The following is a 56,505-nucleotide window of genomic DNA, read 5'->3' as shown; positions in this document are numbered from 1 at the left end:
GCACCGCCGCGGCCGGTCCGAGGAGGCCGCGGCGCTCCTGCGCAACGTCCTCGGCGACCTCTCCTCCGAGCGCGGCGCCGTCCACGCCGCGGCCGCGCACCGCCTCCTCGGCCGGATCGCCGAGGCCGCCCACGACACGGAGGCCGCCGAGGAGCACTACGTCCGCGCGCTCAGCCTCCTGGAACGCGCGGGCGCGGCCGGCGACCTCGCCGACCTGTGCCGCCTGCTCGGCGACCTGCTGCGCCGCACCGGCCGCGTCGAGGCCGCCTTGGACGCCTACCGCACCGGCCTCGGCCACCGCACGGCCCCCGGCACCACCACCCTGGGCCCGGCCCCGGCCCGTCCGCCGCTGTGACCGCGCCACCCGCGTCGGCGGGCAGCGCCATGCTCAGCCCTGGGTCTGGAGTTCCAGGCGGCGCAGCTGCCGGCGGACGTGTTCCAGGGCGCCCGCGCGGCGGCCGGGGACACGGGCGCGCAGGTCGGCGAGGGCGGAGCCCAGTTCGCGGGCGCGGGCGGGTTCGGTGATCTCGCTCCACTGGTGGTGGGCGCGGTCGACGGCCGCCTCGACGGCGGGCGCGTCCGCGGGCTGCCCGGCGGCCAGCCGGGCGGCGGCGACCGTCAGCCAGGTGCGGCAGCTGCGCGCCGGGTCCCCGGCGAACATCGCGAGGTCGGCGCGGACCTCCGCCCAGTGCAGGGCCTCCTCGGAGCCCGGCCCGTGGGCGCGTACGGCGGCCTGTTCCCACTGGGCGGCCAGGTGGTCGGCGTGGCTGTGCCGGCCCGCCTGCACGGCGGCGGTGATGGCGGCGTGCGGGTCGTCCGCGGCGGGCGGGGGCGCCGCCGCCAGGACGAGACCGGCGGACGCGTCCTCGGTGCGGGCCAGGGCCAGTTCGTGCAGCTGCCCGAGCGGGGGTCTGCGGCCGCTGCGCAGCAGGGTCGCCAGGGCCTTCATGTAGGCGGGCGCGGCGGGCGTGGAGCGGCGGCCCGGGGGCGGGGCGACCCGGCCGTAGACCGCGGCGGTGCGGCCGGTGTCGAGCGGGGTGGTGCGCAGCAGGTCCCAGGTGTCGGGGTCGGCGTGCAGGTCGAGGAAGAGGGTGGTGGTGCCGGGCGCGCGCAGCCGCAGCTCCTCGCGGAACCAGTGCCAGGGGAAGGCGGTGTAGCGCACGGTCGCCGGGGTGGTGCGGGCGAGGGCCAGGTGGGGCAGGCGCTGGCGGCGGTCGAGCTGGAGCTGCCCGGTGACGTAGACGGTGAGCGGGCCGGGGGCGGAGGCGGCGGCCCGCAGGCGGGTGAGGACGGCCTGGGGTTCCAGGGGGTCGGCGAGTTCCACGACGTTCGCGGTGTCGGTGCCGGCCAGCACGGCGGGGTCGACGGCCGCGAGCACCGGGAGCACGGCCGCGGCGTCCACCAGCCGGCCTCGGCCCACGGGCGAGGCGGCGAGCAGCAGCACGGTTCCGGGCATCGGTCCCTCCCCTGTCGGTCAGTACGCCGACGCGTCCCAGGTCGCCGGCGGTCCGTACGCCGCCGATCCGTACGTGATCGGTCACGTACGCAAAGCACCGTAACCGGTGGCCGGGGCGGCGCGCGGGTCAGGCGGGCAGGCCGGTGCCGATGATCCGGCGGACCGCGAAGACGGTGGTGTCGTCGTCGAGGCGCCCGGCGCTGTGCCGCAGCACCCCGTCCCGGACCAGCGCCACCAACCGGGGCGGCCGGGCCGTGCACGGGTCGGCGGCGAGCGCGTGGCTCACCGCGTCCGTCAGCGGGTAGTACGTCCCGCCGCCGTCCCGTGCCTCGGTCACGCCGTCGGTGGTGACCAGCAGGGTCTCGCCGGGCGCGAGCACACAGCGGCGCACGACGGGCGGGGAGGCGTCCCGGACGAGGTCGCCGAGGCCGAGGGGAAGCCGGTCGCCGGGCGGCAGGGCGCGGACCCCGGCGGGGCCAGCGACCAGGGGCGGCTCGTGGCCGAAGTTGACCACGTCGACGGCGTCGGGCGCGTCCGCGGGGAAGTCGAGCAGGACGGCGGTGGCGAACCGGTCGCTGTCCTCGCCGCCCCGGCCCAGGTCGGAGAGGTGGCCGCGGTGCCGGCGCACCCGGGTCTCCAGGCGTTCGGCGACCGTCCCGAGGTCCCGCTCGTGGTAGCCGGCCTCCCGGAACGTGCCGAGCAGCGCCGCCGCCATCTCCACCGCGCCGAGGCCCTTGCCCTGCACGTCGCCGACGAGGACGCGGGTGCCGTGCGGGCCGGGCTGGATGTCGTAGAAGTCGCCGCCGACGCGGGCCTCCACGTCGGCGGGCAGATAGACCTCCGCGTGCTCCAGGCCGCCCCACACCGCGGGCAGCGGGCGCAGCACGGTACGGCGGATGGTGTCGGCGATGTACCGCATGCGCAGCATCCGCTCCTGGCCGCGGATCCGCACCGCGCACGCCAGGGTGGCGAGGATGCCGCCGAGCGCGACCAGGATGAAGTCGGGCAGCCCGGCCCGGTACGCGTCCGGCCACAGGCTGTCCACCAGGCCGTAGGTGACGACGGACAGCACCGCGTACCCGGCCGTCCCCCACACCCCGCAGATCGTGGCGGCGATACCGGGCACCAGCACGATCCACGAGACGATCCGGAAGCCCGCGCCGGTGTTCACGTCCGTCAGCGCGATGGCCACCAGCAGCAGCAGCGGCGGCACCCAGGCGACGCTGCGCCCGCGCACCCGCAGCAGCTGCTGCCGGTGGGCGGCGGTGGGCCACGGGGCACGGGGGTACCGGTCGCGCGGGCGCCGGCCGCCGCGTCGGCCGTCGCGCGCGCTCACGGGCTCCATGGCCCCCAGCGAAACACGGGGCCGGGCGGCCCGCATCCGGTCCGGGAACCGCCCGGCGCCCCCGGCCACGGTGCGTGACCTGCCGAGTTGCCGGGGATCGCGGCCCGGTGTGCCCTGGAAGGCGGGGGCGAGGAGAGAGGAGTTCTCCCATGGCTCACGCGGCACCGGTGTCCCGCAGGAACCGCGGCGGCACCCGCGACACCCGCACACCCGACTTCTTCTCGGCGCGCACGCACCGGATGGCGAGCTGGGCGTGGCCCGTCTTCGCCGGGCTCGTGTACGGCTACTGGGCGGCCGCCATGCGGCGCGAGGGCGGACCCGTCACCGGCTGGAACCTGCTGTTCGGCTTCGTCACGGCGCTGGTGTTCGTCCTGCTGTATCTCGCCGTGCGCGCGCTGGGGCGGCGGGTGCAGCGGGAGCTGCACGCGGGGCTGTGGGCGGCGTTCGTGGGCAGCGCGGTCGGCTTCCTGTACGTGAACAGCCCGAGCGGTTCCGTGCTGGGCGCGGCCGCCCGGTCGCTGCCGGTCGCGGCGGGTGTGTTCGCGATGCTGTTCTACCGGTACTACACCCACGAGGACGCGGAGGGCCGCACCGCCGGGAGCGGGGCCGCCGAGGACCGCACCGCCGGGAGCGGGGCCGCCGAGGACCGCACCGCCGGGAGCGGGGCCGAGCGCCGGCCGGAGCGCCGGTCAGGCTGACGCGCGTCTGTCTCCTCCTCAGGTCGGGGAGGGCTGAAGCTCCAGGTGCCCGAGAGGGTGAACTCGGCCGTCCAGCGCCCGTCCTTCCGGACCGGGCAGGGCTCGGCGCGGGCCGGCACGTGATGCCGGCCGGTTTGCATGATCGGCTCCCTTCTCCCCGGACCACCGGGTAACACCCGTCCGGGTGAACCCTCCACCGGAGAGCGGGAAGCGCAGCTCGGGGCGGGTGCGGAGGTCTGCCCGCCCGCGGATCCACCCGGATCCACCCGGATCCACCCGTACGGCGGCCCAGTTGTCGCGCCGACCGCGCGTACGCCGTTGCCTGGGAGCGTGTCCCCCCGTACGACGCCCCGTCCTCGGCTCCTCCGCCGCCCGTCCGGCCGCCCGTCGCGGGCCCGTGACGGGCTGTCGGCTGCGCTGATCGCCCTGGCCTGCCTGCTGCTGCCGTTCGGCGCGCTGGCGGGCTGGGCGGCGTACGGACTCACGGACACCGGGCGGTACGTGCGCACGATGGCGCCGCTGGCCGCCGATCCGGCCGTACGGGACGCCGTCGCGGACGCCGTGCGGGAGGAGCTGGCGGACGAGCTGGGGCCGCCGCTGCGGGGCCCGCTGGGCCCGTTCGTGCGGGACGCGGTGCGCTCGTTCACCCGGACCGACGCCTTCCGCGCGGGCTGGGACGCCGCGAACCGCGTCACCCACACCGCCGTCCTGCACGCCGTGCGGGAGGGCGACTCGGGCCGGCCGGTCACGGTCGACATCGCTCCGGTGGCCGCCGAGGTGAAACGGGAACTGCTCGACGACCGCGTGCCGTTGGCGGACCGCATCCCGGTTCCGCACACCGAGGTGGCGGTGCTGCCCGCGGCGGAGGCGGACCGGCTGCGCGAGGGGTACGACGTGCTGGAAGTCGCCGCGTTCTGGCTGCCGTTGGCGGCGTTCCTGCTCGCGGTCGCCGGGATCACGCTGGCCGGCTGCCGCCGCCGCGCGGTCACCGCGACCGCGCTGGGCACCGCCCTCGGCGGCGCGCTCCTCGGCCTCGCCGTCGCCGCGGGCCGCCGTCTGACCCTCGCGGGTCTGCCCGCCACCCCGCACCGACCGGCCGCGGGCGCCGTCTACGACGCGCTCACCGCCACCCTCCGCACAGCATCCTGGCTGCTCCTCGCCCTCGGTCTGACCGTCGCCGCGACCACCTGGCTGACCACCCGCCCCCACCGCACCCCCCTCACACCCCCGGCCCCCCGGCCCACCGAGACCCAGACCTGACCCTCACCGGCCTGCCCACCACCCCGCACCACCCACCGCAACCCCCTCACACCCATGACCCCCGGCCCACCGAGGCCCAGACCTGACCCTCGCCGGCTTGCCCACCACCCCGCACCGACCGACCGCCGGCGCCCTCGCACCCATGGCCCCCGGCCCACCGACGCCCAGACCTGACCATCCCCCCCGGTCCCTCACCCGCTGCCGCGCGCCACCTCCGCCAGCACGCCCAGTGCCCAGTCCAGTTCCTCCTCCGCCGCCGACGCCAGCCCCAGCCGTACCGCGTCGGGCGTACGCGCCGGGTCCACGGCGAACGACGGTCCCGGCGTCACGGCGACACCGCGCGCCGCCGCGGCGGCGGTGAAGGTGTCGGCCCGCCAGGGCGGTGGGAGTTCCCACCAGGCGTAGTAGGCGTGCGGGTCGGAGCGGACGGTGAAGCCGCGCAGCCGGGTGGCGAGCAGGCGCTGGCGGCGGGCGGCGTCCGCGCGTTTGGCGGCGACCAGCCGGGTCACGGTGCCGTCCTCGATCCAGCGCACGGCCGCCTCCAGGGCGAACCGGCCCGCGCTCCAGCCGCCGGAGCGGATCGCGGCGGCCACGGCGGGCACCCGCTCCTCCGGTACGACGAGGAAGCCCGCGGTCAGGCCCGGCGCGACCCGCTTGGACAGGCCGTCGACGACATGGGTGAGGCCGGGGGCGAGCGCGGCGAACGGCGGTCCGGGGCGCAGGAAGGACCAGATGCGGTCCTCGACCACCGGCAGGCCGAGTCCGGTGACGGTCCGGGCCAGGGCGCGGCGGCGCGGCTCGGGGGTGGTGAACGAGGTCGGGTTGTGCAGGGTGGGCTGGAGGTACAGCGCGGAGAGCGGCGCCGTGCGGTGGGCGGCGGCGACGGACTCGGGGAGCACTCCCTCGTCGTCGGTGGCGAGCGGGACGAGGGTGAGGGCGAGCCGCGCCGCGATCTCCTTGACCAGCGGATAGGTCAGCGGCTCGACGCCGACCCGGCCGCCGGGGCGGACCAGCGAGGCCAGGGCGGCGGCGATGGCCTGGCGGGCGTTGCCGGTGAACAGCAGCCGCTCGGGCTGGGGCCGCCAGCCGGGCTCGGTGAGCAGCCCGGCGGCCGCCGCGCGGGCCGGGGCGGTACCGGTGGCGGGGGCCGGGCGCAGCGCCCCGGCGAGCGCCGCGGGGTCGAGGAGCGGGGCGAGGGCGGGGGCGAGGAGCGCGGCCTGGCCGACCGCGGCGGGGTAGTTCAGCTGCAGGTCGACCGGTGGGTGCGCGCTCTCCGCCGGCTCGGTGAGGGCGCGGCCGGCGCCGCTCGCGGGCGGGGCGGCCCGTACGAAGGTGCCCCGCCCGACCTCGCCGACGACCAGGCCCCGCCGGACGAGTTCGCCGTAGACCCGGCCCGCGGTGGACGCGGCGATGCCGAGGCGCCGGGCGAAGGTCCGCTGCGGGAGGAGGCGCTGTCCGGGGCGCAGCCGCCCGGAGGCGATGTCGGCGGCGATGCGGTCGGCGAGCCGGAGGTAATCGTCCACGTGGGCCTCCTCGTGGGGATTGCACCGAGGGCAAAGATGTTATTGCACCGAGGAGTTGGGCGGCCGTACGGTCGAGCCATGACCGTCTCCCTCGCCTACGAGGACAGAGGCGCCGGAAGCGGCGTGCCCCTGCTCCTCGTCCACGGCCACCCCTTCGACCGCACCATGTGGACCCCGCAGATCGAGGCGTTCGCCGCGGAGCGCCGGGTCGTCGCACCCGACCTGCGCGGCTACGGCGCCTCCCCGGTGGTCCCCGGCATCACGCCGCTGTCCGCCTTCGCCGCCGACCTCGAAGCCCTGCTGGACCGCCTGGAGGTGGAGTCGGTCGTCCTCGCCGGCCTGTCCATGGGCGGCCAGATCGTCATGGAGTGCCACGACCGCCTCGGCGACCGCGTCCGCGGCCTGGTCCTCGCCGACACCTTCGCCGAACCCGAGACCGACGAGGGCAGGCGCGTCCGCAACGCCATGGCCGACCGGCTGCTGCGCGAGGGGATGCGCGGCTACGCGGACGAGGTCCTGCACAAGATGGTCGCCCCCTACGCCGACCCGGCGGTCCAGGCCCACGTCCACCGCATGATGACGGCCGCCCCGCCCGAGGGCGCCGCCGCGGCCCTGCGCGGCCGTGCCGAACGCCCCGACTACCGCCCCCTGCTCGCCCGCGTCACGGTCCCGGCCCTGGTCGTCGTCGGCGAGGACGACGAGTTCACCCCGGTGCCCGTCGCCGAGTCCCTGCACGCCCTCCTGCCCGACTCCGCCCTGCACGTCGTCAAGGGCGCCGCCCACATGCCGAACCTGGAGCGCCCGCGGGAGTTCAACGCGGCACTGGCCGCCTTCCTGGCCCGTATCGACGCCTGAAACCGCTGGTGACCGCCGGGTCCGCCCGGCTAGCGTCACCGTCCATGCGCGAGACGACGACCCTGTGGCGTCCCACCGGCCCCGAGGAACTGGCCCTGGTCGAGGCCTCCGGCTGGACGGCCTGGCCCCCACGCCTGCCCGAGCAGCCGATCTTCTACCCCGTCCTGAACGAGGACTACGCGGTGCGCATCGCCCGCGACTGGAACGTCCCCGCCTCGGGCTCCGGATACGTCACCCGCTTCGAGGTCGACTCCGCGTTCCTGGAGCGCTACCCCGTCCGTCGGGCGGGCGGCGAGACCATCCTCGAACTCTGGGTGCCGGCCGAGGAGCTGGAGGAGTTCAACGCGCACATCGTGGGCCGTATCGAGGTCGTGCGGGAGTTCCACCGGGAAGCCGGCTGAGACACCCCTGGGCGGACGGGGGGGCCTGACCGGAGAGCCGTCGGCGCTCGGCGTGCCGGCCGGGCTCCCGGGCAAGACGCCCATAATGGGCCCATGTCCCGAGAGTTCCCGATCGGCCTCACGCCTCCCGACTGGCTGGTCCGGAACCTCCGCCCCCAGCGGGCCCCCGTCAACCGGGCGGCCGTGGTCCGCGCCGCCGTGGCGATGGCGCTGCCGCCGGCCGTCGGGCTCGCGGCGGGCCGCCCCGAGTACGGCGCCCTCGCCGCGATGGGCGCCCTGTCGGGGGTCATCGGCGACACCGCCGACGCCTACCGCCTGCGCATCCTGAACATCGCCGTCCCGCAGCTGCTCGGCGCGGTCGGTGTCACCCTCGGCACCCTGGCGTACGGCCACGGCTGGACGGCGGTGGCCGTGCTCACCGCCATCGCCCTGGTCTCCGGGATGATCTCCACGATCGGCGCGGTCTCCTCCGTGTCCGGCCTGCTCCTGCTGCTGAACGCGGTGGTCGGCGCCGGCCTGCCGATGCCCGGCGAGTGGTGGCTGGCGCCGCTGCTGATGACCGGCGGCGGACTGCTCGTCCTGGTACTCGCCCTGCTGTCCTGGCCGCTGCGCTCCGGCGTGCCCGAACGCACCGCCGTCGCCGCCGCCTACCGGGCCGTCGCCGACCTGCTCGCCGCGTGCGGCGCGGACACCGAGACGTACGACACCGCCCGGCACGCCGCCACCCAGGCGCTCAACCAGTCGTACGACGTCGTCCTCGCCCGCCGCTCCCGCTACCACAGCCGCAGCCGCGACCTCACCCGGCTGCTCGCCCAGCTCAACGCGGTCATCCCGGTCATCGAGGCCGCTCCCGCCGCCCACCTCGCGGGCCGGCCGCTGCCGCCCGGGGTCCCGCAGGCCGTCCGCCACCTCGCCGAAGCCGTCGACACCGGCTACACCGGCCCCATAGGGCTGCGCCTGCCCCTGCCGCTGACGGAGACCGGCCGCGCCGTGGACCAGGCGCTGCGGCACGCAGCCGACGTCGTCACCGCCCCCGACGTCGACCCCACCGGCATCCTCGACCGGCTCGGCCACCCGGGCGCCCTGCGCACCCGCGCCGCGCTGGCCGCCCGCAACGTGCTGCTGTCCGCCGCCTCCTGGCGCTACGGCCTGCGCCTGGCCCTGTGCATCGGCCTCGCCCAGGTCCTGGTGTCGACCGTCACGGTGCCCCGCTCCTACTGGGTGGCCCTGACCATCACGTTCGTCCTCAAGCCCGACTTCGGCTCGGTCTTCTCCCGCGCCCTGCTGCGCGCCCTCGGCACGGTCGCGGGCCTGGTCGTCGCGGCGGCGGTGCTCTCCCAGGTGCCGCGCGGCTGGTGGGACGTGGCGGTGCTGCTCCTGCTCGCCCCGCTGATCCCCGCCCTCACCCCGCGGGGTTACGGCCATCAGACGGCCGCCATCACCCCCGTGATCCTGCTCCTGTCCGACATCCTCAACCGCGAGGGCACCGCCCTGCTGCTGCCCCGCCTCGTGGACTCCCTCATCGGCTGCGCGATCGCCCTCGTCGCGGGCTATCTGCTGTGGCCGGAGAGCTGGCACACGCGGGTCGGCGACCGCCTCGCGGACGCGGTCGCCGACACGGCCCGCTATGTGGAGTGCGCCTTCGGAAGCGGCGCGAGCGGCACGGACCCCGCGGCCCGCGCCCGGATGCGCCGCCGCCTCTACCGCGACCTGTCCGCGATCCGCACCGAGTTCCAGCGCGCTCTGACCGAACCGCCGCCCACGGGCCGCCGCGCGGCGGCGTGGTGGCCGCTGGTGGTGGCGGTGGAACGGATCGTCGACGCGACGACGGCGGCGAGGGTCCGCGTGAAGCAGGGCGCGGCGCCGCCGTCGTCGGCGGAGGTGTCCCAGGTGATCCTGCAACTGCGGGAGCTGGCCGAGGGCGTACGCCGGGCGGACACCCTGGTGGCCGTCCGCACCGACCTCACCGGCCCGCCGGGCAGCGTCCTGGAGCCCCTGCGCCAGGAGGTCGCGGCGGCCCGAGCGATCGCCTCGCCGCACTAGGAGGTGTCCGCCCAGGCGCCACCGCGCCGGGGGCCGCCGCGCCGGGGGCCGCCTCGCGGGGGGCCGCCTCGCGGGGGGCCGCCTCGCGGGGGGGGGCGCCGCGCCGGGGGCCGCGGCCCCGCGCCCGGGGCCCGTGGGGCACATGCGACGGGGCGCCGCACGCGGCGGGACGGACCGGGCCGGGGCGGGGCGGACACCGACCGGACACCGCACGGAGCGGGACGTGCCGGGCCGGGTTGGGCCGGGCCGGGACGACGGGGCGGACACCGACGGACACCGCACAGGCCGGGCCAAGCCGGGGCGGACACCGACCGGACACCGCACAGGCCGGGCCAGGCCGGGGCGGGCACCGACGGACGCCGCACGGCCGGGCCGGGGCGGACCCCGACGGACGCCGCACGGCCGGGCCAGGCTGGGGCGGGCCGGGGCGAACATCGACCGGACACCGCACGGCCGGGCCGGGGCGGGCACCGACCGGGTGCCGCCCCACCCGCCCCTCGGACCCGGCTCAGATGCCGATGTCGGAGCCGTCCTCGCGCCAGATCGCCACCACGGAGGGCCGGACGATCTTGCCGGGCCCGTCGGGCCAGGCGGACGCCGGCTTCTCCACGCTCGCCCCGTCGACCTCGCCCGGGTGCTGCACGGCCACCAGCACACGCCGCCGCTGGATCACCGGACCGCAGGTCTCGGCGCCGTTCGGCATGGTCGCGAACTGCTTCAGCTCACCGCGCCGCTCGCCGCGCGTGGCCACGCCGAACAGGCCGTCGTGCGAGCCGAGCTGGTTGCCGTCGGTGGAGATCCACAGGTTGCCGTACCGGTCGAAGGCCACGTTGTCCGGGCAGGAGATCGGGCTGACCTGGTCCTTCGGGAACCCGGCGAAGTAGGTGGCGGGGTCGTCGGGGTCACCGGCGACGAGGAACAGCGACCAGGCGAACTTCTTGCTGTCGGCCCGGTTCCAGCGCTCGGTCAGCTCCAGCACCTGGCCGTGCTTGTTGGAGTTGCGCGGGTTGGCCTCGTCGGCGGCCGCGTACCCGGCCTTGCCGCGGTTGCTGTTGTTGGTGAGGGCGACGTACACCTTGCCGGTGTGCGGGTTCGGCTCGATGTCCTCGGGCCGGTCCATCTTGGTGGCGCCGACCTTGTCACCGGCGAGGCGCGTGAAGACGAAGACCTCCTCGGCGGTCATGCCGTCGACGTGCGACACAGCGCCGTCCGCGGTGGCGGTGGCCAGCGGGATCCACTCGCCGCTGCCGTCGAACTCGCCGTCGGCGGGCAGCTTGCCCGTCCCGTCGATCTCGATGGCGGGGGAGTCGCCGGTGAGCTTGGCGACGTAGAGGGTGCCCTCGTCGAGCAGCGACAGGTTGTGCTCGCGGACGGCGCGGCTCGTGCCCTTCTTCATCCGCTTGGAGCCGACGAACTTGTAGAAGTAGTCGAAGCGCTCGTCGTCACCGGAGTAGACGACGGGCCGGCCGTCCTCCGTCAGGCGGACCGTGGCGCCCTCGTGCTTGAACCGGCCGAGCGCGGTGTGCTTGCGGGGCGTGGAGGTGGGGTCGTACGGGTCCAGCTCGACGACGTACCCGAACCGGTGGGGCTCGTTCGGCTCCTGTGCGACGTCGAACCGCTTGTCGAAACGCTCCCACTTGCGCTCGGTGGCGCCGGAGCCGAGCCCGTACCGCTTGTCGGTGGCGCGGGTGGCGTTGGCGAAGTACTGGTTGAAGTTCTCCTCGCCGTGCAGCGTGGTGCCCCACGGGGTGGTGCCGCCGGAGCAGTTGTTGAGCGTGCCGAGCACCTTGGTGCCGGACGGGTCGGCGGAGGTCTTCACCAGGTCGGAGCCGGCGACGGGGCCCGTCAGCCGGAACTCGGTGGTGGCGGTGACGCGCCGGTTCAGCGGGTGCCGGGGCACGGGGACGAGCTTCCCGGTGCGCCGCTCCTCCTGTACGACGACGGCCGACAGCCCGTGCGCGGCCCAGGCGATCTCGACCTGCTCACGGGTGGGGTTCTCCGGGTCGTAGCCCCGGAACATCAGCACCTCGTCGGTGTACTCGTGGTTGGCGACGAGGATCTGCCGCCCGTGCTCGTGGGGCAGCGGCAGCAGCGCGAGGAAGTCGTTGTTGTACCCGAACTGCCCGGCCTGCGCCTTCGCCGTCTGCTTGTCCGGGTCGAAGGCGGGCGCACCGCGCAGGATGGGCTCGCCCCAGCGGATCACGACGTTCTGCGTGTACCCGTCCGGGACGGTGACGACGTCGGCGGTGTTGGGCGCGACGGGCGCGAACCGCAGCCCGCGAGCGCCCTTCGCCTTGCCGCCCTTCTCCGCGGGCGCGGCGGCGGCCGGCGCGGCCCCGCCGGCCACGGCGGAGGCACCGGCCGCGGCGGTCGCGGTCACGACGGCGGCGGCGCGCATCACGCTACGGCGGCTGAGGGCGCCGGCGATGACGTCGCCGACGTACGGGTTGGAGGTGGTGTTCGGAACCTCGTGGAAGCAGGCGTCACCACACCGGAAACGGCAGGTCAGCGCGGACCGGCCACCCGGGTGCGAGTCGGACGAGCTTCTGATGATGGGCAGCGTGATGCGACGCACGATGATTTCTCTCCCCTGGCTTCCCCATGTGTCCAGCGCCAGGGACGCTAAGCGCACGTCCGTGCGGTTACGGGGCCTGTACGTGAACGCGGAGTGAACCCACGGTAGCTGTCCCGAAGTTGCCCGCTCTGTCCCGAAGGGCCCTTGACACCCCTCAAGATCGTCCTCCGGGCCCGCTAACCTTACGTGTCCGTCCTGGCCAGGGATTGACGGGCTCCAACTCACATCGAAGGGTTGCGCACATGGGCATTCTCACTCTCCTGCGGAACGCATTCGGCCGATCCCGCAAGCCACAGCAGGCCACCCCGGAGGATGCCCCCACCCAGCACCCCTCCACCCCCGAGAACGAGGCCACCCCCACCGAGAACACCCCCACCCCGACGGAGGACGCCCCCACGCCCCGTCGCACCCCGACCGAGGACGCCCCGAGCGTCCCGGAGCCCCGCGCCGCCACGCCCGAGGCACACGACCTGGTAGCCGCCGCCTTCGACAACGTGACGGTCCCCCGCCCGACCCGCCCCCAGGAACCCCAGAGCCTGCCGACCCCCCGCCCCGAGGAAAACACGGAGCCCGAGACTCAGCAGGCCCCCGAGCCGAAGGCAAACCCCGAGGCGAAGCCGGAGCCCGAGCCGAAGGCAGAGACCAAGGCGGAGCCGGAGCCCGAGCCGAAGGCAGAGACCAAGGCGGAGCCGGAGCCCGAGCCGAAGGCAGAGACCAAGGCGGAGCCGGAGCCCGAGCAGGAGCCGGAGACCGAGGGGAAGACGGACACCGAGGCGGAGTTGGAGACGGCGGCCGAGGCCAAGGCGAAGCCCGAAACGGCACCAACCCCCGAAGCGAAGGCGGATACCGAGGCGGAGCCGCAGACCCAGCCGGGTGCAGCAACCGAGGCGCAGGCAGAGACCCAGCCGGAGCCGCAGACCGAGCCGACGGCAGAGACCCAGCCGAAGGCAGAGACCGAGTCCGAGCAGAAGACGGCGGCCGAGTCCCAGGCGAAGCCCGAAACGGAACCGACGCCCGAGCCCGAGCAGGCCGGCGAGACGGAGCCGGCCGCCGATGCGCGACCGGAGGCTGAGCCGACCCCGCAGACCGAGGCCCCGGCCGACCCGCAGCCCCAGGCCGCCCCCGAGCCGGAAGACCAGCCGCACGCCGCGTCCGAGTCGACCCCGGAGCCCGAGGCCGAGGCAGAGGCCAAGCCGGAGACCGAGGCACAGCCGCAGGCCGAGGCAAAGGCCGAGGCGGAGCCGCAGGCCGAGGCGAAGCCGCAGGCCGAGGCGAAGCCGCAGGCCGAGGCGGAGCCGCAGGCCGAGGCGGAGCCGCAGGCCGAGGCGAAGCCGCAGGCCGAGGCGAAGCCGCAGGCGGGCGGCGCCCCCGAGCCGGCAGCCGCCGACGGCGAGCCGGCCCCACAGGGGCCACCCGCAGCCGACGACGCATCCCGCACGGGTGGTGCGGGTGGGAACAACACACCGGCCGAAGGCGAAGCCGAGGCCGCAAACACCGACCAAGCCCCGCAGGGCCCCGCCCCGCAGGGCCCCGCCCCGCAGGGACCTGCCCTCACCCTCCCCCGCCTCAAATCAAGCGCCCCCGGCCTCACCACCGCCTACAAGGCCGCCGCGAAGGCCCTCAAGAAGACCGACCTCACCGGCACCCGAGCCAAGATCCACCTCGTCCTCGACCGCTCCGCCTCCATGCGCCCGTACTACAAGGACGGCTCGGCCCAGGCGCTCGCGGAGCAGACCCTCGCCCTCGCCGCCCACCTCGACCCCGAGGCCACGGTCCACGTCGCCTTCTTCTCCACGGAGCTGGACGGCACCGGCGAACTCACCCTCTCCGACCACGAGAACAAGATCGACGAGCTGCACGCCGCCCTCGGCCGCATGGGCCGTACGAGCTACCACGTGGCCGTCGAGGACGTCCTCGCCCACCACGACAAGACCGCCGGCCCGGACACCCCCGCCCTGGTGATCTTCCAGACCGACGGCGCCCCGGACGCGAAGACGCCCGCCACCCAGGCCCTCGCCTCCGCCGCCGAGACCCACCCCCACGTCCACTTCGCCTTCGTCGCCTTCGGTGAGCACGACAACAAGGCCTTCGACTACCTCCGCAAGCTGAAGACCGGCAACACGTCCTTCTTCCACGCGGGCCCGACCCCGCGCGAGCTGACGGACACCGAGGTCTACGAGGGCGTACTGGCGGACTGGCGCCCGTAGGGGAATCCCCCGAAGATCACCGCACAGCCGAAGACGGCCGCCCCTTCCCACCCCGCAGAACGGGAAGCGGGCGGCCCACCCGTCTCGGCTACGATTTCAAGGTTCGTAAACAACCGACCCGGGAGCAGCCAAGCCATGGCTCGACACCTCATCACGAGCGCCCTTCCCTACATCAACGGGATCAAGCACCTGGGCAACATGGTGGGGTCCATGCTCCCGGCGGACGTGTACGCCCGGTACCTCCGCCAGCGCGGTCACGACGTCCTCTACATCTGCGCGACGGACGAGCACGGCACCCCCGCCGAACTGGCGGCGAAGGAGCAGGGCCTGCCGGTCGCGGAATTCTGCGCCCAGGCCCACGACGCCCAGAAGGCCGTCTACGACGGCTTCGCACTCGCGTTCGACTACTTCGGCCGCAGCTCCAGCCCGCAGAACGTCGAGATCACCCAGCACTTCGCCCGCAAGCTGCACGAGAACGGCTTCATCGAGGAGCGGGCGATCCGCCAGGTCTACAGCCCGGCCGACAACCGCTTCCTCCCGGACCGCTACGTCGAGGGCACCTGCCCCCACTGCGGCTACGACAAGGCCCGCGGCGACCAGTGCGAGAACTGCACCCGCGTCCTCGACCCCACGGACCTGCTGAACCCGCGCTCGGCGATCTCCGGCAGCACCGACCTGGAGGTGCGGGAGACCAAGCACCTGTTCCTCCTGCAGTCCAAGCTCCAGCACGAGGTCGAGGCCTGGGTCGCCCGCCACGAGGACGACTGGCCGCAGCTGGCCTCCTCCATCGCCCGCAAGTGGCTGAACGAGGGCCTGCACGACCGCGCCATCACCCGCGACCTGGACTGGGGCGTCCCGGTCCCGGCCGACACCTGGCCAGAGCTGGCGGCCGAGGGCAAGGTCTTCTACGTCTGGTTCGACGCCCCGATCGAGTACATCGGCGCGACGAAGGAGTGGGCGGACCAGGACCCGGAGAACCGGGACTGGAAGTCCTGGTGGTACGAGGCGGACGACACCGTCCGCTACACCGAGTTCATGGCGAAGGACAACGTCCCCTTCCACACCGTGATGTTCCCGGCCACCGAGCTGGGCGTGCGCGAGCCGTGGAAGAAGGTCGACTACGTCAAGGCCTTCAACTGGCTGACGTACTACGGCGGCAAGTTCTCCACGAGCCAGAAGCGCGGTGTCTTCACCGACCAGGCTTTGGAGATCCTCCCGGCGGACTACTGGCGCTACTTCCTCATCGCCAACGCCCCCGAGTCGGACGACTCGTCGTTCACCTGGGAGCACTTCACCGCCACCGTCAACAAGGACCTCGCCGACACCCTCGGCAACTTCGTCAACCGGGTGCTGTCCTTCTCCAAGAAGCGCTTCGGCGAGGAGGTCCCGGCGGGCGGCGCGCCCGGCGAGGCGGAGGCCCGCCTGGGCGAGGAGATCGCCCGCCTGCTCGCCGAGTACGAGCAGCAGATGGAGGCCCTCCAGTTCCGCAAGGCCGCCGCGGCGCTGCGCGCCCTGTGGTCCGCGGGCAACTCCTACCTGGAGGAGAAGGCCCCCTGGCTGGAGATCAAGACGGACAAGGACGGCGCCGCGCTGACCCTGCGCACCGCGATGAACCTCATCCACCTCTACGCGGTGGTCTCCGAGCCGTTCATCCCGGCCACCTCGGCCGCCATGCGCGCCGCGTTCCGCCTCGCGGACGACACGGCCACCTGGGTCACCGAGGACGAGGCGAAGTCCCTGGCCTCCGTCCCGGCCGGCACCCCCTTCACGGTGCCCCCGGTCCTGTTCGCCAAGCTGACGGACGACGACCTGGCCGACTACAAGGAGCGCTTCGGCGGCGAGCCGCAGTAGCGGCCGGGCCCACCGCCGCGCCCCGCCCCCGGCGGCGGCGCGGCTGAGCCCGCCCCGGCACGGTCTCTGGCAGAGTGCTGGACCCGTGAGGAACCTTGCCGTCCCGCACCGCGGGCTCATCACCGACGTCGTCGCCGCAGGCGGCCCCTTCACGCTCGTCCTGGCGGGCGGGTACGCCCTGGAGGCGCACGGCCTGCTGCACCGCCCGCACGCCAACGTCGACGTCGCGACCGAGAGCCCCGAGCCGATGGACCGCGTCGCCGGTGAGGTCGCGGCGGCGCTGCGCTCCCTGGGCCGGGAGGTCGCCGTCCGCACCGTCACCCCGCTGTCGGCGCAGCTCACGGCCACCGCCCCGGAGACGGACGAGCCGTGCGAACTCGCCCTCCACAGGGAGGTGTTCTGGCAGCCCCCGGTCCGCACGGAGTACGGCCCGACGCTCGCCCCGGACGACGCCGTCGGCACCAAGATCCGCGCGCTGTACGACCGGGGCGCGGCCGTCGACCTGCTCGACGCCCGCGCCGCCGCGGCCCGCTACAGCTTCCCCGACCTGGAGGAACTGGGCCGCCGCCACGCCCACGACCCGTTCGACCTGCCGACCCTCCAGTCCCGGCTGACCGGCACCGACTGGTATCCGGACGGCGCCTTCACCACGTACGGCCTGCCGGAACCGGAGATCGGCGGCCTGCGGGCCTGGGCCCAGTCGTGGTCCGACGACATCGCGGAGCGCCTGCTGGAGGACGGCGCCTCCCCGGACACGATCGACGGTGACACGACCGGTACGTGATCCGGACATTCGAACCGGTGCGAACGAGCCACCCGACGGGTAGATTGCCCGAAGATCACTACCGAGTGGGGGGACCACTGACATGGCTCTTTTCGGCAACGCGCACGCCATCGACCCGGCCCAGGCGACGCAGGACTACGCCCGGCTGCTGGGCCAGGGGGAGCAGGTGCACGCCGCGTACCTGCTGATCCGCGACACCATCCTGTTCACCGACCGCCGCCTGATCCTGGTCGACAAGCAGGGCATCACCGGCAAGAAGGTGGAGTACCACTCCATCCCGTACCGCAGCATCACCCACTTCGCGGTGGAGACCGCCGGCACCTTCGACCTCGACGCCGAGCTGAAGATCTGGCTCTCCGGCGCCCAGATGCCGATCACCAAGACCTTCACCAAGGGCGTCGACATCTACGAGGTGCAGGCCATCCTCACCCAGTTCGTGGCCCGATAGGGCACGTCAGTCGAGGGGCGGGCTACCGGCCGCGCAGTAGGCCAGGAAGCCCGCCCACGTCTCCGACGCGAGGGCGAGACGGGGACCGGCGTCCTCGAACTTGGAATCACGCACGTGGACGACGCCGGGAGTGGTGGCGACCTCGACGCAGGATTCACCGTCGTTGCCGCTGCTGTAGCTGCTCTTGAACCACGCCAGTTCGGAGGCGTCCCCGGCAGAGGCCTCGCGGATCATGCTTCTCCCAGCAGTTGCCCGATGAAGCCCGCCCACGTCTCCGACGCGACAGCGAAACGGGGACCCGCGTCCTCGAACTTGGAGTCACGCACGTGGACGACGCCGGGAGTGGTGGCGACCTCGACGCAGGAATCGCCTTCGTTGCCGTCGCTGTAGCTGCTCTTGAACCACGCCAGTTCGGAGGCGTCCCCTGCGGAGGCCTTGCGGATCATGTTTCTCCCAGCAGTTGCTCGATGAAGGCCAGCGACTCCCCCGGCGGGAGGGCCTGCGCCCGGATGGTGCCATACCGCAGCTCAAGGATGCGGAGGTGCCTCGGGTCGGAGATCGGCCGTCCGCTGAACGCACCATCGGAGCGTCCCACGGCCGTTCCGTCCTCGAACTTCAGCAACTCGATCTTGCCGTCGAGGCCAGGGTGAGTTTCGCGGTGCGTCGGCATCACCTGGAGGGAGACGTTACGCAACCGCCCCACCTCCAACAGACGTTCGAGCTGCTGCCGCCACACCATTGTGCCTCCGAGCGGCCTCCGGAGCGGCGCCTCTTCCAGGACGAAGCTGAGTGCGGGTGCAGGGTGTCGCTCGAAGATCGACTGTCGGGCCATACGAGCGGCGACCATCCGCTCCACCTCATCCTCCGAGTACGGCGGTTGCCGTGACTCGAAAGCCGCTCTGGCGTGCTCAGGCGTCTGCAACAACCCGCTGATGCTGTGGCACACATACACCCCGAGCTCGACCGCCCGCGCCTCCATCTGGGCAAGATCCCGAACCTTCTTCGGGTACCGGACCCGCGCCACGTCCTCCTTCATCGCGGCGAGCAACCCGCCCGCCCCCAGCACCTCGTCCGCCTTGTCCAGATACTCCGGCCGAGGAATCCGCTTGCCGCTCTCGATCTTGTAGACGAGGTCCTCGCCGTACCCGACGGCCTTTCCGAAGTCACCGGCCCGCATCCCCACAGCCTCGCGCCGGAGCTTCAACTGCCGTCCCACGGTGGCCACTACGGCCACGCCCCACTCGTCGTCCGGGTCCACCTCCCACCCCGGCTCGTCAGCCTCGGTCCTCAGCCGCCGAACCTCGCCGTCCACCGACATGCGCGCCCTCCGTCGTACCGCCTCGTGCCAGCGACGCCCTACCCGTGCGCACCGCCCCGACAAGCCCGGACACCACCGGACAAGGACCGGACAGTCACCGTACGCAACCGCGACGTCACTCCTCACGGTAGGCGCATCCGGCCACGCTGAGTGATGTGAATCGGCAACTTCCCCAACCCGGCGGCCCTGTCCGCAACTTCAGCGTGCTGCTGTCTGCCACGCCCCGAGGCGCCCGCCTCGCCCGCCTGCTCGCCACGGAACAACTGCGGACGTGGGGCCTGCCCTTGGACCCGGCGCAGCTCATCGTGGCCGAGCTGGCGAACAACGCGGCGACCCACGGCCGCGTCCCCGGCCGGAGCTTCCGGCTCCTGCTCTATGTCGTCGGCCGGACCCTCCGCATCGAGGTGACGGACACGCGCGGTGACCGGCTTCCGCGGCGCCGGTCCGCCGGTCCCATCGAGGAGTCGGGCCGCGGCCTGACCCTCGTGGCGGCCCTCGCCGACCGCTGGGGAGTCATCCCCTGCCTGCCACCCCGCAAGACGGTCTGGGCCGAACTCACTCTCGCCGCACCGCTACCACCGGAACACGACGGCCCACGCTCCGGCCGGACCTGCGCTCCCCAGGAACCACCCACTGAGGAGAAAGAACCCCGCCAAGCCCCACCCCTCCCTCCCGCAGGGCAGGCTCACTCCCGCGAGTGAATATGCCAACTGGGCTGGATTTGGGACCGGTTGCCTGCCCTACGCTCAGCGTCAGCAGCACACGACAACCCCAGACATGAAACGGCCCTCGCCGGGACTGGCATTCCCAGTGCGAGGGCCTGACCACCGAGGAAGATAGGGCCTCCCCGATGGATACCGAAAACCGTAGCGTGCCCGCGCGCGTCCAGTCCCGTATCCCGGCGAAAAACCACCCCGACGGGCACCGCACCGCCGGCGTCGTCCACGACCACGTCCGCCACACCGAGAACTTCACGGTGATCGGCAACGACCTGGCCCAGCACCCGGAGCTGTCGCTGCTCGCCATCGGACTGGCCTGCTACATCCAGTCGGTGCGGCCGGGCACCGCCGTCGACATCAAGACCCTCGCCGCCCGCTTCCCCGAGGGCCCCACCCGGATCGCCGCCGCGCTGCGGGAACTCGAAACGCACGGCTACCTGCGCCGCAGCCGCGAGCGCACGCCCGCCGGCCGGATCGTCACCCGCACGATCTCGTGCAACCGGCCCGGCCACCGCGCCACCCGGGAGACACCTGCCCGAAGGTCCGCCACCCGGCGCACGGCCACCGACGAGCCCGCGCCACGCAAGCGCCTGCCCGCCGTCCCCCAGCCGTCGTATCCCTCCCCCGCCCTCCTCCGGACAGCCGTCGACGTCCTCGCCGGACTGCGCCGCCACGACCCGCGCCTGCTCCTGTCCGCCACCGACGCCGAGCACCTCGCCCCGGGCGTCGCCGCCTGGCTGGAACGCGACCTGACCCCGACCGCCGTACGGCACGCCCTGACCGCGAACCTGCCGAACGAACCCCTGGCCCGCCCGGCCGCCCTCCTGGCCCACCGCCTGGTCGCCCAGTTGCCGCCCCCGCCGCCGCTGCGGCCCCCGGCCTCACCGGTTCCCGAGCGCCGCCACCCCCTCCAGACCTGCGACGGCTGCGACCGCGCCTTCCGTGCGCCGTCCCCCGGCCGCTGCCGCGACTGCCGAACCGGGCACAGCGAGGCCGCGTGAACACACAGACACTCGGCCTGCCCGCGCCGGATGCCCTGGCAGGAGTACTCCTGGAGGACACCATGAGCACACTGCCCGACCACGGACGCGAGCTGATCGCCCGCCCCGAGCAGACACCCGACGCCCTGCGTGCCGCACTCGCCGTCGTGGCCGCGGGCCGCCTCGCCGAGATGCAGGCCACGAAGGACGAGGCGTTCGCCAAGGCGGTCGAGTGGCAGTCCGTGAGCCCTGTCCAGAGCTGGGTTCTCGGTTGGGCCAGAGACATCGAGATCGCCCGCCGCCCTGGTCTGTCCGCCCGCTTCGAGCGCGCGCAGAGCATGCTCGAAGATGAGGATCCCGGCCTCGCAGAACAAGCTCTTCGGGAGCTGGCCGCCGTACTGGACGAAGCCATGAAGGCAGTACGCGGTTGAGCTGGAAATGGGAGTACGTCTTCGGCGCGGAGGAAGCCGCGCGTACGGCACCCGCCGACTTCCTCGCCCAGGTGGAAGCAGGAGCGGACGAGCTGGTCAGTGCCCCTCGGGTTCTGAGACCGGCCGCTCGGCGACCACCGCCGAGCGGCTCTGGCCGCACCAACGGGAGCGGACAACGCGAAGGGCGCCCGGAATCTCCCGGGCGCCCTTCGCGTTACGGCCGCCTACTTCGGCTGCGGCTTGCGCACCGACAGGTGCAGCTCCTTCAGCCGGGCCTCCTCCAGCTCGGTCGGCGCGCCCATCATCAGGTCCTGGGCGTTGCCGTTGAGCGGGAAGGCGATGGTCTCGCGGATGTTGGGCTCGTCGGCGAGGAGCATGACGATGCGGTCGACGCCGGGGGCGATGCCGCCGTGCGGCGGGGCGCCGAAGCGGAAGGCGCGCAGCATGCCGGCGAACTTCTCCTCGACGGTCTCCCGGTCGTAGCCCGCGATCTCGAAGGCCTTCAGCATGATCTCCGGGTCGTGGTTCCGGATCGCGCCGGAGGACAGCTCGACACCGTTGCAGACGATGTCGTACTGCCAGCCCAGGATGTCCAGCGGGTCCTGGGTCTCCAGGGCCTCCAGGCCGCCCTGCGGCATGGAGAACGGGTTGTGCGAGAAGTCGATCGCGCCGGTCTCCTCGTCCTTCTCGTACATCGGGAAGTCGACGATCCAGCAGAAGCGGAAGACGCCCTCCTCGAAGTGGCCGGCGCGCTTGGCGGCCTCGACCCGCACCGCGCCCATGATCTTCGAGACCTCGTCGAACTCGCCCGCGCCGAAGAACACCGCGTGACCGGCCTCCAGGCCGAGGCGCTCGGTGAGGACCTTGACGTTCTCCTCGGTGAGGAACTTGGCGATCGGGCCGGACAGCTTGCCGTCCTCGCCGACGCGGACCCAGGCCAGGCCCTTGGCGCCGAGGGTGACCGCGAACTCGCCGAGCTGGTCGAAGAACTTGCGGGGCTGGTCCTGGACGGCCGGGACGGGCAGGGCGCGCACGTGCTGGCCGGCGAACGCCTTGAACTCCGAGCCCTCGAAGATGTCGGTGATGTCGACGAGTTCGAGCTTGGCGCGCAGGTCCGGCTTGTCGGAGCCGTACTTCAGCATCGCCTCGCGGAACGGGATCCGCGGGAACGGGGAGGTGACGTGACGGCCGCCGCCGAACTCCTCGAACAGCTCGGTCATCAGCTTCTCGACGGGCTGGAAGACGTCCTCCTGCTCGACGAAGCTCATCTCGATGTCGAGCTGGTAGAACTCGCCCGGCGAGCGGTCGGCGCGGGCGTCCTCGTCGCGGAAGCAGGGCGCGATCTGGAAGTAGCGGTCGAAGCCGGAGATCATCAGCAGCTGCTTGAACTGCTGCGGGGCCTGCGGCAGGGCGTAGAACTTGCCCGGGTGCAGACGGGAGGGGACGACGAAGTCACGGGCGCCCTCGGGGGAGGTCGCGGACAGGATCGGCGTCGCCATCTCGTTGAAGCCCAGCGCCGTCATCTTGTGCCGGATGGCGGAGATGACCGCGGTGCGCAGCATGATGTTGCGGTGCATGCGCTCGCGGCGCAGGTCGAGGAAGCGGTACTCCAGGCGGCGCTCCTCGTTGACGCCGTCCTCGGTGTTGATGGTGAAGGGCAGCGGGGCGGCGGCGCCCAGCAGCTCCACCTCGCGGACCTCGACCTCGACCTCACCGGTGGGCAGGTCCGGGTTCACGTTCTCGGTTCCACGTGAAACCACCGTGCCGTCGACCCGGACCGTGGACTCCTTGGAGACCTTGTCCAGCGCCTCGTACGCGGCGGTGCCGGGACGGGCGACCAGCTGCGTGATGCCGTAGTGGTCGCGCAGATCGATGAAGAGGATGCCGCCCAGGTCGCGCCGATTGTGCAGCCAGCCACTCAGCCGGACGTCGGTGCCGACGTCAGAGGCGCGGAGCTCGCCGCAGGTGTGGGACCTGTACCGATGCATCGTCGTTCATCCAGTCTTCGCGGATCGGGAATCTCCGGGGCCCGGTGCCCGGACTTTCCCAGGGTACCGGCCACACCAAGATCGCCCCGCCGGGATTGTCGTGCGATCACGGGCGGATACCGGCGTACCTCATCAGTGGCATCGTTCGATCACCTTTTCTTAAAGTGGGGCAATGCGCACTGGTGAGCCCCTGCCCGCCGTGGGGCAGGTCCTCGCCGCCCTCGCGACCGGCACGTGGCAGTGGGACACGGACACAAGCCTGGTCACGGTGGACGCCGAGGCCGCCCGGCTGCTCGGGCTGCCCCCGGAACCGGCCACCCTCACCGAGGCGCAGGTGCGCTCCCGGCTGCACCCGGTCGACTGGAACGAGATCGTCAGCGTCGTCGGCCTGGCCGCCGCCGAGGGCACCCTGGCCGAGGTGCGGGTGCGGATCATGGACGACCGCGGCCGGGTCGTGCGGATGACCCGCAGCCGGATGAAACCGTCCTTCGACCCGGTGCGACGGGCCTACGAGCTGATCGGGACCCTCCAGGAGGTCACCGAGCCCTCGCCGGGCACCCCCGCCGGCCGCAACGCGGTCACCGGCGACTGGCGGCGCTCCCGCGAGGCGTTCCTGCTGGACGCGGGCCGGGCGCTGGCCGAGGCGCGGTCCACGGAGGAGGTGCTGCGGGTCGCGGCCGGGCTGGCGATGCCGGGGTTCTCGCCGGACGGGCTGGCCGTGTTCGGCGTGGAGGGCGACCGGCTGACGATCATCGGCCACCACGGGCACGACCCCGGCGACGAGGGCCCCTTCACCCACCTGGCGCTGGACACCGACTATCCGGCGGCCGAGGTGGTGCGCACCGGCCGCGCGGTGTATCTGTCCTCGCCCGAGCAGTACAAGGAGCGCTATCCGCTCACCTGGCCGCTCGCCCGGCAGTTCGGCCGCCGCTCGTGGGCGTTCCTGCCGCTGATCGTGGCCGGGCGCACGATGGGCGCCTGGATGGCCGCGTTCTCCTACCCGGTGCGGTTCACCCCGGACGAGCGGTCGGTGCTGACCACCGTCGCCCGGATGCTCGCCCAGGCGCTGTCCCGCGCGGGCGCCGCCGAGACCCAGCGGGAGCTGACCGACGGCCTCCAGCGCTCGATGCTGCCGACGCTGGGCCCGGACATCCCCGGCATGAGCGTGGCCGCCCGCTATGTGCCGACCGGCGGCGGGCTCCAGGTCGGCGGCGACTGGTACGACATGATCCCGCTGCCGTCGGGGCGGTTCGCGCTGGTCATCGGGGATGTGCAGGGGCATGACGTGCGGGCGGCCGGGCTGATGGGGCAGCTGCGCATAGCCCTGCGCGCGTACGCCTCCGAGGGGCACCGCCCCGACGCGGTGCTCTCGCGGGCCTCCCGGTTCCTGCACGGCATGTGCGCGGGCGCCGACGACCCGGGCGAGCTGCGCTTCGCGACCTGTCTGTACGTCGAGGTGGACCCGTCGTCCGGGGTGCTGGAGATCGCCCGCGCCGGGCATCCCGACCCGGCGGTGCGGATGGCCGACGGCACGGTCCTGACCCGGCCCACGGCCGGCGGGCTGCCGCTCGGCATCGACCCGGACGCCGACTACCCCACCACCCGGCTCGCCCTGGAGCCCGGCGAGACCATGATGATCTGCACCGACGGTCTGATCGAGACCGGCGGCCACGACCTGGAGACCGGCTGGAAGCGCATCCGGGCCATCCTGGAGCAGCACGCCGGCGGCCTGGAGGAGCTGGCCGACGCCCTGGTGCAGGCGGTGCACGGCCCGTCGTCGCACCACACCACCGGCCCGTTCGCCGACCGCCGCGAGGACGACATCGCCGTGCTGTTGCTGTGCCGGCACGGGAACGGCTGCGGGCACGGGGCCACCGCCGCCGTCCGGCCGTCGGTGCGGCGGACCATGCTGACCGTCGCACAGGCCGAGCCGGAGCGGATCGCGGTCGCCCGCCGGCTGCTGCGCGAGCTGCTGCACGACTGGGCGTCGGCCGACCAGGTCGACTCGGCGGTGCTGCTGCTGTCCGAGACGCTGACCAACGTCCTGGTGCACACCGACACCGACGCGCTGCTGGTCGCCGAGGTCACCGGGGAGGGCGGCGACCGGCGGATGCGGGTGGAGGTCACCGACGCCAGCGACGACCTGCCGCACAAGCGCCGGCCCGGGGAGCTGGCGTCCTCCGGGCGCGGTCTGATGCTGATCGAGCTGCTGGCGCACGCGTGGGGCGTCGATCCGCGCGGTGAGGGCAAGAGCACCTGGTTCGAGTTCTACGAGTCCGAGGGGACCGACGCGGCGTAGCGCCGGCGCAGCTCGTGGACGACGCCGAACGCGGCCGCCGTGAGCGGTACGGCGAGCAGCATGCCGAGGATCCCGGCGACCGACGCGCCCGCGGTGATCGTCACCATCACCACCGCCGGGTGCATCTGCACCGTACGGCTCTGGATCACCGGCTGGAGCACGTGCCCCTCCAGCACCTGCACGGCGAGGACCACGCCGAGCGCCCACAGCGCGATCACGAACCCCCGGTCGGCGAGGGCGACCAGCACGGCGACCGCGCCGGAGATGAAGGCGCCGAGGTAGGGGATGTAGGCGCCGACGAACACCAGCGCGCCGAGCCCGGCCGCGCCGGGGACGTCGAGGACGAGCAGACCCACGGTGATGAGGACCGCGTCGATCAGCGCGATCAGGGTGGTGCCGCGCATGAAGCCCTCGACGGCCTGGTAGGCGCGGCGCGCGATGGCGACGACGGTGTCGGCGGTGGCGTGCGGGGAGAGGGCGCGCAGGGTGCCGGCGGCGAGGTGGGAGTCGCGCAGGAAGAAGAAGACCAGCAGCAGCGCGAGCACGGCCATGGCGATGGTCTCGCCGACCACGCTCACCCCGCTGATCACCCCGGAGGCGGCCGTCCCGCCGAACTTGCCCAGCAGCTCCCGGGCGTTGGCGGCGAGATCGTCCAGCGAGGTGCCGGCGGCCCCGAAGTGCCGGGCGAGGTCCTGCGCGGCCCGCCGCAGCGAGGTGACGATCTGGTCGCCGCTGTCGATGAGCGCGGCGACGACGATGTACACCGCCCCGCCGACCACGGCCACCACGGCGACACAGGTCAGCCCGGCCGCCACCGACCGGTTCACCCGCGCCTTGACCAGCCGCCGGTGCAACGGCCCCAGCAACGCGGTCCCGAGCATGGCGAGCAGCACGGGCACGACGGCCGTACGGAACTCCACACACAACCGGATACCGACGTACACCACCCCCGCCACCAGCAACACGACGGCACACCAGGCGGCGAGCCGACGGACGGGAAGCGGAAGCAGCTGCACCCCTCCAGCGGAGCACGGCCCACTGGCGCTGTCCCGTCCGGAGCGGCGGACGGGTGACAGCCCGTCAGACGCCGCCGTACGACCCTCGCCCCGAAGTGATCTTGACCGAAAACCACCTACACGTCTCACCATGCGGGCGTGTTACATTTCCGTCCGATTCGATCACTCTTGCGAGTGAACCGGCCCGTCCTGACCAGACCGCCGGGCACCGGACGGGGGTTTCTCGTGCGTCTACGCGCCATCGCGACCACCGCGGCCATCGGGTCGCCGGCTCCCCGCGCCCTCGCGCTGGGTGCTGCCGTTCTGCTGGCCGGCACGGCAGCGTGCAGCACCGAGCAGACCGCCACGCCCGACAAGATCGGCGTGGTGGAGAAGCTGCCCGAGGACACGAACGAGGCGCAGTCGAAGAAGAACGCCCAGGAGTTCCGCTCCTGGGTCGCGAAGCACGGAGACGAGCGGCAGAAACTGGCCGCCGGGCGCGTGGACCGCATCCTCGGCGAGTGGAACGAACACAACGGCAACGCCTACATCTCCACGGACATCAACGGCGGGAAGACCCCGGTGAAGGACCCGCGGGCGGCCGCAGCCGCGATAGCCGACGCCTTCGCCGCGTGGAAGGACTCCGAGCAGGGGTACGCCTCGGTCTATGACGTCTACGGCAACGCGGTCCTCACCAACCAGCGGTTCTGAGGCCGGCCGCGCCACCCCGGAAGCCCGGAGGGAATGCCCTCCGGGCTTCCTCTGTTACAGGTGGCAGAAAGTTCAACGCTCAACTAAAGTGGGACGCACGTCGCCCGAGGAGGAACCGACCATGCCCGCTGTGACCGTCGAGAACCCGTTGACGCTGCCCCGCGTGACCGCACCCGCCGACGCCGTGGCACGTCCCGTGCTCGCCGTCACCACCGCGCCCAGCGGCTTCGAGGGCGAGGGCTTCCCGGTGCGCCGCGCGTTCGCCGGGATCAACTACCGCCACCTCGACCCGTTCATCATGATGGACCAGATGGGCGAGGTGGAGTACGCGCCGGGCGAGCCCAAGGGCACCCCCTGGCACCCCCACCGCGGCTTCGAGACCGTCACCTACATCATCGACGGGACCTTCGACCACCAGGACAGCCACGGCGGTGGCGGCACCATCACCAACGGCGACACCCAGTGGATGACGGCCGGCTCCGGCCTGCTCCACATCGAGGCGCCGCCGGAGCACCTGGTCCTCTCGGGCGGCCTCTTCCACGGCCTCCAGCTGTGGGTGAACCTCCCGGCCAAGGACAAGATGATGGCCCCGCGCTACCAGGACATCCGCGCGGGCAGCGTCCAGCTGCTGACCTCCCCCGACGGCGGCGCGCTGCTCCGCGTCATCGCCGGCGAGCTGGACGGCCACGAGGGCCCCGGCATCACCCACACCCCGATCACGATGATCCACGCCACGCTGGCGCCCGGCGCGGAGATCACCCTGCCCTGGCGGGAGGACTTCAACGGCCTGGCGTACGTCCTCGCGGGCAAGGGCGCGGTCGGCGCCGAGCGCCGCCCGGTCCACATGGGCCAGACCGCCGTCTTCGGCACCGGCTCCTCCCTGACCGTCCGCGCGGACGAACGGCAGGACTCCCACACCCCCGACCTCGAGGTCGTCCTCCTCGGCGGCCGCCCCATCCGCGAGCCCATGGCCCACTACGGCCCCTTCGTCATGAACACCAAGGACGAGCTGATGCAGGCGTTCGAGGACTTCCAGAAGGGCCGCCTCGGGACCGTCCCCGCGGTGCACGGAATGACGGAAGCGGGCCCGGGAGCTTGAGAAAAACCGCTAAGGTACGACAAGGCCCGAAGCCGCAAGCTCTTTTTGCGACTTCGGGCCTTTCCCTTCGGGGTCCACTCAGCTACGGCAGCACGTACACCGGCGCCCCGTCCTGCGCGCACCCCGCCTGCCGCACGCACCCGCGCTTCAGCAACATCCGCAGACAGTCGTGCACCCGGTCGTGCGACAGACCCGTACGGGCGGCGATCTCCTCCACCCGATGACTCGCCCCACCGCGGACCAGCGCCGGAGCCAGGTAGGCGGCGACGGCATGGATGTCGTCGGTGACGACGAGGTTCTTCGCCCTCCACTTACTCAGAAGCTCCTGAGCGGTCAGAGTCCGCTCGACGGCCCCGCCGCGCTCGCCGGCCGACGACCGGAGCGACTCGGCGATGCCCTGAAGCGCCTCCGCGATCATTTCCTGGCTCCGGGTCATCTGCCGCAGCAGACCGGTCTGCTCCCGCCGGCACGCCAGCAGCGCCTCGTCCGCCCGGATGTTCCGCTCCTCCAGCCGGACGATCGCGTCGGCGACCTGCTGGGGCATGGCGTAGGCGGTGCCGCCGGTGGGGGCGGGCTGCACCGAGGCCGGTTCGAGGGCGTAGGAACCGTCGCGCTGGATGGTGGCGATCACCTCGGAGACCCACGTCTTGAAGGGTTCACACTGTGGCTTGGTGCAGCCGTTGACCAACCGGATCAGGCCTTGGAGATTGACGAGATTCATGTCTCGTCGCCACTCTCGACCTGCGGGAACGCTGAGAGCGTAACCTCCAGTTACTGTCTCGAGAAGGTCTCGGTTCTCCCCGGGGACATGATCGAGCAATGCCTTGCGCGAGTTCGCGTATCCCAAGTGCTTGCACACGTCCACCGCCGGGAACCAGTGGCTCCCGTCCGGCATCGTCAGCCTCCGCACCCGCGCCCCAGTGGCCGCGAACACGAAGTCGTTGACGTCGATCGCGTCCCGCTTGCGTACCGTCGGCTCGTCCGACGGGATGTTCTTCTGCTCGTGCATCGAGCATCACCTCCGCCACGCAAGCTAGGAAGCGGGCGAGGAGGCACGCGGCGATAGCAAGGATGTTCACCCGTTAGGGGACAAAGGCAACGATTCTGCACCGTTGCGGGACACCCAGGCGGCCCGCAACGCCCTCTCAGCCCCCGTACATCCGCCGCATCGCGAAGTCCACCATCTCCTCCACCGCCTTCGCGTCGAAGACGATCCGGTGTTCGCCCTCCATGTCGAGGACGAAGCCGTAGCCGGTGGGGAGGAGGTCGATGACCTCGGCGCCGGTGATGACGAAGTACTTGGACTCCTTGCCCGCGTAGCGGCGCAGCTCCTTCAGCGAGGTGAACATGGGGATCACCGGCTGCTGGGTGTTGTGCAGGGCGAGGAAGCCGGGGGTGTCGCCGCGGGGGCAGTAGACCTTGGACGTGGCGAAGATCTGCTGGAAGTCCTCGGCGGTCATCTGTCCGGTGGTGAAGGAGCGGACCGCGTCGGCGAGGGAGGGCGGGGACGGCTCCGGGTACAGCGGCGGCTGCTGCCCGTAGCCCCCGGCGCCGGGCATCTGCTGCTGCGGCGGGGCGTACTGCTGCTGCGCTCCGGCGCTCTGGTCGTAGCCGTACATGCAGGCAAGGGTATCGACCGCCACCGAGGGCTGGGTCACAGATGGCCGGATCGGGGTTGCGCCTTATTACTGACGGGTAGCATCATCGTAGCTACTTGTTGGTACGTGAACTAGGCGCGAGGAGTCAGTGCCTCGCCGATCTCTCTCTACGGAGCCGTCGCCATGGGGCACTACAAGTCGAATCTCCGCGACATCGAGTTCAACCTCTTCGAAGTACTCGGGCGCGACAAGGTGTACGGCACCGGCCCGTTCGAGGAGATGGACGTCGAGACCGCCAAGAGCGTCCTGGAGGAGCTGACCCGCCTCTCCGAGAACGAGCTGGCCGCGTCCTTCGCCGACGCCGACCGCAACCCGCCCGTCTTCGACCCGGAGACGAACACCGCCCCGGTCCCCGCGTCCTTCAAGAAGAGCTACCAGGCCTTCATGGACTCCGAGTACTGGCGTCTCGGCCTGCCCGAGGAGATCGGCGGCACCACCTCGCCCCGCTCCCTGATCTGGGCCTACGCCGAGCTGATCCTGGGCGCCAACCCGGCCGTGTGGATGTACTCCTCGGGCCCCGCGTTCGCCGGCATCCTCTTCGAGGAGGGCAACGAGGTCCAGAAGCACATCGCCAAGATCGCCGTCGAGAAGCAGTGGGGCTCCACCATGGTCCTCACCGAGCCGGACGCCGGCTCGGACGTGGGCGCGGGCCGCACCAAGGCGGTCCAGCAGGAGGACGGCTCCTGGCACATCGAGGGCGTGAAGCGGTTCATCACGTCCGGTGAGCACGACATGTCGGAGAACATCCTCCACTACGTGCTGGCCCGCCCCGAGGGCGCCGGCCCCGGCACCAAGGGCCTGTCCCTCTTCCTCGTCCCGAAGTACCTCTTCGACTTCGAGACCGGCGAGCTGGGCGAGCGCAACGGCGTCTACGCCACGAACGTCGAGCACAAGATGGGCCTGAAGGCGTCCAACACGTGCGAGATGACCTTCGGCGACAAGCACCCCGCCAAGGGCTGGCTGATCGGCGACAAGCACGACGGCATCCGCCAGATGTTCCGCATCATCGAGTTCGCCCGCATGATGGTCGGCACGAAGGCGATCTCCACGCTGTCCACCGGCTACCTGAACGCGCTGGAGTACGCCAAGGAGCGCGTCCAGGGCCCGGATCTCGCCAACTTCATGGACAAGACCGCGCCCAAGGTCACCATCACCCACCACCCGGACGTGCGCCGCTCGCTCATGACGCAGAAGGCGTACGCGGAGGGCATGCGCGCCCTGGTGATGTACACCGCCTCGATCCAGGACGCCATCCAGATCAAGGAGGCCAACGGCGAGGACGCCACCGCCGACCACGCCCTGAACGACCTGCTCCTGCCGATCGTCAAGGGCTACGGCTCCGAGAAGGCCTACGAGCTGCTCGCCCAGTCGCTCCAGACCTTCGGCGGCTCCGGCTTCCTGCAGGAGTACCCGATCGAGCAGTACATCCGGGACTCCAAGATCGACACCCTGTACGAGGGCACCACGGCGATCCAGGGCCAGGACTTCTTCTTCCGGAAGATCGTCCGCAACCAGGGCGCCGCGCTGAACTCGCTCGCCGAGGACATCAAGAAGTTCCTCGCGCTCGGCACGGGCGGCGAGACGCTGGCCGGCGCCCGCGAGCACCTGGCGAAGGCCGCCGTCGAGCTGGAGGCCATCGTCGGCCTGATGCTGAACGACCTCGCGGCCACCGAGCAGGACGTCAAGAACATCTACAAGGTGGGCCTGAACACCACCCGCCTGCTGATGGCCTCCGGTGACGTGGTCGTCGGCTACCTGCTGCTCAAGGGCGCCGCCATCGCCGCCGAGAAGCTGGAGTCCGCCTCCGCCAAGGACAAGGCGTTCTACGAGGGCAAGATCGCGGCGGCGAAGTTCTTCGCGGCCAACGTCCTGCCGGGCGTCACGCTGGCCCGCAAGGTCTCCGAGAACGTCGACCTGGAGCTGATGGAGCTGGACGAGTCCGCGTTCTGATCCGGCTCGTTGCCTCCTGATCACAGCGGCGGCCCGCGCCTTCTCCGGTGAGGAGAGGGGCGGGCCGCCGCCGTACCGTCCCCGGGGCCCGGGCGCCGCCCGCCGCCGCACCGTCCCCAGGGCCCGGGCGCCGCCCGCCGCCGCACCGTCCCCAGGGCCCGGCGCCGCCCGCCGCCGTACCGTTCCCGGGGCTCGCGGCCCTCCGCCGCCTTGCGGTCCCGCGCCCGGCGCCGCCCGTCGCCGTACCGTCCGGCGCCCTGTGCCGGGGCCGCCGCCGCACCGTCCCGCGCCCTGTGCCGGCCCGTCGCCGTGCCGTCCCGCGCCCTGTGCCGACGCGCCGCCCTGCCGTCCCGCGGCCCTGTGCCCGCCCGTCGCCGAAGGCCTCACGTACCCCACACCTCCCCACCACCGGACATCCCCGGCAACCCTGGGGAGCGCGCCCCCCGGAGCCTTATCGTGGCTGCCATGAGCGAACCCTCCCGCCCGTCTTCCGCCGCCGTCCCCCACCCGTTCGACCGCGGCCACACCGACGACCTGATGTCCTTCCTCGCGGCCAGCCCCTCGCCGTACCACGCGGTGGCCAACACCGCGGAGCGGCTGGAGAAGGCAGGCTTCCGGCAGGTCGCGGAGACGGACGCCTGGGACGGGACGAGCGGCGGCAAGTACGTCCTGCGCGGCGGCGCGATCGTGGCCTGGTACGTCCCCGAGGACGCCGCGCCGCACACCCCGTACCGGATCGTCGGCGCCCACACCGACTCCCCCAACCTGCGCGTCAAGCCGCTGCCCGACACCGGCGGGCACGGCTGGCGGCAGATCGCGGTGGAGATCTACGGCGGACCGCTGATGAACTCCTGGCTCGACCGCGACCTGGGCCTGGCCGGCCGGCTCACCCTGCGCGACGGCAGCACCCGCCTGGTCAACGTCGACCGCCCCCTGCTGCGCGTCCCCCAGCTGGCCATCCACCTGGACCGCGCGGTCTCCGCGGAGGGCCTCAAACTCGACAAGCAGCGCCACATGCAGCCCGTCTGGGGCCTCGGCGACGACGTCCGCGACGGCGACCTGATCGCCTTCCTGGAGCAGGAGGCGGGGCTGCCCGCGGGCGAGGTGACCGGATGGGACCTGATGACCCACTCCGTGGAGGCACCCGCGTACCTGGGCCGCGACCAGGAGCTGGTGGCGGGTCCGCGCATGGACAACCTGCTGTCGGTGCACGCGGGCGCCGCCGCGCTCGCCGCGGTGGCGACCCGGCCGGACGCGGCCTCCCTGCCGTACATCCCGGTGCTCGCCGCCTTCGACCACGAGGAGAACGGCTCGCAGTCGGACACCGGCGCCGACGGCCCGCTGCTCGGCAACGTGCTGGAGCGCTCGGTGTACGCGCGCGGCGGCTCGCTTGAGGACCGCGCCCGCGCCTTCGCCGGCACCGTCTGCCTGTCCTCGGACACCGGCCACGCCGTCCACCCCAACTACGCGGAACGGCACGACCCGACGCACCACCCGCGTGTCGACGGCGGCCCCCTGCTCAAGGTGAACGTCAACAACCGCTACGCCACGGACGGTTCGGGCCGCGCGGTGTTCGCCGCCGCCTGCGAGAAGGCGGGCGTGCCCTTCCAGTCCTTCGTCTCCAACAACTCCATGCCGTGCGGCACCACCATCGGCCCGATCACCGCCGCCCGCCACGGCATCCGCACGGTCGACATCGGCGTGGCCATCCTGTCCATGCACAGCGTCCGCGAACTGTGCGGCGCGAAGGACCCGTACCTGCTGGCCAACGCGCTGGTCGCCTTCCTGGAGGGCTAGTTCGGCCCTTCACGGCCACAAGAGGGCGTGTCGGCGCTGCTCCTGGGTACCCGTCAGCGACCGGAAGCACCGGAAACCACCGGACCGGACAGGAGGCGACAACTCATGGGCCTCGGCGGGTGCATCATCCTCATCGCCGTGGGAGCCATCCTCACTTTCGCGACCGACTGGGACATGCAGGGGGTCAACCTCGACCTGGTCGGGATCATCCTGATGATCGTCGGGCTGATCGGCGTGTCGACGTTCAGCAGCATCGCCCGCCGCCGGCGGGTGGTGGTGCCCCCCACGACCCCGGTCGTCGACGAGGAGCCTCACCACCACCATCACCGGCGGGACGGGTACAGCGACGGATACGGCGTGTAACGGCGTAACGGCCTGTAACGGCGTAACGGCGTGTCGGCGTCCCTCACGAACGCCCCGCGGCCGTCACGGCAGCGCGTGCCCCGTCGTCGCGTCCACGTGGCCGGGTACCGGGTCGTGGCGGTCGCCGACGGTGAGGGTGCCCGTGGGCTCGAAGAGGAGGATCTGGGTGGGGACCGGCGCGTAGGGCTTGTGCTCGACGCCGCGGGGGACGGTGAAGACCGAGCCCTTCGGCAGCACCACCGTGCGCTCGCCCGCCGGTTCCCGCAGCCCGATGTGGAGTTCGCCGTCGAGGACGAGGAAGAACTCGTCGGTGTGGTCGTGGGCGTGCCAGACGTGCTCGCCCTCCACCTTGGCGACGCGGACGTCGTAGTCGTTGACGGCCGTGACGATACGGGGGCTCCAGCGCTCGGAGAAGGACGCGAGCGCGGCGGTCAGCGAGATGGGTTCCGTCAGCGGTGTGGGTTCCATGCGGTCATCGTGCGCGGTGGCGGTGCCTGGCCACGAGTGCTAGGAATCGCGAATGCCGCAAGGATCCTCTCAGTGCTCTCCGTCGGCCGGCCGTCCGCACCGGGTCGCCGTGATCGTCGACGAGGGCACCAATCCCTTCGAGGTCGGTGTCGCGACCGAGCTGTTCGGCCTGCCCCGGCCCGAGCTGGGGCTTCCGGGACCGCTGTACGAGGTGACGCTCTGCGCGCCCACGCCCGAGGTGCGGATGAACCACGGCTTCTTCCGCATGGCGGGCGTGCCGGGTCTCGACGCGGTGGACGACGCCGACACGCTGGTCGTGCCCGGCCGGCCGGACAACGTCGTGCCGCGCGTGGCGCCGGTCCTGGACGCCATCCGCCGTACGCACGCGCGGGGCGCCCGCGTCGTCAGCTTCTGCACCGGCACCTTCGCGCTCGCCGAGGCCGGGCTGCTGGACGGACGGCGGGCCACCACCCACTGGATGTGGGCCGAGTCCTTCCGCACCCTGCACCCGCAGGTCCTGCTGGAGCCCGACGTGCTGTTCGTCGACGAGGGCGACATCCTGACCGCCGCCGGCAGCGCGGCCGCCCTCGACCTGGGCCTGCACCTGATCCGGCGGGACCACGGCGCCGAGATCGCCAACCTCGTCTCCCGCCGGCTGGTGTTCGCCGCCCACCGCGACGGCGGGCAGCGGCAGTTCGTGGAGCGGCCGGTGCCCGACGTACGCGACGAGTCGCTGGGCCCACTGCTGGCGTGGGCGCAGGAGCGGCTGGCCGAACCGCTGACCGTGGCCGACCTCGCCGCCCGCGCGGCGGTCTCCCCCGCGACCCTGCACCGCCGGTTCCGCGCCCAGCTGGGCACCACCCCGCTGGCGTGGCTGACCGGGGAGCGGGTGGCGCTGGCCTGCCGGCTGATCGAGCGGGGCGAGGAGCGGCTCGACGTGGTGGCCGCGCGCAGCGGTCTGGGCACCGCCGCCAACCTGCGGGCGCGGCTGCGCCGGGAGACCGGGCTCAGCCCCTCGGCCTATCGCCGGCGTTTCGGCACGGCCGCCGGGGAAGCGCTGGTGTCATGAGATACCTCGTACGCGACCGGCTGCTGGGCTTCGGCGACGACTACTGGATCGAGGACGAGCACGGCGAGAAGGCGTTCCTCGTCGACGGCAAGGCCCTGCGGCTGCGCGACACCTTCGAGCTGAAGGACGCCGACGGGCGGGTGCTGATCGACATCCGGGAGAAGATGCTCGCCCTGCGCGACACCCTGCTCATCGAGCGGGACGGCGAGGCGCTGGCGAGCATCCGCCGCAAACGGCTGTCCCTGCTGCGCAACCACTACCGCGTCACCCTGGTCGACGGCACCGAACTGGACGTCAGCGGCAAGATCCTCGACCGCGAGTTCGCCATCGAGTACGACGGTGAGCTGCTGGCCGTCGTCTCCCGCCGCTGGCTGCACCTGCGCGACACCTACGGCGTCGACGTGGTCCGCGAGGACGCGGACCACGCGCTGCTGATCACGGTGGCGGTGTGTGTGATCCTCCTGGCGGAACGGGAGGGGGAGGAGGACTGAGGGCGACTGGGGTGACTGAGGACGTGTCACCGGTCGGCGGTGGGGCGGCAGTGCGGTGGCCGGTCGGCGGCGCGGTGGCCGGTCAGTGGCGCGGTGGCTCCACGCCCAGGACACGGTCCTTCAGCGCCGGGAACTGATCCCGGGTCACCGCGACCCGGCCCGGGTCGAACTCCACCGAGAGGACCTGCTCGCCGGGGCCCGCCTCGGCCAGCACCTCACCCCAGGGATCGACCACGATCGAGTGACCGGCCTGGGGAACCCGGGCGTGTGTGCCGGCCGTTCCACAGGCGAGCACGAAGGCCTGGTTCTCCACCGCCCTGGCCCGGGCGAGCAGCGTCCAGTGGGAGCGGCGGCGTTCCGGCCAGCCCGCCGGGACGACGAAGGTCTCGGCGCCGGCGTCCACCAGACCGCGGAAGAGTTCGGGGAAACGGAGGTCGTAGCAGGTGGCCACACCCAGGGTCGTCTCCGGGAGAGCGACCGTCACCAGGTCGCGCCCCGCGCCCATCAGCACGGCCTCGCCCCTGTCGAAGCCGAAGCGATGGATCTTGCGGTAGGCGGCGGCCAGTTCACCGGCAGGCGAGAAGACGAGGGAGGTGTTGTAGAGGGGGCCGTCCGGGTCACGCTCCGGGATGGAGCCGGCGTGCAGCCAGACACCCGCGTCGCTCGCCGCCTTGGCCATGGCCTCGTACGTCGGGCCGTCCAGCGGCTCGGCCTCGCGGCCGAACTCCTCGTAGGCGAAGGCGCCGGTGGTCCACAGCTCCGGCAGGACCACGAGGTCCGCGCCCGCCTGTTCGCGGACGAGGGAGGCGGCGCGGCGCCTGCGGGCGTCGACCGATTCGCCCTCGTCTACGGCGATCTGGATCAGAGAGGCGCGCACAGTACCACCGTCCTGGCAATCGAGCCGTCCGCAAGGGCGTCCACACCGGTGTCCACTCAGGCCTACGATCGTCACACGAAAGGCCTGCCGGGGTGCCTTCCAGCAGCGTAACTTAGCGTGCAAGACACCCGCCGACAGCCGCCACCTCCCACTGGCAAAGCCGCCACCACCTGCCCGTGTACCGACCGCCGAGGGGCCCCGTTCCGTGAGTCTGCATCCCACCCTCCAGCCCTACGCCGACGCCTGGACCCACTCCATCGAAGCGATATCCGAGCTGGTGCAGCACTTGGTGGAGGCCGACTGGAACCGGCGTACGCCGTGCCCGGCCTGGTCGGTGCGCGACGTCGTGTCGCATGTCATCGGCCTGGACAGCGAGATGCTGGGCGACCCGCGCCCCATCCACACCCTCCCGCGCGACCTGTTCCACGTCACCACCGACCACCAGCGCTACATGGAGATGCAGGTCGACGTCCGCCGTCACCACACGGCGCCGGAGATGACCGCCGAGCTGGAGTACACGGTCATCCGCCGCAACCGGCAGCTGCGCAACGAGTCCCGCGACCCCGGCACCAAGGTGCGCGGTCCGCTGGGCGCCGAGCTGACGCTGGAGGAGTCGATGCGCCGGCACGCGTTCGACGTGTGGGTGCACGAGCAGGATCTGCGCACCGCCCTCGGCCGCCCCGGCAACCTGGACTCGCCGGGCGCGTACGTCGCCCGTGACGTGCTGCTGGACGCCCTGCCGCACGTGGTCGCCGATCGGGCCGACGCGCCGCGCAGCTCCGCGGTGGTCTTCGACGTCAACGGCCCGGTGGAGTTCCTGCGCACGGTGCGGGTCGACATCCACGGCCGCGGCACCCTGGAGACGGCGCCCGCGCTGGGCCCGGCCGCGTCGCTCACCCTGGACTGGGAGACGTACGTCCGCCTGGCCTGCGGCCGGGTGACGCCGGCGGCGGTCGCGGACCGGGTGAAGACGGAGGGCGACCAGGATCTGGCCGCGGCGATCCTGCGCCATTTCACGGTGACTCCGTGACCGACTCCGTGACCGACTCCGTGGCCCCCTCCGGGACGGGCTCGCGGGACGGGGACGGGGACGGGGACAGGGGCGACGGCGGGAGCCGGGCCGGGAACGAGGCCGGGGGCGCGGCCGGGAACGAGCCCGGGGGCGCGGCCGGGGGGCCGCCCCGCCTGACCCGGCTGACGTTCCACGGACCGCTCTCCGAGGCCCGCGCGTCCACGCTCGTGCGGCGGCTGGCCGCACACTCCCCCGCCACGGTCCTCGACCTGGGCTGCGGCTGGGCCGAACTGCTGCTGCGGGTCCTCGCCGCCGTTCCGGGCGCCACGGGCACCGGCGTCGACATCGACGGGGACGATCTGGAGCGGGCGCGCCGCGCGGCACGGGACCGAGGGCTCGACGGACGGGTGACGCTCGCCGAGGAGTCCGCCGTGGGCACCCGGCGCGGGCCCGCCGACCTGGTGCTGTGCGTCGGTGCCAGTCAGGCGCTGACCGCCGTGGAGCCGCCGGAGCACCTGCCGCACGCCCTGCGGGCCCTGCGGGAGCTGGTCACCGACGACGGGCGGGTGCTGCTCGGGGAGGGGTTCTGGCAGCGCACGCCGACCGCCGCCGAGCTGTCCGGCATGTGGCCGGGCGCCTCCGTCGCCGACCATCCGGACCTGGGCACCCTCGTCGACCTCGCGATCGACGCGGGCTTCCGCCCGGAGTACGTGGAGACGGCGTCCCTGGAGGAGTGGGAGGAGTTCGAGTCGGGCTCCAGGCGGACGTGGAGGTGTGGCTGGCCCGGCACCCGCGGCATCCGCTGGCGGCCGGGACCCGGGCACGGGTGGACCGGCACCGGGCCCAGTGGCTGCACTACCGGGGAGTGCTGGGGCTGGCGTATCTCACACTCGTCCCGGTGGCACGCTGACACCACCGCCTCAGACACGGCACGGCACCGTCAACCTCATCCCGGTGCCACGCCGACGCCCCCGCCTCACGCGGGGCACGACGCCACCCGACGGCTCGCGCAGGCCCTGGACCACCCCCGCCTCACACGGGCACCCCATCGCCCCCGGTGCACGCGGGGCACAGCGCCGCCCGACGGCTTGAGCGGGCCCTGCCCCCCCGTTTCAGCGGGCCCCGCACCCCGCGCCGAGTCCCACGCGGGGCACGACGCCACCCGACGGCTCGCGCGGGCCCCGCACAGCCGCCCGTCTCACGCGGGCACCCCACCGCCCCCGGTCTCACACGGGGCACAGCGCCGCCCACTGGCTCACGCGGGCCTGCAACGCCGCCTCACCCGGGCACCGCACCCCGCGTGCCTCCCGCGGGGCACCGCACCACCCGACGGCTCACGCAGGCCCTGGACCACCCCCGCCTTACGCGGGGCACGGCACCGCCCCCGCCTCACGCGGGCACGTGCACCGTCTCCACTCTGCTCGCCACCAGCCGCTCCCGTTCACGGCGGGCCGCGCGGCCGCGCAGGCGCAGGATCTGGCTGACGCCGAGCGCCTGGAGGACGAAGACCGCGGAGAAGGCGACGGTGTAGTCGTCACCCGTGGCGTCCAGGAGCACGCCGATCGCGAACAGCGTCGTCATCGAGGCGATGAAACCGCCCATGTTGGTGATGCCGGACGCCGTGCCCTGACGTTCCGGCGGATTCGCCGGGCGGGCGAAGTCGAAGCCGATCATGGAGGCGGGCCCGCAGGCGCCGAGCACCGCGCACAACACCACGAGCAGCCCCATCGGCGCCCGCTCACCGGGCCAGGCCAGGGTCGTCGCCCACAGCACCGCGGTGGCGCCGACCGTGCCGAGCGCCAGCGGCAGCCGCGCCCCGTGGTGCCGGGCGACGATCTGGCCGTAGACCAGGCCGATCGCCATGTTCGACAACACGACCAGGGTCAGCAGTTCACCGGCCGCCGCGCGGGACAGGCCCTGCGCCTCGACCAGGAACGGCAGCCCCCACAGCAGCAGGAACACCATCGCCGGGAACTGGGTGGTGAAGTGCACCCACAGTCCGAGCCGGGTGCCCGGCTCCCGCCAGGACGCGGCGATCTGCCGGCGGACGTAGGCCGCCCCCCGGTGGGAGACCGGCTCCGGCTCGTGGCCCTCGGGGTGGTCCTTCAGGAAGAGCAGCAGCAGGACGAGGACGACGACTCCGGCGAGCGCGCTGCCCGCGAACGCCGCCGTCCAGCCGATGCCGTGCAGCAGCCGGGCGAGGACCAGCGTGGAGACCAGGTTGCCCGCCATGCCGACGAGCCCGGCGAGCTGCGCAATCAGCGGTCCGCGCCGGACCGGGAACCAGCGGTTGCCGAGCCGCAGCACGCTGATGAACGTCATCGCGTCGCCGCAGCCGAGCAGGGCGCGCGAGGCGAGCGCCATGCCGTACGAGGGCGAGAAGGCGAAGCCGAGCTGTCCGGCCGTGAACAGCACGACGCCGATGGCCAGCACCTTCTTCGTGCCGAGCCGGTCGACCAGCAGGCCGACGGGGATTTGCATCCCGGCGTAGACCAGCAGCTGGAGGATGGAGAACGTGGACAGCGCCGAGGCGTTCACGTGGAAGCGGTCGGCGGCGTCGAGACCGGCCACGCCCAGCGAGGTGCGGAAGATGACGGCGACGAAGTAGACGGCGACGCCGATCGACCAGACGGCGACCGCGCGCCGCCCGCCCGGCGGATCGCCCGGCAGGGATATCGAGGGCGCGCTCACCGGACCTCCCCCCGCGCCAGGTGCGAGAACCAGCCGACGTGCCGGTGGACGACCGCGACGGCGGCCTCGGCGTCGCCGGAGCGCAGCGCGTCCAGGATCTCCTCGTGTTCGTCGAGGTTCTTGGCGATGCGGTCGGGGTGGGAGTGCATCACGGCGACGCCCATCCGCAGCTGGCGGTCGCGGAGCTGGTCGTAGAGGCGGGAGAGGATGTCGTTGCCGCCGCTGCGGACGATCTCGGCGTGGAAACAGCGGTCGGTGACCGCGACGGCGGCCAGGTCCCCGGCGGCGGCCTGCTCCTGCTGCTGGGCGAGCAGCCGCTCCAGGCGCGCGATCAGCGCGGGCGGTGCGGGGACGGCCTTGCGGGCGGCGTGTTCCTCGACCAGCAGGCGGGTCTCGACGACGTCGGCGATCTCCTGCGCGGAGACCGGCAGGACCAGGGCGCCCTTCTTCGGGTAGAGCTTGATGAGGCCCTCGGCCTCCAGCCGCAGCAGCGCCTCGCGCACCGGGGTGCGCGAGACCCCGACGGCCTCGGCCAGCTCGCCTTCGGTGAGCAGCGTCCCGCCTTCGTAGCTGCGGTCCAGGACGCCCTGTTTGACGTGGGTGTAGACGCGGTCGGCTGCGGGCGGTTGCTTCACGGCGGCCAGGGTCATGCCGACAGGATAGATACAACACGTACGCATGAGCGGAGCCGTCCAGCATGCGGACGGGTGAATTTCCGGATCGCGTACAACCCTTGCCGCCCCTCGCGCGTCACACACATGCGGCCTCCCCTGCCCCTCAATCACCAACTCGGCCGCGCACCAGGGGCATTCAGACGCATTCGGGGTACATCAGTTGACAACCGGCATCAAGGGCATTCGTCTCCGCAAGGCCGTCGCCGTGACGTTCACCGCCGGCGCCGTGTTCGCGACCGGAGCCCTCACCGCGGCGCCCGCGCAAGCCGCCACCGCGCCTTCCGTCTCCGCCAAGGGCGCCTTCATGCTCAACAGCGCGACGGGCTCCACGCTCTACAGCAAGTACGCCGACACCAAGCGGCCCATGGCCAGCACCACCAAGATCATGACGGCTCGGGTGGTGCTGAGCACGCCGAACCTGAACCTGGACCGCAAGATCACCGTCAAGCAGGCGTACCGGGACTACGTGGCCGCCAAGGGCGCGAGCACCGCCGACCTGAAGACCGGCGACAAGGTGACCGTCCGCCAGCTGCTGCACGCGCTGATGCTGCCGTCCGGCTGTGACGCCGCGATGGCGCTCGCGGACACCTTCGGCAGCGGCACGTCGGTCTCGGCGCGCACCAAGTCGTTCATCAGCAAGATGAACACCAAGGCCAAGGACCTGGGCCTGACGAACACTCACTTCGACACGTTCGACGGCAACTCCACGCAGAACACCAACTACACGACACCGCGCGACCTCGCGAAGCTCACCCGCAGCGCGATGAAGTACTCCACCTTCGCGGGCATCGTGAAGAAGCAGAAGACGGTGCAGTACGCGACGACGAGCAGCGGCGGCACCCGCACCTACACCTGGTACAACACCAACAAGCTGCTGGGCTCCTACAGCGGCGCGACCGGTGTGAAGACCGGGACCAACACCCCGGCCGGGCCGTGCCTGGTCTTCGCCGGGACGCGCAACGGCAAGTCCGTCGTCGGGGTGCTCCTCAACGACACCAACCGCTTCACCGACGCCGCCAAGCTGATGGACTACGCCTTCGGCGCCAGCTCGGCCGGCACGATGCAGCTGCGCACCCTCCCGCAGGGCGCCCAGCGCGACTGACGCACCGACCCGCACCGAGCACAGGGCCCGCCGCGCTGCCGCGGCGGGCCCTGTGTGTCTTCCTCACCGGCGGCCGGGGGCCGCCGGTGACCGCCGGACTGCTCTCACGCCCGGCTGTCCGGCCGTGTCACGCCCAGGTGATCAACCGGGTCACGCCCAGGTGATCAACCGTTTCGGCTGTTCCAGGATCGCCGCCACGTCGGCCAGCACCTTCGAGCCCAGTTCGCCGTCGACCAGGCGGTGGTCGAAGGAGAGGGCCAGGGTGGTGACCTGGCGGGGCTTGACCTTGCCCTTGTGGACCCACGGCTGGGGCTTGATCGCGCCGACCGCGAGGATCGCGGACTCGCCGGGGTTGAGGATGGGCGTGCCGGTGTCGACGCCGAAGACGCCGACGTTGGTGATGGTGATGGTGCCGCCCTGCATGGCCGCGGGGGACGTCCTGCCCTCGCGGGCCGTGCTCACCAGCTCGCCCAGCGACTGGGCCAGCTCCGGCAGGGTCTTGGCGTGGGCGTCCTTGATGTTCGGCACGATCAGGCCGCGCGGGGTGGCCGCCGCAATGCCCAGGTTCACGTAGTGCTTGACCACGATCTCCTGGGCGGCCTCGTCCCAGGACGCGTTGATGTCCGGGTTGCGCCGGACCGCGACGAGCAGGGCCTTGGCGATCAGCAGCAGCGGGTTCACCCGCAGGCCGGTGAACTCCTTGTCCTGCTTCAGCTCCTCGACCAGCTTCATGGTGCGCGTGACGTCGACCGTCACGAACTCCGTGACATGCGGCGCGGTGAACGCCGAGCCGACCATCGCCGCGGCCGTCGCCTTGCGGACGCCCTTGACCGGGATACGGGTCTCGCGCGCCGCGTCGTGGGCGGCGGCGGGGGTGACCGGGGCCGCCGCGCCGGCCGGAGCGGCCGGGGTGGCCGCCTCCTGGGCGGGAGCGGGGGCCTGGGCCGGGGCCGCCTGCTGCGGGGCCGGCTGTGTCGTGGCCGCCGCCGCGTGGACGTCGTCGCGCGTGATGATGCCGTCCGGGCCGGTCGGGGTGACCGTCGTCAGGTCCACGCCCAGGTCCTTGGCCAGCTTGCGGACCGGGGGCTTGGCCAGGGGACGCGGTCTGTCCGCCGCGGGTGCCGGGCCGTGGCCGTTCAGCTCGGCCTGGATCACCGTGGAGGCCTGCGGCGCGGACGCCTGCGCGACCGGCACCTCGGGGCCCTTGCGGGGGCGGCGCTTGGTCGACGTGGCCGCCACGCCGTACCCGACCAGCACGGGCTGGCGGCCCTCCGGGGCGGGCTCCTCCTCCTGGGGGAGCCCTTGGGGCGCGGGGGCCGGCTGGGGCTCCGAGGCCGCCGGGGCGGCGCCCGCGACCTCGACCGCGATGATCGACGTGCCCACGTCGACCGTGGTTCCCTCGGGGAAGTGCAGGGCGCGGACCACCCCGTCGTACGGGATGGGCAGCTCGACGGCGGCCTTGGCCGTCTCCACCTCGCACACGATCTGGCCGTCGGTGACCGTGTCACCCGGCTGGACGTACCACTTGAGGATCTCCGCCTCGGTGAGGCCCTCGCCCACGTCCGGCATCTTGAACTCGCGTACGGACGCTTCCGTCATCGTCGTCACGACCCTCTCCTCAGTACGCCAGGGCACGGTCGACGGCGTCGAGCACCCGGTCCAGGCCCGGCAGGTACTCCTCCTCCAGCCGCGCGGGCGGGTACGGCGCGTGGTAGCCGCCGACCCGGAGCACGGGGGCCTCCAGGTGGTAGAAGCACCGCTCGGTGATCCGGGCGGCGATCTCCGCGCCGGAGCCGAAGAACACCGGCGCCTCGTGGACGACGACCAGACGGCGGGTCTTCTCCACCGACGCCTGGATGGCGTCGAAGTCCAGCGGGGAGACCGAGCGCAGGTCGAGGACCTCCAGGGACTTGCCCTCCTCGGCGGCCGCGGCGGCCACCTCCAGGCAGGTCTTGACCATCGGGCCGTAGGCGGCGAGCGTCAGGTCGGTGCCCTCGCGGACCACGCGGGCGCTGTGCAGCGGGCCGGGGATGGCCTCGGTGTTGACCTCGCCCTTGTCCCAGTACCGCCGCTTGGGCTCGAAGAAGATCACCGGGTCGTCGCTCTGGATGGCCTGCTGCATCATCCAGTACGCGTCCGACGCGTTGGAGGGGCTGACGATCTTCAGGCCGGCCACGTGGGCGAACAGCGCCTCCGGGGACTCGGAGTGGTGCTCGACCGCGCCGATGCCGCCGCCGTAGGGGATGCGCACGACGACGGGCAGCTTGACCTTGCCCAGCGAGCGGGCGTGCATCTTCGCGAGCTGCGTGACGATCTGGTCGTACGCCGGGAAGACGAAGCCGTCGAACTGGATCTCCACCACCGGCCGGTATCCGCGCAGGGCGAGGCCGATCGCCGTGCCGACGATGCCGGACTCGGCGAGGGGGGTGTCGATGACGCGGCTCTCGCCGAAGTCCTTCTGCAGGCCGTCGGTGACCCGGAAGACACCGCCGAGCTTGCCGACGTCCTCGCCCATGACCAGGACCTTGGGGTCGGATTCCAGGGCGCGGCGCAGCGACTCGTTGATCGCCTTGGCCAGGGCCATCTTCTCCGCTGCCATGTCAGACCCCCTCAGCGTCCGCGAACGACGCCTGGTAGGCGGCGAACTGGGCTCGTTCCTCGTCGACGAGCGCGTGCCCGTCCGCGTACACGTTCTCGAAGATGGCGAAGTGGTCCGGGTCCGGCATGGCGCGGACCGCCTCGCGCACTCGTTTGCCCAACGCCTCGCTCTCGGCCTCCAGTTCCGCGAAGAATCCCTCGTCCGCGTGGTTTGAGGCCTCCAGGTAGCGGCGAAGGCGCAGGATCGGGTCCTTGGCCTCCCAGGCCAGGCGCTCCTCGTCGCCCCGGTAGCGGGTGGGGTCGTCGGAGGTGGTGTGGGCGCCCATGCGGTAGGTGTACGCCTCGACGAGGGTCGGGCCCTCACCGGCGCGGGCCCGCTCCAGGGCCCACTTCGTCACCGCGAGGCAGGCCAGCACGTCGTTGCCGTCGACGCGGACGCCGGGGAAGCCGTAGCCCTGGGCGCGCTGGTAGAGCGGGACGCGGGTCTGCTTCTCGGTGGGCTCGGAGATGGCCCACTGGTTGTTCTGGCAGAAGAAGACGACCGGGGCGTTGTAGACCGCGGAGAAGGTGAAGGACTCGGCCACGTCGCCCTGGCTGGAGGCACCGTCGCCGAAGTAGGCGATGACCGCGCTGTCCGCGCCGTCCTTGGCGACGCCCATGGCGTAGCCGGTGGCGTGCAGCGTCTGGGAGCCGATGACGATCGTGTACAGGTGGAAGTTGTTGCCGTTCGGGTCCCAGCCGCCGTTGTTCACGCCGCGGAACATGCCGAGCAGGTTGGTCGGGTCGACCCCGCGGCACCAGGCGACGCCGTGCTCGCGGTAGGTGGGGAAGACGTAGTCGTCGTCGCGCAGGGCCCGGCCGGAGCCGATCTGGGCGGCCTCCTGGCCGAGCAGCGAGGCCCACAGGCCCAGCTCGCCCTGGCGCTGGAGCGAGGTCGCCTCCGCGTCGAAGCGGCGGGTGAGCACCATGTCGCGGTACAGCCCGCGCAGCTCCTCGGGGGTGATGCCGGCGACGTAGGTGTCGTACTCGGCGTTCTTGACGCGCTTGCCTTCGGGCGTCAGCAGCTGCACGAGCTGGGGGTCGGTGCCCTGGGCGGCGCCGGTGCCCTTCTTCGCCGTCGTGCGCTTGCCGGCCGTGCTCTTCGTACTGGCGCTGCGTCGCGGTGTGCGCGCGGCAGTGCTCTCCACGGTCACGTGTGCTCCTCCGTCGGTCCGGCCCCCGGGTTCGCCGGTAAGGCCAGTGCGGCTCACCTGTTTCGACCACCGGGCACGGGGTGGGTGCCACTCGGCCGGGAACAGGCGTGACAGGTGCCCCGGCGAGCGCCCTGCAACCATCACGTTACCCAGTGCTCCACATTTCTGTGAAACCCCTCCTGACCTGCGATTTTGCTTGGAAATCCAAGTAAATCGAAAAAGCCGGGAGGGAACCCTGGTCACAGCCTTGCAGGGGGCCGGAACACGGGCACGTTATCCCGGCCACCCAGGTCACGGGAAGAGTTCTGTGTGAGACTGATCGCGTGCGCGAAGACGGAAAAGTCCGAGTATTTCCGCGCGACGATCACGAGAGTGCCCGTCATGGGGCGCACGAACGGCTGTTCGGCGAGGGCGACATCGAGGCGGCCGCCGGCATGGCATACGTCGCCCGGACGCGGGCGGAAAAAACACCGGACCGAGTGGTGCATGAGGTCCAAGCGGTTCAAGGCGTCCGCGTCCGTACGCGTCCGCATAAAGGACTGCGCACCTTATTCGGGTCTTGACCGAAAGCGATCGCCGGCGACTTCCTGTGACAACGCCCAGCTCATGGGCCCCGTCGGGTGCCCTAGCATCTGGCGCGTGCCGCGCCCCTGTGTACCACCCCTTGTGACCCATGCGCCCCCGTTGAGCGCGCTGCTCCGTCAGTACGGCGCGGGATCCGCCCTCACCTGCGTGCCGGTCGACCAGGGGCTGCTGAACCGCGGCTACCGGCTGTGCACCACGCGCGGCCGCTATTTCCTCAAACACCACTTCGACCCCGACACCGCCGACCCCGCGGCCATCGAGCGCCGGCACCGCGCCACCCAGCGGCTGGCCGACCTGGGGGTGCCCGTCGCCCCGCCGCTGGCCGGGCGGGACGGGCGCACGGTCGCGGTCGTCGGCGGGCACGCGTACGCCCTGCACCCCTGGATCGACGGCCGGCACCGGCACGGCGGCCAGCTCACCACCGGCCAGTGCGCCCGGCTGGGGGCGCTGCTGGGGGCCGTGCACGCCGGCCTGGAGCGCGTGATGCCGCCCAAGGGGCGCACGCCCCCGGCGAAGCACCCGCACCCGGTGGAGAGCGCCGACCCCGCCGACACCTTCGACCTGATCGACGACCTCCTCGCGCGCGTGCGCCGGCACCGGCCCGCCGACTCCTTCGACGAACTCGCCCGCCACCGGCTCCTGGAGCGGCGCGCGCTGCTGGAGCGGCACGCGGACCGACGGCCCCCGCGCGGTGGCTCGGTGGGCTGGGTGCACGGGGACTTCCACCCGTTCAACGTGCTCTACCAGGGCGACACCCCGGCCGCGATCGTCGACTGGGACCGGCTGGGCGTCCAGCCCCGCGCGGAGGAGGCCGTACGCGCCGCCGCGATCTTCTTCGTGCGGCCCGCGGGGACCCTGCACCTGCCGAAGGTGCGGGCGTACGCGCGCGCGTACCGGCGCGCCGCCCAGGCCACGCCCTCGGAACTGGCGGCGGCCGTGCACCGGGTGTGGTGGGAGCGCCTCAACGACTTCTGGATGCTGCGCTGGCACTACGAGCGCGGCGACACCCGCGCGGACCCCCAGTTCCCGGCCGCCTCGGCCCTGGCGGTGTGGTGGACGCGGGAGTACGACGCGGTGTGCGGGGCGTTCGTGGAGTGACGTGACGTCCCGCGCGGGTCACTCCGGACGGCTCGTCGAGCGACGCCCGCGCGGGGCCGCCGACAGCTCGCGACCGCCGGCTCGCGACCGCCGGCTCGCGGCCGGCGGCTCGCGGCCGGCGGCTCAGACGCCGCCGCCCCCGTCGGCGCCGCCGATCACGCCCGCGTCCGTACCGCCGTTCTCCGTGCCGCCGGTGTCCGCGCCGCCGTTCTCGGTGCCGCCGTTCTCCGTGCCGCCGGTGTCCGTGCCACCGTTCTCGGTGCCGCCGTTCTCGGTACCGCCGGTGTCCGTGCCGCCGGTGTCCGTGCCGCCGGTGCCGGTCGGCGCGGTGTTCGTCGGCGGGGCCGTCGGGTCGTCGGTGAAGGACTGGGAGGGGCTGTACGACGGGGTCGGCGTCGGGTTGTAGCCGCCCCAGCCGCCGCCTCCGCTGCCCGAGTCGTCCCCGGTGGAGGTGTCCGGGGACTCCTGCGACGCGTCGTCGCTCGGCGTCTCCTCCGGCGTCTTGTCGCCGGTGCTCTTGGTGACCGTCGGCTTCGGCGAGTTGCCGGTGCCGGGCTCCTTCGTCTTGTCGTTGTTGAGGGCCAGCGCGACGCCCGCCACCACGGCGATCACCGCGAGGACGGCCAGGATCCACAGCTTGCCGCGCCCACTGCCCTGGTTGCCGTGCCCCTCGAAGCCGCCGTCGTCCCGGCCGCCGCCGTAGTTCGGCAGGATCTGCTGCGGGATCTGGGTGGTACCGGAGGCGTCCACGGGGTGCGGCAGCACGGCCGTACCGGCCATGCCCGCCGCCGGGGTGTGCCGCCCGTCGTGGGTCTCGACCGGGCCGGTGTTCCAGGTGCCCGTGTGGCCGCCCTGCTCGTACAGCATCTGGAGGGCGTACTGCACCAGACCGCGCATCTCCTCGGCGGTCTGGAAGCGGTCGTCGGGCTCCTTGGCGAGCGAGCGCATGACGAGGCCGTCCAGCTCCGGCGGGGCGCCGTCGGAGACCTCGGAGGGCGGCGTCGGGATGTCCTGGACGTGCTGGTAGACCACCGACAGCGGGGTCTCGCCGACGAACGGCGGGCGCAGCGCGAGCAGTTCGTAGAGCAGACAGCCGGTCGCGTACAGGTCGGAGCGGTGGTCGACGGCCTTGCCGAGCGCCTGCTCCGGGGAGAGGTACTGCGGGGTGCCCATGACCATGCCGGTCTGCGTCATCGTCGTCGACGCCCCGTGCAGGGCGCGCGCGATGCCGAAGTCCATCACCTTCACGGCGCCGTTGTGCGTGATGATGACGTTGGCGGGCTTGATGTCGCGGTGCACGATGCCGTGCTGGTGCGAGTAGGCCAGCGCCTCCAGGACGCCCGAGACGATGATCAGCGCCTGCTCGGGGCCGGGCGCCTCGGCGTTGTGCAGCAGATCGCGGATGGTGCGGCCCTCGACCAGCTCCATCACGATGTACGGCACGGACTGGCCGCCCACGACGTCCTCGCCGGAGTCGTACACGGCGACGATCGCGTGGTGGTTGAGGCCGGCCACGGACTGCGCCTCGCGCGTGAAGCGGGCCTTGGAGACCGGGTCCTCGGCGAGGTCGGCCCGCAGCAGCTTCACCGCCACGGTGCGGCCGAGACGTACGTCCTCGGCCGCGAACACCTCGGCCATGCCGCCCCGGCCGAGCCGGTGGGTCAGCCGATATCGGCCGTCCCCGACCAGTCCGCCATTACCCCACAGTTCCGGCGCATCTGACATCCCGCCGCCAGTCGCCTCGGGGTCGGACGGGCCCTGAGCGCGCTGCTGCTGTGCCATCAGTCCTCGCCGTCGTTTCTGCCCGCGGTGCGCGCGGTGTTGTTACGGTCTCCGTCGGCCACGCTACAGCCTTCGCGCAAGCCGCCGGTCCGAGACGGGCGCCACGACCGGCACGAGACGGACCGGCCATGAAACCGTGCGTCCGCGCGGTCGTGCAAATCCTGTGTACCGCCCGTACGACCGCTGTAACGCTTCCGCGACGCTTCTTTCGCGTACGGTCACGGAACGGGCACCGAGCTTGACGTGTCAGTGCCCTGGGGCAGACTTGGCCGGGAATAGCACTTTCGATCAACGGCGCCTGAAGGCCTACAGCGGGGGATACGGATCATGAGCCAGGACGGCGCACAGGGCCGGTACGCGGGGCGTTCGCTCGCCGGCGGCCGCTACCAGCTGCGTGATCTGCTGGGCCAGGGCGGCATGGCCTCCGTCCACCTCGCCTACGACAGCGTGCTCGACCGGCAGGTCGCGATCAAGACGCTGCACACCGAGCTGGGCCGCGAGCAGGCGTTCCGCGAGCGGTTCCGCCGCGAGGCGCAGGCGGTGGCGAAGCTCACGCACACCAACATCGTCTCGGTCTTCGACACCGGCGAGGACGACGTGGACGGCATGACGACGCCGTACATCGTCATGGAGTACGTCGAGGGCCGCCCGCTGGGGTCCGTACTGGAGGAGGACATCCGCCAGTTCGGCGCGATGCCCGCCGACAAGGCGCTCAAGGTCACCGCGGACGTGCTCGCGGCCCTGGAGATCAGCCACGAGATGGGCCTGGTCCACCGCGACATCAAGCCGGGCAACGTCATGGTGACGAAGCGCAACGTCGTCAAGGTGATGGACTTCGGCATCGCGCGGGCCATGCAGTCCGGTGTGACCTCGATGACGCAGACCGGCATGGTCGTCGGCACCCCGCAGTACCTCTCCCCGGAACAGGCCCTCGGCCGCGGCGTCGACGCCCGCTCCGACCTGTACTCGGTCGGCATCATGCTCTTCCAGCTCGTCACCGGGCGGCTGCCGTTCGACGCGGACTCGCCGCTGGCGATCGCGTACGCGCACGTGCAGGAGGAGCCGGTCGCCGCGTCCTCCATCAACCGCTCGCTGCCGCCGGCCGTGGACGCGCTGATCGCCCGCGCGCTGAAGAAGAATCCGAACGAGCGCTTCCCGACGGCCGTGGCCATGCGCGACGAGTGCCTGCGGGTGGCGGCCTCCTTCCAGGCGGCCCCGCCGAGCATCGTGCCGGGCACGCCGACGCAGAGCGGCGCGGGCGTGGGCTCCGCGGTGTTCCCGCCGGTCGACCAGGCCGCCCCGGCGCCCGTGAGCGGCGTCCAGACGCCGTACCAGCCGACGCCGGCCCCGAACCCGTACGGCACGCCGACGCCGGCGCCCCAGCCGTCGTACGGCTATCCGCAGCAGGGCGGCGGATACCCGACGCCGTCCCCGTACGGGGGCGGGCAGTCGCCGTCGACCCCGGCGCCGTACACCATCTCCCCGCAGCCGTCCGCCGCCTCACCGGGCTCGGGCGGCGGCGGCAGGAGCAACAAGCCGGTGATCATCGGCTCCGCGATCGTCGCGGTCCTCGCGGTCGGCGGCCTGATCGCCGCACTGACCCTGAACAACGGCGGCGACGACCCCCAGAGCAAGGGCGGCGACACGTCCCCGACGGCCACGACGACGAAGAAGCCGGGGTACCGGGGGCCGGACTACTCGCGGACGATCGAGACGACCGAGTGCACGGAGCCCGAGGAATCGCTCAACGACCCGGACAAGATCAAGATCCCCGACTTCCAGTTCAAGAACATCAAGTCGGTACAGGAGTGCCTGAAGGCCGCCGGCTGGCAGAAGGAGATCCGGTACCAGGACGAGCACACCTACGGCGACGGCACGGTCATGGGCCAGTTCCCGCCCGCGGGCACGGACGTCGACCCGACGGAGAAGATCGTCATCCAGCTGAACGTCTCGACGGGCAACCCGGCGTCGTGACCGGGCTGCCCGCCTCTCGTCAGCTGTAGGGGTTGTCCTTCAGGGGGCTGGAGCACAGGCGCAGCAGGGTGGTGCCCTCGAAAACACCCGCCTGGATCCGTACCTTGGCGATGCCGGCGGACGACGAGGCGTACGTGAACCAGCTGTCCTCGCCGCCATTGCCGCCGTAGTAGCGGTGCCAGCTCCACGGAACGACATCGCCGTCGTTCTCGGTCGTGACGAGGCGGATGGCCACGTGGTGGCCATCCGCCGCCGTGTCGAGCACTCTCATGCCCAGCGGGTCGATCTTGGTGGAACTCACGATGTTGGCGGTGAAGGTGCCGTAGACGCCCGTGGTGCTGCAGTCGTCCGCAACGACCGTGTCGGCCGCCGCCGGCGAGGCCATGGCCGGGACGGCCAGGCAGGCGAGGGCACCTGCCGTCACGAGTACGGAACGTCGCATCTGCTTGTGGGTTCCCTCCAGAAGTCGGAAGTCGCCCACGCTAGATCACGTGCGTTCCCGACATGCGCACCGTGATCAAACAGTGACGCTCGCCCTTCCCGGCTACAGGTACGGCCCGCCCTGGCGTCCTCCCGTGTGGTGGTCGTCGTGGCCCTCGTGGACGACGCCCGGGGGCAGGGCGCGGCGCATCTGCTCCAGCTGGGCACGCGCGGCCATCTGCTGGGCGAACAGGGTCGTCTGGATCCCGTGGAAGAGGCCTTCCAGCCAGCCCACCAGCTGGGCCTGCGCGATGCGCAGTTCCGCGTCGGAGGGGGTCGCTTCGTCCGTGAACGGCAGGGAGAGCCGTTCCAGCTCCTCGACGAGCTCGGGAGCCAGACCGTCCTCCAGCTCCTTCACCGAGCTGGCGTGGATCTCCTTCAGCCGGACCCGGCTGGCCTCGTCCAGAGGCGCCGCCCGCACCTCCTCCAGCAGCTGCTTGATCATGCTGCCGATCCGCATGACCTTCGCCGGCTGCTCGACCATGTCCGTCACCGGGGTCTCGTGGGAGTCCTCGTCTCCACCGCCGCCACCGAGCGCCATGCCGTCCTGGCCCACGACCAGGATCCGCTGGGAGTTCTCCGGCGACCTTTCGTTCCTCGGCATCTCCATGTGGTCATTGTCTCCCACCCGCGACGCGCACTGAATTGCCCGGTGGCACCAACCGGCCGGCGGCATCCGGAATGCCGGGATCTGTCGCGGATGTGAGGCTTGCTGCGTGACTGCATGGCTGCGGACGCTGGGCGCGGCGGGACTGGGCGGAGTTCTGGTCCTGTCGGGGGGTGGTGTGTCGTATGGGGTTGTTACGTCGGGTCCGTGGGGCGCGTCGGGCGTGAGTGGGTGGGCGTACGGGGGTGGGGCGGCGCACGCGGGTGGGGTGGCGTACGGGCGCGTTTCGTCGTACGGCGGCGTATCGACGTACGGCGGCGTTTCGACGTACGGGTCCGTCTCGTCGTACGGGCGCGTTTCGTCGTACGGATCCGTAGCGACGTACGCCGTCGTTTCGTCGGACGGGGGCGTATCGACGGACGGAGCCGTATCGACGGACGATCGCGTGTCGACGGTCGGGGTCGCCGCTTCGGTGGGAGCGGGCGACGGAACGTACGCGCCTGCCTTCGGGCCGGAGGCGACGGCGGGCGGGCCGGAGGCGACGGCTTATGTCAGTGCCCCCGGGTCCGCGCTTCCCGCGGTCGTCGGCGAGCCGCCCGGGCCCAGTCGGGCCGGGAATCCCGCGGCCGAGGGGCGGGAGCGGCCGGGGCGGGACGAAGTGCCGGTGGAGCCGACGACGGCTCCGGTGGCGACACGGGAGCCGGTGGAGCCGGTCTCGGAGCCGCTGCCGCCGGAGGCGGTCGTCGCGGAGCGGCGGCGCGGCGAGCCCGTGCTGCGGATCCTGCCGCTGGGGTCCGGGATGGTGCTGATCGGGCTGGGGCTCGGGCTCGCCTTCGTCGGGCTGCGGGTACGGCGCGGTCAGGTCTGAGCGGCCGGCCCGGCGGTCACTCGGTGACCAGCAGCACCTTTCCGATGTGGCCGCTCTCCTCGACCAGGCGGTGCGCGGTGGCCGCCTCGCGCATCGGGACCTCGCGGTCGACGACCGGCCGGACGTGCCCGGCGTCGAGCAGCGGCCACACGTGCTCGCGTACGGCCGCCACGATCGCCGCCTTCTCGTCGAGCGGGCGCGCGCGCAGCGAGGTCGCGGTGATGGCGGCGCGCTTGGCGAGCAGCGCGCCGATATTCAGCTCGCCCTTGACGCCGCCCTGCATGCCGATGATCGCGAGCCGGCCGTTGACGGCGAGCGCCTTGACGTTGCGGTCGAGGTACTTGGCACCCATGTTGTCGAGGATGACGTCGGCGCCCGCGCCGCCGGTGGCCTCCTTGATCTCGGCGACGAAGTCCTGCTCCCGGTAGTCGATCAGGATGTCCGCGCCCAGCTCGGCGCAGCGCTCCAGCTTCTCCTTCGTGCCCGCGGTGACCGCGACCCTCGCCCCGACGGCCTTGCCGAGCTGGATCGCCATCGTGCCGATGCCGCTGGACCCGCCGTGCACCAGCAGCGTCTCGCCGGGCCGCAGATGGGCGACCATGAAGACGTTCGACCAGACGGTGCAGGTCACCTCGGGCAGCGCGGCGGCCTCGTGCAGGGCCACCTTCCCGGGCACCGGCAGCAGCTGTCCGGCGGGCACGACCACCTTCTCGGCGTAACCGCCGCCCGCGAGCAGCGCGCACACCTCGTCACCGACGGACCAGCCCCCGACGCCCGTGCCGAGGGCGGCGATCCGCCCGGCGCACTCCAGGCCGGGGTAGGGGGACGCGCCGGGCGGGGGCGCGTAGTGGCCCTGCCGCTGGAGGATGTCGGCGCGGTTGACGGCGCTCGCCGCCACCTCGACCAGGACCTCGCCCTCGCCGGGCTCCGGATCCGGGACCTCGGCCCAGGTCAGCACCTCGGGACCGCCGGGTTCGGAAATCGTGATCGCATGCATGAGGGGGACGCTACTCCTCGGTCGTGGGACAGGGCGGGGACGGGGGCGGGCGAGAATCCGTATGCGTGAGCGATGAGTTTGCGCGACGGTGGAGGTCTTCCCCTGCGTAATCCGAGTACGCGGAAGGGACACCCCCATATGAGCCAGCACACCGCCGGCCTGGCCATCGAGACCGCGGGCCTGGTGAAGACGTTCGGCGAGACCAGGGCCGTCGACGGCGTCGACCTCGCCGTGCCCACCGGCACGGTCTACGGCGTCCTCGGTCCGAACGGCGCCGGGAAGACGACCACCGTGAAGATGCTCGCCACGCTGCTGCGCCCCGACGGCGGCGAGGCCCGGGTCTTCGGCCACGACGTGGTCCACGCGGCCGACGAGGTCCGCGGCCGGGTCAGCCTGACCGGCCAGTACGCCTCGGTCGACGAGGATCTGACCGGCACCGAGAACCTGGTCCTGCTGGGCCGGCTCCTCGGGCACAACAAGAAGGCGGCCCGGGAGCGCGCCGCGCAGCTGCTGGAGGCGTTCGGGCTGACCGAGGCGGCCGGCAAGCAGATCAAGAACTACTCCGGCGGCATGCGGCGGCGCATCGACATCGCCGCGTCCATCCTGAACACCCCGGACCTGCTCTTCCTCGACGAGCCGACCACCGGGCTCGACCCGCGCAGCCGCAACCAGGTGTGGGACATCGTCCGCGCGGTCGTCGCCCAGGGCACGACGGTGCTGCTCACCACGCAGTATCTGGACGAGGCCGACCAGCTGGCGTCCCGGATCGCCGTCATCGACCGCGGGCGGGTGATCGCCGAGGGCACCAAGGGCGAGCTGAAGGCGTCCGTCGGCGCCGGGTCCGTGCATCTGCGGCTGCGGGACGCCGAGCAGCGGCCGCTCGCGGCGGACGTACTGCGCCGCACGCTGGACGCGCAGGTGCAGCAGGAGCACGATCCGGTGGCGCTGACCGCCCGGCTGGGCCGGGCGGCGAGCGACGACACGGCGGCCGAGCAGGCCGCGCGGGCGCTCGGCGAGCTGGCCCGCGCCGGTATCACCGTCGACAACTTCTCGCTGGGCCAGCCCAGCCTGGACGAGGTGTTCCTCGCCCTGACCGGACACGACACCCACACCGCGGACGGCGCGAGCGCCAAGGGCGAGATGGACGACAAGGACGACAAGGACGAGAAGGACGAGAAGGACGAGAAGGACGAGGTGGCGGCATGAGCACCGCGACGACCACGGAGAGCAAGGACCTCGCCCCCGTCAGCGCCGAGTCGCTGGCCGCGCTGCTGGTGGCGAAGGAGCGCCCGCCGCGGCCCAGCGCCTGGTCGGCGTCGCTGACGTTCGGCTGGCGGGCCGTGCTGAAGATCAAGCACGTCCCCGAGCAGCTCTTCGACGTCACCGCGTTCCCGATCATGATGGTGCTGATGTACACGTACCTGTTCGGTGGCGCGCTCGCCGGGTCGCCGGAGGAGTACATCCAGTTCCTGCTGCCGGGCATCCTCGTCATGTCGGTCGTGATGATCACCATGTACACCGGGGTCTCGGTGAACACGGACATCGAGAAGGGCGTCTTCGACCGGTTCCGGTCGCTGCCCATCTGGCGGCCGTCGACGATGGTCGGCTACCTCCTCGGCGACGCCCTGCGCTACACCATCGCGTCCGTGGTGATGCTGACCGTCGGCATCGTCCTCGGCTACCGCCCGGACGGCGGGATCGGCGGGGTGGCCGCCGGGATCGCGCTGCTGATCGTCTTCTCGTTCGCGTTCTCGTGGATCTGGACGATGTTCGGACTGCTGCTGCGCACCGAGAAGTCGGTGATGGGCGTCAGCATGATGGTGATCTTCCCGCTCACCTTCCTGTCCAACGTCTTCGTCGACCCGAGCACCATGCCGGGCTGGCTCCAGGCGTTCGTCAACAACAGCCCGGTCACCCATCTGGCGTCCGCGGTGCGGGGTCTGATGGCGGGCGACTGGCCGACCGACGAGATCGCCTGGTCGCTGGGGTGGGCGGCACTGTTCGTGCTGGTCTTCGGGCCGGTCACGATGCGGTTGTACAACCGGAAGTAGCCGGTCTGCGGCGGGGTCCGGGGCCGGGCGCACTGCGTTCGGCGCCCGGCGCTCGGCGCGGCCCAGGGTGGTGAGGGAGCCCGGGTCGTCGTAGTCGATGCGCAGCAGCAGTTTCCCGGCGTCGAAGCCGAGCC

Annotated in this window: 49 protein-coding genes and 3 pseudogenes (1 of these 52 only partly in view); 30 read left to right on the top strand and 22 right to left on the bottom strand. The window is 72.4% G+C overall.

Annotation, left to right across the window (positions count from 1 at the left end; genetic code table 11):
* Positions 1–355, top strand: the 3' end of a protein-coding gene (locus tag AB0K92_RS03135) for a tetratricopeptide repeat protein (RefSeq protein ID WP_365918870.1). It extends 995 nt beyond the left edge of the window; the window shows 355 of its 1,350 coding nt (coding positions 996–1,350); its start codon lies off the left edge, out of view; its stop codon occupies positions 353–355.
* 33 nt (positions 356–388) lie between these two features.
* Here AB0K92_RS03135 and AB0K92_RS03130 read toward each other — a convergent pair whose 3' ends face one another.
* Together AB0K92_RS03130 and AB0K92_RS03125 are read right to left on the bottom strand one after the other, a co-directional pair.
* Entirely contained in the window at positions 389–1,456 is a 1,068-nt protein-coding gene (locus tag AB0K92_RS03130) for a hypothetical protein (protein ID WP_365918868.1), read from the bottom strand.
* A gap of 127 nt (positions 1,457–1,583) precedes the next feature.
* A complete protein-coding gene (locus AB0K92_RS03125) occupies positions 1,584–2,801 on the bottom strand; it encodes a PP2C family protein-serine/threonine phosphatase (protein ID WP_365918866.1) in 1,218 nt (405 codons plus the stop codon).
* Positions 2,802–2,950: 149 nt separating this feature from the next.
* Between AB0K92_RS03125 and AB0K92_RS03120 the strand changes: the two are divergent.
* Together AB0K92_RS03120 and AB0K92_RS03115 are read left to right on the top strand one after the other, a co-directional pair.
* Positions 2,951–3,388, top strand: a pseudogene (locus AB0K92_RS03120) (hypothetical protein); the annotation flags it as partial.
* Between the two features lie 528 nt (positions 3,389–3,916).
* Positions 3,917–4,759: a hypothetical protein gene (locus AB0K92_RS03115; protein WP_365919385.1), complete on the top strand. Its 843-nt coding sequence runs from the start codon at positions 3,917–3,919 to the stop codon at positions 4,757–4,759.
* 191 nt (positions 4,760–4,950) lie between these two features.
* Here AB0K92_RS03115 and AB0K92_RS03110 read toward each other — a convergent pair whose 3' ends face one another.
* Positions 4,951–6,282 carry a PLP-dependent aminotransferase family protein gene (locus AB0K92_RS03110; protein WP_365918864.1) on the bottom strand — a complete coding sequence of 444 codons (1,332 nt, stop codon included), beginning with the start codon at positions 6,280–6,282 and terminating at the stop codon, positions 4,951–4,953.
* 78 nt (positions 6,283–6,360) lie between these two features.
* Between AB0K92_RS03110 and AB0K92_RS03105 the strand changes: the two genes are divergently transcribed.
* The 3 genes from AB0K92_RS03105 to AB0K92_RS03095 all read left to right on the top strand — a co-directional run bounded on the left by AB0K92_RS03105 (position 6,361) and on the right by AB0K92_RS03095 (position 9,581).
* Positions 6,361–7,137, top strand: coding sequence for an alpha/beta hydrolase (locus AB0K92_RS03105; protein WP_365918862.1), 777 nt, complete (start codon positions 6,361–6,363; stop codon positions 7,135–7,137).
* Positions 7,138–7,181: 44 nt separating this feature from the next.
* A complete protein-coding gene (locus tag AB0K92_RS03100; RefSeq protein ID WP_166000622.1) occupies positions 7,182–7,538 on the top strand; it encodes an ADP-ribosylation/crystallin J1 in 357 nt (118 codons plus the stop codon).
* Positions 7,539–7,631: 93 nt separating this feature from the next.
* Positions 7,632–9,581, top strand: a complete 1,950-nt coding sequence (locus AB0K92_RS03095) for an FUSC family protein (protein ID WP_365918860.1) — start codon at positions 7,632–7,634, stop codon at positions 9,579–9,581.
* Positions 9,582–10,089: 508 nt separating this feature from the next.
* On the opposite strand, the gene AB0K92_RS03090 is transcribed toward AB0K92_RS03095, so the two are convergent.
* Entirely contained in the window at positions 10,090–12,156 is a 2,067-nt protein-coding gene (locus tag AB0K92_RS03090) for a PhoX family protein (protein ID WP_365918858.1), read from the bottom strand.
* Between the two features lie 242 nt (positions 12,157–12,398).
* On the opposite strand from AB0K92_RS03090, the gene AB0K92_RS03085 reads away from it, so the two are divergent.
* The 4 genes from AB0K92_RS03085 to AB0K92_RS03070 all read left to right on the top strand — a co-directional run bounded on the left by AB0K92_RS03085 (position 12,399) and on the right by AB0K92_RS03070 (position 17,446).
* Entirely contained in the window at positions 12,399–14,363 is a 1,965-nt protein-coding gene (locus tag AB0K92_RS03085; protein WP_365918856.1) for a VWA domain-containing protein, read from the top strand.
* Between the two features lie 135 nt (positions 14,364–14,498).
* Positions 14,499–16,214: a methionine--tRNA ligase gene (metG, locus tag AB0K92_RS03080; protein ID WP_365918854.1), complete on the top strand. Its 1,716-nt coding sequence runs from the start codon at positions 14,499–14,501 to the stop codon at positions 16,212–16,214.
* A gap of 85 nt (positions 16,215–16,299) precedes the next feature.
* Positions 16,300–16,998 (top strand): hypothetical protein, encoded by a 699-nt coding sequence (locus AB0K92_RS03075; protein ID WP_365918852.1) that lies wholly within the window; start codon positions 16,300–16,302, stop codon positions 16,996–16,998.
* A gap of 82 nt (positions 16,999–17,080) precedes the next feature.
* On the top strand, positions 17,081–17,446 hold the full coding sequence (locus tag AB0K92_RS03070) for a PH domain-containing protein (RefSeq protein ID WP_365918850.1): 366 nt from the start codon (positions 17,081–17,083) through the stop codon (positions 17,444–17,446).
* Positions 17,447–17,452: 6 nt separating this feature from the next.
* Here AB0K92_RS03070 and AB0K92_RS03065 read toward each other — a convergent pair whose 3' ends face one another.
* The 3 genes from AB0K92_RS03065 to AB0K92_RS03055 are packed head-to-tail and all read right to left on the bottom strand — an operon-like array spanning position 17,453 to position 18,764.
* Complete coding sequence (locus tag AB0K92_RS03065; RefSeq protein WP_365918848.1) at positions 17,453–17,680, bottom strand: DUF397 domain-containing protein; 228 nt, start codon at positions 17,678–17,680, stop codon at positions 17,453–17,455.
* The gene (locus tag AB0K92_RS03060) at positions 17,677–17,892 is read right to left on the bottom strand and encodes a DUF397 domain-containing protein (protein ID WP_365918845.1); all 216 of its coding nucleotides are present in this window, start codon (positions 17,890–17,892) and stop codon (positions 17,677–17,679) included. Before AB0K92_RS03060 ends, AB0K92_RS03065 begins: the two co-directional genes overlap by 4 nt.
* Positions 17,889–18,764: a helix-turn-helix transcriptional regulator gene (locus AB0K92_RS03055; protein ID WP_365918843.1), complete on the bottom strand. Its 876-nt coding sequence runs from the start codon at positions 18,762–18,764 to the stop codon at positions 17,889–17,891. The genes AB0K92_RS03060 and AB0K92_RS03055 overlap by 4 nt, the downstream gene beginning before the upstream one ends.
* Before the next feature lie 146 nt (positions 18,765–18,910).
* Between AB0K92_RS03055 and AB0K92_RS03050 the strand changes: the two genes are divergently transcribed.
* The 3 genes from AB0K92_RS03050 (at position 18,911) to AB0K92_RS03040 (ending at position 20,894) form a co-directional block, all read left to right on the top strand.
* A complete protein-coding gene (locus AB0K92_RS03050) occupies positions 18,911–19,465 on the top strand; it encodes an ATP-binding protein (RefSeq protein WP_365919384.1) in 555 nt (184 codons plus the stop codon).
* A 149-nt stretch (positions 19,466–19,614) separates the two neighbouring features.
* The gene (locus AB0K92_RS03045) at positions 19,615–20,484 is read left to right on the top strand and encodes a helix-turn-helix domain-containing protein (protein ID WP_365918841.1); all 870 of its coding nucleotides are present in this window, start codon (positions 19,615–19,617) and stop codon (positions 20,482–20,484) included.
* A 62-nt stretch (positions 20,485–20,546) separates the two neighbouring features.
* Positions 20,547–20,894 carry a hypothetical protein gene (locus AB0K92_RS03040; RefSeq protein WP_365919382.1) on the top strand — a complete coding sequence of 116 codons (348 nt, stop codon included), beginning with the start codon at positions 20,547–20,549 and terminating at the stop codon, positions 20,892–20,894.
* 224 nt (positions 20,895–21,118) lie between these two features.
* Here AB0K92_RS03040 and aspS read toward each other — a convergent pair whose 3' ends face one another.
* Positions 21,119–22,882, bottom strand: coding sequence for an aspartate--tRNA ligase (gene aspS / locus AB0K92_RS03035; protein ID WP_365918839.1), 1,764 nt, complete (start codon positions 22,880–22,882; stop codon positions 21,119–21,121).
* Between the two features lie 172 nt (positions 22,883–23,054).
* Here aspS and AB0K92_RS03030 point away from each other — a divergent pair, with 172 nt between their 5' ends.
* A complete protein-coding gene (locus tag AB0K92_RS03030) occupies positions 23,055–25,181 on the top strand; it encodes a SpoIIE family protein phosphatase (RefSeq protein WP_365918837.1) in 2,127 nt (708 codons plus the stop codon).
* On the opposite strand, the gene AB0K92_RS03025 is transcribed toward AB0K92_RS03030, so the two are convergent.
* Positions 25,151–26,197: an AI-2E family transporter gene (locus AB0K92_RS03025; RefSeq protein WP_166000599.1), complete on the bottom strand. Its 1,047-nt coding sequence runs from the start codon at positions 26,195–26,197 to the stop codon at positions 25,151–25,153. The two genes, AB0K92_RS03030 and AB0K92_RS03025, sit on opposite strands and share 31 nt — an antisense overlap.
* 225 nt (positions 26,198–26,422) lie before the next feature.
* Here AB0K92_RS03025 and AB0K92_RS03020 point away from each other — a divergent pair, with 225 nt between their 5' ends.
* Together AB0K92_RS03020 and AB0K92_RS03015 are read left to right on the top strand one after the other, a co-directional pair.
* Positions 26,423–26,887, top strand: a complete 465-nt coding sequence (locus tag AB0K92_RS03020) for a hypothetical protein (RefSeq protein ID WP_365918834.1) — start codon at positions 26,423–26,425, stop codon at positions 26,885–26,887.
* A 121-nt stretch (positions 26,888–27,008) separates the two neighbouring features.
* The gene (locus AB0K92_RS03015; protein WP_365918832.1) at positions 27,009–27,986 is read left to right on the top strand and encodes a pirin family protein; all 978 of its coding nucleotides are present in this window, start codon (positions 27,009–27,011) and stop codon (positions 27,984–27,986) included.
* Positions 27,987–28,068: 82 nt separating this feature from the next.
* On the opposite strand, the gene AB0K92_RS03010 is transcribed toward AB0K92_RS03015, so the two are convergent.
* Together AB0K92_RS03010 and AB0K92_RS03005 are read right to left on the bottom strand one after the other, a co-directional pair.
* Positions 28,069–28,995 carry a Bro-N domain-containing protein gene (locus tag AB0K92_RS03010; RefSeq protein WP_365918830.1) on the bottom strand — a complete coding sequence of 309 codons (927 nt, stop codon included), beginning with the start codon at positions 28,993–28,995 and terminating at the stop codon, positions 28,069–28,071.
* 136 nt (positions 28,996–29,131) lie between these two features.
* Positions 29,132–29,605, bottom strand: coding sequence for an SseB family protein (locus AB0K92_RS03005; RefSeq protein ID WP_166000593.1), 474 nt, complete (start codon positions 29,603–29,605; stop codon positions 29,132–29,134).
* A 162-nt stretch (positions 29,606–29,767) separates the two neighbouring features.
* Between AB0K92_RS03005 and AB0K92_RS03000 the strand changes: the two genes are divergently transcribed.
* The 3 genes from AB0K92_RS03000 to AB0K92_RS02990 all read left to right on the top strand — a co-directional run bounded on the left by AB0K92_RS03000 (position 29,768) and on the right by AB0K92_RS02990 (position 33,754).
* Positions 29,768–31,594 carry an acyl-CoA dehydrogenase gene (locus tag AB0K92_RS03000; RefSeq protein ID WP_166000591.1) on the top strand — a complete coding sequence of 609 codons (1,827 nt, stop codon included), beginning with the start codon at positions 29,768–29,770 and terminating at the stop codon, positions 31,592–31,594.
* Positions 31,595–32,059: 465 nt separating this feature from the next.
* On the top strand, positions 32,060–33,391 hold the full coding sequence (locus AB0K92_RS02995) for a M18 family aminopeptidase (protein WP_365918828.1): 1,332 nt from the start codon (positions 32,060–32,062) through the stop codon (positions 33,389–33,391).
* A 105-nt stretch (positions 33,392–33,496) separates the two neighbouring features.
* A complete protein-coding gene (locus AB0K92_RS02990; RefSeq protein WP_365918826.1) occupies positions 33,497–33,754 on the top strand; it encodes a DUF6458 family protein in 258 nt (85 codons plus the stop codon).
* Between the two features lie 63 nt (positions 33,755–33,817).
* Here the strand turns inward: AB0K92_RS02990 and AB0K92_RS02985 are convergent, their stop codons facing one another.
* On the bottom strand, positions 33,818–34,222 hold the full coding sequence (locus tag AB0K92_RS02985) for a cupin domain-containing protein (RefSeq protein ID WP_365918824.1): 405 nt from the start codon (positions 34,220–34,222) through the stop codon (positions 33,818–33,820).
* A 52-nt stretch (positions 34,223–34,274) separates the two neighbouring features.
* Between AB0K92_RS02985 and AB0K92_RS02980 the strand changes: the two genes are divergently transcribed.
* A complete protein-coding gene (locus tag AB0K92_RS02980) occupies positions 34,275–35,291 on the top strand; it encodes a helix-turn-helix domain-containing protein (protein WP_365918822.1) in 1,017 nt (338 codons plus the stop codon).
* The gene (locus tag AB0K92_RS02975; RefSeq protein ID WP_365918820.1) at positions 35,288–35,782 is read left to right on the top strand and encodes an LURP-one-related family protein; all 495 of its coding nucleotides are present in this window, start codon (positions 35,288–35,290) and stop codon (positions 35,780–35,782) included. Before AB0K92_RS02980 ends, AB0K92_RS02975 begins: the two co-directional genes overlap by 4 nt.
* A gap of 82 nt (positions 35,783–35,864) precedes the next feature.
* Here AB0K92_RS02975 and AB0K92_RS02970 read toward each other — a convergent pair whose 3' ends face one another.
* The gene (locus AB0K92_RS02970) at positions 35,865–36,659 is read right to left on the bottom strand and encodes a carbon-nitrogen family hydrolase (RefSeq protein WP_365918818.1); all 795 of its coding nucleotides are present in this window, start codon (positions 36,657–36,659) and stop codon (positions 35,865–35,867) included.
* Positions 36,660–36,864: 205 nt separating this feature from the next.
* Here AB0K92_RS02970 and AB0K92_RS02965 point away from each other — a divergent pair, with 205 nt between their 5' ends.
* Entirely contained in the window at positions 36,865–37,689 is an 825-nt protein-coding gene (locus AB0K92_RS02965) for a maleylpyruvate isomerase family mycothiol-dependent enzyme (RefSeq protein ID WP_365918816.1), read from the top strand.
* 155 nt (positions 37,690–37,844) lie between these two features.
* A pseudogene (locus AB0K92_RS02960) lies at positions 37,845–38,581 on the top strand (class I SAM-dependent methyltransferase).
* Positions 38,582–39,060: 479 nt separating this feature from the next.
* Here the strand turns inward: AB0K92_RS02960 and AB0K92_RS02955 are convergent.
* Complete coding sequence (locus AB0K92_RS02955) at positions 39,061–40,362, bottom strand: MFS transporter (protein ID WP_365918814.1); 1,302 nt, start codon at positions 40,360–40,362, stop codon at positions 39,061–39,063.
* Positions 40,359–41,012, bottom strand: a complete 654-nt coding sequence (locus tag AB0K92_RS02950) for a GntR family transcriptional regulator (protein WP_166000573.1) — start codon at positions 41,010–41,012, stop codon at positions 40,359–40,361. The genes AB0K92_RS02955 and AB0K92_RS02950 overlap by 4 nt, the downstream gene beginning before the upstream one ends.
* A 184-nt stretch (positions 41,013–41,196) precedes the next feature.
* Between AB0K92_RS02950 and AB0K92_RS02945 the strand changes: the two genes are divergently transcribed.
* Positions 41,197–42,138, top strand: a complete 942-nt coding sequence (locus AB0K92_RS02945) for a serine hydrolase (RefSeq protein ID WP_365918812.1) — start codon at positions 41,197–41,199, stop codon at positions 42,136–42,138.
* 150 nt (positions 42,139–42,288) lie between these two features.
* Here AB0K92_RS02945 and AB0K92_RS02940 read toward each other — a convergent pair whose 3' ends face one another.
* The 3 genes from AB0K92_RS02940 to pdhA are packed head-to-tail and all read right to left on the bottom strand — an operon-like array spanning position 42,289 to position 45,929.
* Positions 42,289–43,746: a dihydrolipoamide acetyltransferase family protein gene (locus AB0K92_RS02940; protein ID WP_365918809.1), complete on the bottom strand. Its 1,458-nt coding sequence runs from the start codon at positions 43,744–43,746 to the stop codon at positions 42,289–42,291.
* Positions 43,747–43,756: 10 nt separating this feature from the next.
* On the bottom strand, positions 43,757–44,737 hold the full coding sequence (locus tag AB0K92_RS02935; RefSeq protein ID WP_365918807.1) for an alpha-ketoacid dehydrogenase subunit beta: 981 nt from the start codon (positions 44,735–44,737) through the stop codon (positions 43,757–43,759).
* A 1-nt stretch (position 44,738) separates the two neighbouring features.
* Positions 44,739–45,929 (bottom strand): pyruvate dehydrogenase (acetyl-transferring) E1 component subunit alpha, encoded by a 1,191-nt coding sequence (gene pdhA, locus AB0K92_RS02930; RefSeq protein ID WP_365918805.1) that lies wholly within the window; start codon positions 45,927–45,929, stop codon positions 44,739–44,741.
* 323 nt (positions 45,930–46,252) lie between these two features.
* Between pdhA and AB0K92_RS02925 the strand changes: the two are divergent.
* Both AB0K92_RS02925 and AB0K92_RS02920 read left to right on the top strand, forming a co-directional pair.
* A pseudogene (locus AB0K92_RS02925) lies at positions 46,253–46,351 on the top strand (DNA-binding response regulator); the annotation flags it as partial.
* 244 nt (positions 46,352–46,595) lie between these two features.
* Positions 46,596–47,612, top strand: a complete 1,017-nt coding sequence (locus AB0K92_RS02920) for a phosphotransferase (RefSeq protein WP_365918803.1) — start codon at positions 46,596–46,598, stop codon at positions 47,610–47,612.
* 123 nt (positions 47,613–47,735) lie between these two features.
* Here AB0K92_RS02920 and AB0K92_RS02915 read toward each other — a convergent pair whose 3' ends face one another.
* Positions 47,736–49,394 (bottom strand): protein kinase, encoded by a 1,659-nt coding sequence (locus tag AB0K92_RS02915; protein WP_365918801.1) that lies wholly within the window; start codon positions 49,392–49,394, stop codon positions 47,736–47,738.
* Positions 49,395–49,721: 327 nt separating this feature from the next.
* On the opposite strand from AB0K92_RS02915, the gene AB0K92_RS02910 reads away from it, so the two are divergent.
* A complete protein-coding gene (locus AB0K92_RS02910; protein WP_365918799.1) occupies positions 49,722–51,368 on the top strand; it encodes a protein kinase in 1,647 nt (548 codons plus the stop codon).
* Positions 51,369–51,387: 19 nt separating this feature from the next.
* Here AB0K92_RS02910 and AB0K92_RS02905 read toward each other — a convergent pair whose 3' ends face one another.
* Both AB0K92_RS02905 and AB0K92_RS02900 read right to left on the bottom strand, forming a co-directional pair.
* On the bottom strand, positions 51,388–51,810 hold the full coding sequence (locus tag AB0K92_RS02905; RefSeq protein ID WP_365918797.1) for a hypothetical protein: 423 nt from the start codon (positions 51,808–51,810) through the stop codon (positions 51,388–51,390).
* 102 nt (positions 51,811–51,912) lie between these two features.
* The gene (locus AB0K92_RS02900; RefSeq protein WP_166000558.1) at positions 51,913–52,458 is read right to left on the bottom strand and encodes a bacterial proteasome activator family protein; all 546 of its coding nucleotides are present in this window, start codon (positions 52,456–52,458) and stop codon (positions 51,913–51,915) included.
* Between the two features lie 682 nt (positions 52,459–53,140).
* On the opposite strand from AB0K92_RS02900, the gene AB0K92_RS02895 reads away from it, so the two are divergent.
* Positions 53,141–53,323 (top strand): hypothetical protein, encoded by a 183-nt coding sequence (locus AB0K92_RS02895; RefSeq protein WP_365918795.1) that lies wholly within the window; start codon positions 53,141–53,143, stop codon positions 53,321–53,323.
* Positions 53,324–53,339: 16 nt separating this feature from the next.
* Here the strand turns inward: AB0K92_RS02895 and AB0K92_RS02890 are convergent, their stop codons facing one another.
* Complete coding sequence (locus tag AB0K92_RS02890; RefSeq protein WP_365918793.1) at positions 53,340–54,320, bottom strand: NAD(P)H-quinone oxidoreductase; 981 nt, start codon at positions 54,318–54,320, stop codon at positions 53,340–53,342.
* A 138-nt stretch (positions 54,321–54,458) separates the two neighbouring features.
* On the opposite strand from AB0K92_RS02890, the gene AB0K92_RS02885 reads away from it, so the two are divergent.
* Both AB0K92_RS02885 and AB0K92_RS02880 read left to right on the top strand, forming a co-directional pair.
* On the top strand, positions 54,459–55,526 hold the full coding sequence (locus AB0K92_RS02885) for an ATP-binding cassette domain-containing protein (RefSeq protein WP_365918791.1): 1,068 nt from the start codon (positions 54,459–54,461) through the stop codon (positions 55,524–55,526).
* The gene (locus AB0K92_RS02880) at positions 55,523–56,371 is read left to right on the top strand and encodes an ABC transporter permease (RefSeq protein ID WP_365918789.1); all 849 of its coding nucleotides are present in this window, start codon (positions 55,523–55,525) and stop codon (positions 56,369–56,371) included. The genes AB0K92_RS02885 and AB0K92_RS02880 overlap by 4 nt, the downstream gene beginning before the upstream one ends.
* Positions 56,372–56,505: the final 134 nt, after the last annotated feature.

This window comes from Streptomyces sp. NPDC052687 (assembly GCF_040678395.1).
In the GTDB taxonomy this organism is placed as follows: domain Bacteria; phylum Actinomycetota; class Actinomycetes; order Streptomycetales; family Streptomycetaceae; genus Streptomyces.
This window is presented reverse-complemented; position numbering and strand designations above follow the sequence as displayed.

Bases quoted from the DNA above. Each gene is read 5' to 3' on its own strand.
- AB0K92_RS03130 (WP_365918868.1), bottom strand. From the start codon at position 1,456: ATGCCCGGAACCGTGCTGCTGCTCGCCGCCTCGCCCGTGGGCCGAGGC.
- AB0K92_RS03125 (WP_365918866.1), bottom strand. From the start codon at position 2,801: ATGGAGCCCGTGAGCGCGCGCGACGGCCGACGCGGCGGCCGGCGCCCG.
- AB0K92_RS03105 (WP_365918862.1), top strand. From the start codon at position 6,361: ATGACCGTCTCCCTCGCCTACGAGGACAGAGGCGCCGGAAGCGGCGTG.
- AB0K92_RS03100 (WP_166000622.1), top strand. From the start codon at position 7,182: ATGCGCGAGACGACGACCCTGTGGCGTCCCACCGGCCCCGAGGAACTG.
- AB0K92_RS03095 (WP_365918860.1), top strand. From the start codon at position 7,632: ATGTCCCGAGAGTTCCCGATCGGCCTCACGCCTCCCGACTGGCTGGTC.
- AB0K92_RS03085 (WP_365918856.1), top strand. From the start codon at position 12,399: ATGGGCATTCTCACTCTCCTGCGGAACGCATTCGGCCGATCCCGCAAG.
- metG (WP_365918854.1), top strand. From the start codon at position 14,499: ATGGCTCGACACCTCATCACGAGCGCCCTTCCCTACATCAACGGGATC.
- AB0K92_RS03070 (WP_365918850.1), top strand. From the start codon at position 17,081: ATGGCTCTTTTCGGCAACGCGCACGCCATCGACCCGGCCCAGGCGACG.
- AB0K92_RS03065 (WP_365918848.1), bottom strand. From the start codon at position 17,680: ATGATCCGCGAGGCCTCTGCCGGGGACGCCTCCGAACTGGCGTGGTTC.
- AB0K92_RS03060 (WP_365918845.1), bottom strand. From the start codon at position 17,892: ATGATCCGCAAGGCCTCCGCAGGGGACGCCTCCGAACTGGCGTGGTTC.
- AB0K92_RS03055 (WP_365918843.1), bottom strand. From the start codon at position 18,764: ATGTCGGTGGACGGCGAGGTTCGGCGGCTGAGGACCGAGGCTGACGAG.
- AB0K92_RS03045 (WP_365918841.1), top strand. From the start codon at position 19,615: ATGGATACCGAAAACCGTAGCGTGCCCGCGCGCGTCCAGTCCCGTATC.
- AB0K92_RS03040 (WP_365919382.1), top strand. From the start codon at position 20,547: ATGAGCACACTGCCCGACCACGGACGCGAGCTGATCGCCCGCCCCGAG.
- aspS (WP_365918839.1), bottom strand. From the start codon at position 22,882: ATGCATCGGTACAGGTCCCACACCTGCGGCGAGCTCCGCGCCTCTGAC.
- AB0K92_RS03030 (WP_365918837.1), top strand. From the start codon at position 23,055: ATGCGCACTGGTGAGCCCCTGCCCGCCGTGGGGCAGGTCCTCGCCGCC.
- AB0K92_RS03015 (WP_365918832.1), top strand. From the start codon at position 27,009: ATGCCCGCTGTGACCGTCGAGAACCCGTTGACGCTGCCCCGCGTGACC.
- AB0K92_RS03010 (WP_365918830.1), bottom strand. From the start codon at position 28,995: ATGCACGAGCAGAAGAACATCCCGTCGGACGAGCCGACGGTACGCAAG.
- AB0K92_RS03005 (WP_166000593.1), bottom strand. From the start codon at position 29,605: ATGTACGGCTACGACCAGAGCGCCGGAGCGCAGCAGCAGTACGCCCCG.
- AB0K92_RS03000 (WP_166000591.1), top strand. From the start codon at position 29,768: ATGGGGCACTACAAGTCGAATCTCCGCGACATCGAGTTCAACCTCTTC.
- AB0K92_RS02995 (WP_365918828.1), top strand. From the start codon at position 32,060: ATGAGCGAACCCTCCCGCCCGTCTTCCGCCGCCGTCCCCCACCCGTTC.
- AB0K92_RS02990 (WP_365918826.1), top strand. From the start codon at position 33,497: ATGGGCCTCGGCGGGTGCATCATCCTCATCGCCGTGGGAGCCATCCTC.
- AB0K92_RS02985 (WP_365918824.1), bottom strand. From the start codon at position 34,222: ATGGAACCCACACCGCTGACGGAACCCATCTCGCTGACCGCCGCGCTC.
- AB0K92_RS02980 (WP_365918822.1), top strand. From the start codon at position 34,275: ATGCCGCAAGGATCCTCTCAGTGCTCTCCGTCGGCCGGCCGTCCGCAC.
- AB0K92_RS02975 (WP_365918820.1), top strand. From the start codon at position 35,288: ATGAGATACCTCGTACGCGACCGGCTGCTGGGCTTCGGCGACGACTAC.
- AB0K92_RS02950 (WP_166000573.1), bottom strand. From the start codon at position 41,012: ATGACCCTGGCCGCCGTGAAGCAACCGCCCGCAGCCGACCGCGTCTAC.
- AB0K92_RS02935 (WP_365918807.1), bottom strand. From the start codon at position 44,737: ATGGCAGCGGAGAAGATGGCCCTGGCCAAGGCGATCAACGAGTCGCTG.
- AB0K92_RS02915 (WP_365918801.1), bottom strand. From the start codon at position 49,394: ATGGCACAGCAGCAGCGCGCTCAGGGCCCGTCCGACCCCGAGGCGACT.
- AB0K92_RS02910 (WP_365918799.1), top strand. From the start codon at position 49,722: ATGAGCCAGGACGGCGCACAGGGCCGGTACGCGGGGCGTTCGCTCGCC.
- AB0K92_RS02905 (WP_365918797.1), bottom strand. From the start codon at position 51,810: ATGCGACGTTCCGTACTCGTGACGGCAGGTGCCCTCGCCTGCCTGGCC.
- AB0K92_RS02900 (WP_166000558.1), bottom strand. From the start codon at position 52,458: ATGGAGATGCCGAGGAACGAAAGGTCGCCGGAGAACTCCCAGCGGATC.
- AB0K92_RS02890 (WP_365918793.1), bottom strand. From the start codon at position 54,320: ATGCATGCGATCACGATTTCCGAACCCGGCGGTCCCGAGGTGCTGACC.
- AB0K92_RS02885 (WP_365918791.1), top strand. From the start codon at position 54,459: ATGAGCCAGCACACCGCCGGCCTGGCCATCGAGACCGCGGGCCTGGTG.
- AB0K92_RS02880 (WP_365918789.1), top strand. From the start codon at position 55,523: ATGAGCACCGCGACGACCACGGAGAGCAAGGACCTCGCCCCCGTCAGC.